The 56621-nt window shown below is 70.8% G+C and carries 55 protein-coding genes and 1 pseudogene (1 of these 56 running past the window's edge); 22 read left to right on the top strand and 34 right to left on the bottom strand.

Annotation, left to right across the window (positions count from 1 at the left end; genetic code table 11):
- A protein-coding gene (locus tag JIG36_RS38280; protein ID WP_203381341.1) for a TRP family putative cation channel crosses the window boundary here: on the top strand, positions 1–128 show its 3' end. The gene continues 604 nt to the left of window position 1, outside the view; 128 of the gene's 732 nt are visible here — the last part of the coding sequence; the start codon falls outside the window, past its left edge; its stop codon occupies positions 126–128.
- Between the two features lie 80 nt (positions 129–208).
- Here JIG36_RS38280 and JIG36_RS38275 read toward each other — a convergent pair whose 3' ends face one another.
- Entirely contained in the window at positions 209–805 is a 597-nt protein-coding gene (locus JIG36_RS38275; RefSeq protein ID WP_203381340.1) for a TetR family transcriptional regulator, read from the bottom strand.
- Positions 806–867: 62 nt separating this feature from the next.
- Between JIG36_RS38275 and JIG36_RS38270 the strand changes: the two genes are divergently transcribed.
- Positions 868–1722: an oxidoreductase gene (locus JIG36_RS38270; RefSeq protein WP_236049065.1), complete on the top strand. Its 855-nt coding sequence runs from the start codon at positions 868–870 to the stop codon at positions 1720–1722.
- Here the strand turns inward: JIG36_RS38270 and JIG36_RS38265 are convergent.
- The 9 genes from JIG36_RS38265 to JIG36_RS38225 all read right to left on the bottom strand — a co-directional run bounded on the left by JIG36_RS38265 (position 1698) and on the right by JIG36_RS38225 (position 11913).
- On the bottom strand, positions 1698–1994 hold the full coding sequence (locus JIG36_RS38265) for a hypothetical protein (protein ID WP_203381338.1): 297 nt from the start codon (positions 1992–1994) through the stop codon (positions 1698–1700). The genes JIG36_RS38270 and JIG36_RS38265 overlap by 25 nt on opposite strands.
- Positions 1991–3223: an inorganic phosphate transporter gene (locus tag JIG36_RS38260; RefSeq protein WP_203381337.1), complete on the bottom strand. Its 1233-nt coding sequence runs from the start codon at positions 3221–3223 to the stop codon at positions 1991–1993. The genes JIG36_RS38265 and JIG36_RS38260 overlap by 4 nt, the downstream gene beginning before the upstream one ends.
- A gap of 178 nt (positions 3224–3401) precedes the next feature.
- Positions 3402–3719: a DUF3349 domain-containing protein gene (locus tag JIG36_RS38255; RefSeq protein WP_203381336.1), complete on the bottom strand. Its 318-nt coding sequence runs from the start codon at positions 3717–3719 to the stop codon at positions 3402–3404.
- Between the two features lie 10 nt (positions 3720–3729).
- Complete coding sequence (locus JIG36_RS38250; RefSeq protein ID WP_203381335.1) at positions 3730–4041, bottom strand: hypothetical protein; 312 nt, start codon at positions 4039–4041, stop codon at positions 3730–3732.
- A 13-nt stretch (positions 4042–4054) separates the two neighbouring features.
- A complete protein-coding gene (locus JIG36_RS38245; protein WP_203381334.1) occupies positions 4055–5275 on the bottom strand; it encodes an inorganic phosphate transporter in 1221 nt (406 codons plus the stop codon).
- Positions 5276–5395: 120 nt separating this feature from the next.
- Positions 5396–7474 (bottom strand): PQQ-dependent sugar dehydrogenase, encoded by a 2079-nt coding sequence (locus JIG36_RS38240; RefSeq protein ID WP_203381333.1) that lies wholly within the window; start codon positions 7472–7474, stop codon positions 5396–5398.
- Complete coding sequence (locus tag JIG36_RS38235) at positions 7474–8382, bottom strand: sugar phosphate isomerase/epimerase family protein (RefSeq protein WP_203381332.1); 909 nt, start codon at positions 8380–8382, stop codon at positions 7474–7476. The genes JIG36_RS38240 and JIG36_RS38235 overlap by 1 nt, the downstream gene beginning before the upstream one ends.
- A 349-nt stretch (positions 8383–8731) precedes the next feature.
- Complete coding sequence (locus JIG36_RS38230; RefSeq protein ID WP_203381461.1) at positions 8732–10036, bottom strand: aspartate aminotransferase family protein; 1305 nt, start codon at positions 10034–10036, stop codon at positions 8732–8734.
- A gap of 482 nt (positions 10037–10518) precedes the next feature.
- Positions 10519–11913: an aminotransferase class I/II-fold pyridoxal phosphate-dependent enzyme gene (locus tag JIG36_RS38225; RefSeq protein WP_236049063.1), complete on the bottom strand. Its 1395-nt coding sequence runs from the start codon at positions 11911–11913 to the stop codon at positions 10519–10521.
- 158 nt (positions 11914–12071) lie between these two features.
- On the opposite strand from JIG36_RS38225, the gene JIG36_RS38220 reads away from it, so the two are divergent.
- The 7 genes from JIG36_RS38220 to JIG36_RS38190 are packed head-to-tail and all read left to right on the top strand — an operon-like array spanning position 12072 to position 18884.
- Entirely contained in the window at positions 12072–12911 is an 840-nt protein-coding gene (locus JIG36_RS38220) for a nitrilase-related carbon-nitrogen hydrolase (protein WP_203381331.1), read from the top strand.
- Positions 12908–14311 (top strand): dihydropyrimidinase, encoded by a 1404-nt coding sequence (gene hydA / locus JIG36_RS38215; RefSeq protein WP_203381330.1) that lies wholly within the window; start codon positions 12908–12910, stop codon positions 14309–14311. The genes JIG36_RS38220 and hydA overlap by 4 nt, the downstream gene beginning before the upstream one ends.
- 11 nt (positions 14312–14322) lie before the next feature.
- The gene (locus JIG36_RS38210; RefSeq protein WP_203381329.1) at positions 14323–15318 is read left to right on the top strand and encodes a TIGR03842 family LLM class F420-dependent oxidoreductase; all 996 of its coding nucleotides are present in this window, start codon (positions 14323–14325) and stop codon (positions 15316–15318) included.
- Complete coding sequence (locus JIG36_RS38205; RefSeq protein ID WP_307873075.1) at positions 15315–16154, top strand: ABC transporter permease; 840 nt, start codon at positions 15315–15317, stop codon at positions 16152–16154. The genes JIG36_RS38210 and JIG36_RS38205 overlap by 4 nt, the downstream gene beginning before the upstream one ends.
- Entirely contained in the window at positions 16151–16930 is a 780-nt protein-coding gene (locus JIG36_RS38200) for an ABC transporter ATP-binding protein (protein WP_203381328.1), read from the top strand. Before JIG36_RS38205 ends, JIG36_RS38200 begins: the two co-directional genes overlap by 4 nt.
- The gene (locus tag JIG36_RS38195) at positions 16927–17691 is read left to right on the top strand and encodes an ABC transporter permease (RefSeq protein WP_236049062.1); all 765 of its coding nucleotides are present in this window, start codon (positions 16927–16929) and stop codon (positions 17689–17691) included. The genes JIG36_RS38200 and JIG36_RS38195 overlap by 4 nt, the downstream gene beginning before the upstream one ends.
- A gap of 50 nt (positions 17692–17741) precedes the next feature.
- Positions 17742–18884, top strand: coding sequence for an ABC transporter substrate-binding protein (locus JIG36_RS38190; RefSeq protein WP_203381327.1), 1143 nt, complete (start codon positions 17742–17744; stop codon positions 18882–18884).
- Positions 18885–18912: 28 nt separating this feature from the next.
- Here the strand turns inward: JIG36_RS38190 and JIG36_RS38185 are convergent, their stop codons facing one another.
- The 4 genes from JIG36_RS38185 to JIG36_RS38170 are packed head-to-tail and all read right to left on the bottom strand — an operon-like array spanning position 18913 to position 23376.
- Positions 18913–19701, bottom strand: a complete 789-nt coding sequence (locus JIG36_RS38185; RefSeq protein WP_203381326.1) for a hypothetical protein — start codon at positions 19699–19701, stop codon at positions 18913–18915.
- Entirely contained in the window at positions 19698–20561 is an 864-nt protein-coding gene (locus JIG36_RS38180) for an SCO6745 family protein (RefSeq protein ID WP_203381325.1), read from the bottom strand. Before JIG36_RS38180 ends, JIG36_RS38185 begins: the two co-directional genes overlap by 4 nt.
- Positions 20562–20574: 13 nt before the next feature.
- Positions 20575–21075, bottom strand: a complete 501-nt coding sequence (locus JIG36_RS38175) for a hypothetical protein (protein ID WP_203381324.1) — start codon at positions 21073–21075, stop codon at positions 20575–20577.
- A gap of 9 nt (positions 21076–21084) precedes the next feature.
- Complete coding sequence (locus tag JIG36_RS38170; protein ID WP_307873074.1) at positions 21085–23376, bottom strand: putative bifunctional diguanylate cyclase/phosphodiesterase; 2292 nt, start codon at positions 23374–23376, stop codon at positions 21085–21087.
- On the opposite strand from JIG36_RS38170, the gene JIG36_RS38165 reads away from it, so the two are divergent.
- Entirely contained in the window at positions 23369–23860 is a 492-nt protein-coding gene (locus tag JIG36_RS38165) for an Hpt domain-containing protein (RefSeq protein WP_236049061.1), read from the top strand. The two genes, JIG36_RS38170 and JIG36_RS38165, sit on opposite strands and share 8 nt — an antisense overlap.
- Here the strand turns inward: JIG36_RS38165 and JIG36_RS38160 are convergent.
- From JIG36_RS38160 to JIG36_RS38145, 4 genes are all read right to left on the bottom strand, one after another.
- Positions 23857–25020 carry a response regulator gene (locus JIG36_RS38160; RefSeq protein WP_236049060.1) on the bottom strand — a complete coding sequence of 388 codons (1164 nt, stop codon included), beginning with the start codon at positions 25018–25020 and terminating at the stop codon, positions 23857–23859. The genes JIG36_RS38165 and JIG36_RS38160 overlap by 4 nt on opposite strands.
- Before the next feature lie 66 nt (positions 25021–25086).
- Positions 25087–27096 (bottom strand): sensor histidine kinase, encoded by a 2010-nt coding sequence (locus JIG36_RS38155; RefSeq protein WP_203381321.1) that lies wholly within the window; start codon positions 27094–27096, stop codon positions 25087–25089.
- A 214-nt stretch (positions 27097–27310) separates the two neighbouring features.
- Positions 27311–27733, bottom strand: coding sequence for a response regulator (locus tag JIG36_RS38150; protein ID WP_203381320.1), 423 nt, complete (start codon positions 27731–27733; stop codon positions 27311–27313).
- Positions 27734–27806: 73 nt separating this feature from the next.
- Positions 27807–28622: an SAM-dependent methyltransferase gene (locus JIG36_RS38145; RefSeq protein ID WP_203381319.1), complete on the bottom strand. Its 816-nt coding sequence runs from the start codon at positions 28620–28622 to the stop codon at positions 27807–27809.
- A 60-nt stretch (positions 28623–28682) separates the two neighbouring features.
- On the opposite strand from JIG36_RS38145, the gene JIG36_RS38140 reads away from it, so the two are divergent.
- Positions 28683–30611 (top strand): hybrid sensor histidine kinase/response regulator, encoded by a 1929-nt coding sequence (locus JIG36_RS38140; protein WP_307873073.1) that lies wholly within the window; start codon positions 28683–28685, stop codon positions 30609–30611.
- A gap of 57 nt (positions 30612–30668) precedes the next feature.
- Here the strand turns inward: JIG36_RS38140 and JIG36_RS38135 are convergent, their stop codons facing one another.
- A complete protein-coding gene (locus tag JIG36_RS38135; RefSeq protein ID WP_203381318.1) occupies positions 30669–31964 on the bottom strand; it encodes an ATP-binding protein in 1296 nt (431 codons plus the stop codon).
- Between the two features lie 63 nt (positions 31965–32027).
- Positions 32028–32846: a hypothetical protein gene (locus JIG36_RS38130; RefSeq protein ID WP_236049059.1), complete on the bottom strand. Its 819-nt coding sequence runs from the start codon at positions 32844–32846 to the stop codon at positions 32028–32030.
- Between the two features lie 150 nt (positions 32847–32996).
- On the opposite strand from JIG36_RS38130, the gene JIG36_RS38125 reads away from it, so the two are divergent.
- Positions 32997–34493: a PP2C family protein-serine/threonine phosphatase gene (locus JIG36_RS38125; RefSeq protein WP_203381317.1), complete on the top strand. Its 1497-nt coding sequence runs from the start codon at positions 32997–32999 to the stop codon at positions 34491–34493.
- Positions 34494–34499: 6 nt separating this feature from the next.
- On the opposite strand, the gene JIG36_RS38120 is transcribed toward JIG36_RS38125, so the two are convergent.
- Positions 34500–34886 (bottom strand): ATP-binding protein, encoded by a 387-nt coding sequence (locus tag JIG36_RS38120; protein WP_203381316.1) that lies wholly within the window; start codon positions 34884–34886, stop codon positions 34500–34502.
- Entirely contained in the window at positions 34883–35230 is a 348-nt protein-coding gene (locus JIG36_RS38115) for an STAS domain-containing protein (protein ID WP_203381315.1), read from the bottom strand. The genes JIG36_RS38120 and JIG36_RS38115 overlap by 4 nt, the downstream gene beginning before the upstream one ends.
- Positions 35231–35432: 202 nt before the next feature.
- Between JIG36_RS38115 and JIG36_RS38110 the strand changes: the two genes are divergently transcribed.
- Both JIG36_RS38110 and JIG36_RS38105 read left to right on the top strand, forming a co-directional pair.
- Entirely contained in the window at positions 35433–36122 is a 690-nt protein-coding gene (locus JIG36_RS38110) for a laminin G domain-containing protein (RefSeq protein WP_236049058.1), read from the top strand.
- Between the two features lie 52 nt (positions 36123–36174).
- Positions 36175–37656, top strand: a complete 1482-nt coding sequence (locus JIG36_RS38105) for a serine/threonine-protein kinase (protein WP_203381313.1) — start codon at positions 36175–36177, stop codon at positions 37654–37656.
- Between the two features lie 176 nt (positions 37657–37832).
- On the opposite strand, the gene JIG36_RS38100 is transcribed toward JIG36_RS38105, so the two are convergent.
- Complete coding sequence (locus JIG36_RS38100; protein WP_203381312.1) at positions 37833–38843, bottom strand: LacI family DNA-binding transcriptional regulator; 1011 nt, start codon at positions 38841–38843, stop codon at positions 37833–37835.
- A gap of 328 nt (positions 38844–39171) precedes the next feature.
- Between JIG36_RS38100 and JIG36_RS38095 the strand changes: the two genes are divergently transcribed.
- The gene (locus JIG36_RS38095; RefSeq protein ID WP_203381311.1) at positions 39172–39942 is read left to right on the top strand and encodes an FHA domain-containing protein; all 771 of its coding nucleotides are present in this window, start codon (positions 39172–39174) and stop codon (positions 39940–39942) included.
- A 9-nt stretch (positions 39943–39951) separates the two neighbouring features.
- Positions 39952–40206, top strand: a complete 255-nt coding sequence (locus JIG36_RS38090; RefSeq protein WP_203381310.1) for a hypothetical protein — start codon at positions 39952–39954, stop codon at positions 40204–40206.
- Here the strand turns inward: JIG36_RS38090 and JIG36_RS38085 are convergent.
- From JIG36_RS38085 to JIG36_RS38070, 4 genes are all read right to left on the bottom strand, one after another.
- Entirely contained in the window at positions 40203–41417 is a 1215-nt protein-coding gene (locus JIG36_RS38085; RefSeq protein ID WP_203381309.1) for an MFS transporter, read from the bottom strand. The two genes, JIG36_RS38090 and JIG36_RS38085, sit on opposite strands and share 4 nt — an antisense overlap.
- On the bottom strand, positions 41414–41878 hold the full coding sequence (locus tag JIG36_RS38080) for a MarR family transcriptional regulator (protein ID WP_307873072.1): 465 nt from the start codon (positions 41876–41878) through the stop codon (positions 41414–41416). Before JIG36_RS38080 ends, JIG36_RS38085 begins: the two co-directional genes overlap by 4 nt.
- Positions 41879–41897: 19 nt before the next feature.
- Entirely contained in the window at positions 41898–43112 is a 1215-nt protein-coding gene (locus tag JIG36_RS38075; protein ID WP_203381308.1) for a GAF domain-containing sensor histidine kinase, read from the bottom strand.
- 101 nt (positions 43113–43213) lie between these two features.
- Entirely contained in the window at positions 43214–43684 is a 471-nt protein-coding gene (locus tag JIG36_RS38070) for an Lrp/AsnC family transcriptional regulator (RefSeq protein WP_203381307.1), read from the bottom strand.
- A gap of 120 nt (positions 43685–43804) precedes the next feature.
- On the opposite strand from JIG36_RS38070, the gene ald reads away from it, so the two are divergent.
- A complete protein-coding gene (gene ald, locus JIG36_RS38065; protein WP_203381306.1) occupies positions 43805–44920 on the top strand; it encodes an alanine dehydrogenase in 1116 nt (371 codons plus the stop codon).
- A gap of 54 nt (positions 44921–44974) precedes the next feature.
- Here the strand turns inward: ald and JIG36_RS38060 are convergent, their stop codons facing one another.
- Entirely contained in the window at positions 44975–46030 is a 1056-nt protein-coding gene (locus tag JIG36_RS38060) for an aldo/keto reductase (RefSeq protein WP_236049057.1), read from the bottom strand.
- Positions 46031–46271: 241 nt separating this feature from the next.
- Between JIG36_RS38060 and JIG36_RS38055 the strand changes: the two genes are divergently transcribed.
- From JIG36_RS38055 to JIG36_RS52705, 4 genes are all read left to right on the top strand, one after another.
- Entirely contained in the window at positions 46272–46643 is a 372-nt protein-coding gene (locus JIG36_RS38055; protein ID WP_203381305.1) for a hypothetical protein, read from the top strand.
- 74 nt (positions 46644–46717) lie between these two features.
- On the top strand, positions 46718–47488 hold the full coding sequence (locus JIG36_RS38050; RefSeq protein WP_236049056.1) for a DUF6082 family protein: 771 nt from the start codon (positions 46718–46720) through the stop codon (positions 47486–47488).
- Positions 47466–48509: a hypothetical protein gene (locus JIG36_RS52710; RefSeq protein WP_307873071.1), complete on the top strand. Its 1044-nt coding sequence runs from the start codon at positions 47466–47468 to the stop codon at positions 48507–48509. The genes JIG36_RS38050 and JIG36_RS52710 overlap by 23 nt, the downstream gene beginning before the upstream one ends.
- Entirely contained in the window at positions 48466–49545 is a 1080-nt protein-coding gene (locus tag JIG36_RS52705; RefSeq protein ID WP_307873070.1) for a glycoside hydrolase family 15 protein, read from the top strand. Before JIG36_RS52710 ends, JIG36_RS52705 begins: the two co-directional genes overlap by 44 nt.
- Positions 49546–49643: 98 nt before the next feature.
- On the opposite strand, the gene JIG36_RS38040 is transcribed toward JIG36_RS52705, so the two are convergent.
- From JIG36_RS38040 to JIG36_RS38025, 4 genes are all read right to left on the bottom strand, one after another.
- Complete coding sequence (locus JIG36_RS38040) at positions 49644–50228, bottom strand: hypothetical protein (protein WP_203381303.1); 585 nt, start codon at positions 50226–50228, stop codon at positions 49644–49646.
- A gap of 27 nt (positions 50229–50255) precedes the next feature.
- Positions 50256–50660, bottom strand: a complete 405-nt coding sequence (locus JIG36_RS38035) for an SRPBCC family protein (RefSeq protein ID WP_203381302.1) — start codon at positions 50658–50660, stop codon at positions 50256–50258.
- Between the two features lie 18 nt (positions 50661–50678).
- Complete coding sequence (locus JIG36_RS38030; protein ID WP_203381301.1) at positions 50679–50861, bottom strand: hypothetical protein; 183 nt, start codon at positions 50859–50861, stop codon at positions 50679–50681.
- Positions 50862–51223: 362 nt separating this feature from the next.
- Positions 51224–52567: a ferredoxin reductase family protein gene (locus JIG36_RS38025; protein WP_203381300.1), complete on the bottom strand. Its 1344-nt coding sequence runs from the start codon at positions 52565–52567 to the stop codon at positions 51224–51226.
- Between the two features lie 1640 nt (positions 52568–54207).
- On the opposite strand from JIG36_RS38025, the gene JIG36_RS52700 reads away from it, so the two are divergent.
- Complete coding sequence (locus tag JIG36_RS52700; protein ID WP_307873069.1) at positions 54208–55380, top strand: D-alanyl-D-alanine carboxypeptidase family protein; 1173 nt, start codon at positions 54208–54210, stop codon at positions 55378–55380.
- 61 nt (positions 55381–55441) lie between these two features.
- On the opposite strand, the gene JIG36_RS38015 is transcribed toward JIG36_RS52700, so the two are convergent.
- On the bottom strand, positions 55442–56281 hold the full coding sequence (locus tag JIG36_RS38015; RefSeq protein WP_236049053.1) for an SCO6745 family protein: 840 nt from the start codon (positions 56279–56281) through the stop codon (positions 55442–55444).
- 194 nt (positions 56282–56475) lie between these two features.
- A pseudogene (locus JIG36_RS38010) lies at positions 56476–56621 on the bottom strand (IS30 family transposase); the annotation flags it as partial.

Below are 56621 nucleotides of genomic sequence, written 5' to 3'. Positions count from 1 at the left end.
CGGCCGGGTGCCGCGACGAACGCCTGGCGTCTCTGGCGGGTCATCCGTTCGTACGCATCGTCGACGTAACCAACCACAGCGAGGTGGCGGCCCGCCTCGTCGAGCTCCTCTCCGCGCCCCCGGCCTAGCGCACAGCCCGCCGCGGGCCCCCGGAAGGTCCGGCCTCATCGAACAAGACCGGGGGCAGCGCCGGCCATCGGCCCGACGCTCACGCGGGCGGTCGCAACGCGGGTTCCAGCACGGCGAACGCCCGGTCGGTCAGCTCCTGCGGGTCGGCCGATCCGTTGCTGGCCGCCCACCGTTCCAGGGCCGCGTCGAACGCGGTCAGCGCCATCCGGACGGCCATCTCGGGGAACATGTCGTCGCCGTCGACGCCCAGCCGGGCGGCCAGAACCGCGGTCAGTTCGGCCTGCGCACCCGCCTGAAGCTCCAGGAAGCGGGCGTGCAGGCTCGGCGTGCCCAGGATCAGCCGTACCACCGCAAGCATTTTGACCGGATCGTGGTGACCCGCGCAGAAGTCGATCGCCATGCCGACCGCCTGCCGCAACGCCACCGCCGGGGGCTCGGCCGCCGGACGCGCGGCCAGCACGGTCCGCACCTGCTCACCGACGTCGGCCAGCAGCTGGATGACCACGTCCTCCTTCGAGGCGTAGTACCGGTGGAACGTGCGCCGCGACATGCCGGCCGCGGCCGCGATCTCGTCGACCGTGGTGACGTCGTAGCCCTTCGCCGCCAGCAACTGCAGGGCGATCTCGCGCAGTTCCTCGCCCACGAGTTGCCGCTTGCGCTCGGCCAGGGAAACCATGACAGCGATGCTACGCCATGGCATGGTTGACACACTGTGTCAGTGGAGGCACGATGAGCCGTATGACACCCGTCTACGTCGTCACCGGCGCCAACAGCGGACTGGGATTCGCCACGACCCGAGCGCTCACCGACCGTGGCGCTCACGTGATCATGGCCGTACGGGACGAGAAGAACGGCCGTGCGGCGCAAGCCCGCCTGACCGCGGGCAGCAGCGAGGTGCGGGTGGTCGACCTGGCCGACCTGGACTCGGTGCGCACGTTCGCGGCCGGCATCGAACGGGCCGACGTGCTGATCAACAACGCCGGGGTGATGGGCCTGCCCCACACGCTGAGCGCCCAGGGCTACGAGCTGCAGTTCGCGGTCAACCACCTGGCGCACTTCGCGCTGACCGGCCTGCTGCTCGACCGCCTCACCGACCGGGTGGTGACGGTCAGCTCCACGCTGCACAAACAGGGCCGCCTGAACTTCGACGACCTGAACGCCACGCGCGGCTACCAGCCCGGCCCCGCCTACAACCAGTCGAAGCTGGCCAACGCGGTCTTCGGCCTGGAGCTGCAGCGCCGCCTGACCGCTGCCGGTTCACCGGTGCGGAGCGTGCTGGCCCACCCCGGCTACGCGGCGACCAGCCTGCAGGGCAAGGCACGCCCCGGCCTCTACCGCCTGGCGCTGCTGCTGGGCAACCGCCTGATCGCCGCTTCAGCCGCCGACGGCGCCCGCCCGACCGTGTTCGCAGCGACCGACCCCGGCGTGGCCGGCGGCCAGTTCATCGGCCCCGGCGGCCCGGGTGAGATGCGCGGCGCCCCGCGCGTGGTCAAGCCCGCCCCGAGCGCCACCGACCCACAGACCGCGCAGCGCCTGTGGTCGGCGTCGGAGGAGATGACCGGGGTCAGTTACTTGTCGACGATCGTCGGGTAGAGGTGGTCGAAACTGATCGTCTTTCCGAAACCGCTCGCCACGATGAACGTGATGCCCAGCAACACGCCGAGAACGACCACCGCGAACAGCCCGTAGGCCAGCACTTTGCCGGCCGGGCGGGGCGGTGCGGCCGGCACCTCGGCGTCACCGCCCGCACCCCAGGCCAGCGCTCGGATGCCCAGCGCGAACAGTGCCGGCAGCCCGGCCCCGAGGATCAGACCGGCGGCCAGGACCTTCCAGGCGCCTTCGAGGGCGAATCCGACGTTGCTCACAAGGCACTCCCGGCAGAAACAGGCTCGACCGGGGCGGCCGCATCCGGAGCCCGGTCCCACTCATCGTTGACGTTGGTGTGGTCGACCGGGGTGAAGCGGGACCGCACCCACATGCCCGCCGCCGCGACCAGCAGCAGCACGAAGATGACGACCGCGCCGGCCACGCCGCCGATGAAGTCGCCCAGGTAGAACATCAGCGCGCCCACCACGGCCGCCGCGGGCAGGGTGATCAGCCAGGCCGCGACCATGCGACCGGCCACCCGCCAGCGCACCTGGGCGCCGGGCTTGCCGACGCCCGAGCCGAGGATCGAGCCGGTCGCCACGTGCGTCGTCGACAGCGCGAACCCGAGGTGACTGGACGCCAGGATGACCGCCGCGGACGAGGACTCGGCCGCCATTCCCTGCGGCGGCGAGATCTCGACCAGACCCTTTCCCAGCGTACGGATGATCCGCCAGCCCCCGAGGTAGGTGCCGAGCGCGATCGCGATCGCACAGGCCGCCTTCACCCAGAACGGGATGCTGCCGGTGTCCGTCCAGTCGCCGGCCGCGATCAGCGCGAGCGTGATGACGCCCATCGTCTTCTGCGCGTCGTTGGTGCCGTGGGCCAGCGAGACCAGCGAGGCGCTGCCGATCTGGCCCCACCGGAACCCGTTCTCGGTGAACCGCTGGGCCACCCCGACGGTGATCTTGTAGATGATCCAGGTGCCGACCGCGGCCACCACACCGGCGATCACGGGCGAGATCAGCGCGGGCAGGATCACCTTGCCCACGACCCCGTCGAGCTTGGTGCCGTTGCCGTTCCAGTTGACCCCGGCCCAGCCGAGACCGGCGATGGTCGCGCCGACCAGACCGCCGAACAGCGCGTGGGACGAGCTCGAGGGCAGGCCCAGCAGCCACGTGAACAGGTTCCAGACGATGCCGCCGATCAGGCCGGCCAGCACGATCAGCAGCAGGGCCGTGCCACCGTCGGCGAGCAGCGACGCCTTGGGGGTGCCGTCGGGGTTCTGGATGCGCACGACCGCGTTGCTGACGGTCAGCGCGACCTCGACCGACAGGAAGGCGCCGATCAGGTTGAGGATGCCGGAGAGGGCAACGGCCGTTTTGGGCCGGAGGGCGCGGGTGGCGATGGAGGTGGCCATCGCGTTCGCCGTGTCGTGGAACCCGTTGGTGAAGTCGAAGCCGAGGGCCGTGACCACCACCAAGGCCAGGATCACCGATGTTTCTGTCACACCGTCAGGGTCGCTGCCGAAAGATCAGATCAGAAGAGTTCAACTCCTGTGAATTTGATATTTCGCGGTCGTTACCTCGCCGCTCACGAACCGTTTACCGGATGTTCATCTTGCATGAGCGATGCGCCAGGGTCCGGAGACCCCGGCGCAACCCCGAGTGCGAAACCTCACCGAAATATCACTCGATCGGCGGATCCGCCAGAGGCCAGCCACCGGCCGCCAGGTGGGCCGAGACCCGCGCGACGTCGGCGGGCGTGGCGGTCTGCAGCATCGAATCACTGATCATCGCCTCGATGTCGTCCCCGGTGATCGGGTCGTCGCTGGTCAGCGACTGCTCGGCCAGGTCAGCGGCGATCTTGCGGATCTCGTCCTCGGTCAGCTTGCGGCGCAGCAGGCCGAGCAGGGCCACGTAGTCCTGGCGAGGCACGCCGCCGGGGTAGCCGGCGCGCAACCAGTCGACGGCCCGGACCAGGAAGTTGGAGCGGTTGTCGGTCACGGCCGGTCCCCTACTTGTCGACGATCGTCGGGAAAATGTGCTCGAAGCTGAGCGCCTTGCCGAAGCCGCTCGCCACGATGAACGTGATGCCGAGCAGAACACCGAGCACGACAACCGCGAAGAGTATCCAGCCGACCACGTTACCGATAGGCCGCGGCCGTGGACCGGTGACTCCCGTCTCATGCACCTCGGCGTCGCCGCCCGCACCCCAGGCCAGCGAGCGGATGCCGAGCGCGAACAGTGCGGGCAGGCCGGCCCCGAGGATGAGGCTGGCGGCCAGAACCTTCCAGGCGCCTTCGAGGGCGAATCCCAGGTTGTGCATGTCAGCAGTCCTCTCAGCTCGCCGTGCCGGCGGGCACGCGCGGCGAAGGCTGCTCGTCCCACTCGTCGTTGACGTTGTTGTGGTCGACCGGCGTCTTGCGGGAGTGCCAGTACATGTATCCGGCCGCCGCGAGCAGCAGCACGAAGACGACGACCGCGCCGGCGAGGCCACCGCCCAGCAGGTTGCCGATGTACCACATGATCGCGCCGACGACCGCGGCCGACGGGAGCGTGATCAGCCAGGCCGCGACCATGCGACCGGCCACCCGCCAGCGCACCTGGGCGCCGGGCTTGCCCACGCCCGAGCCGAGGATCGAGCCGGTCGCCACATGCGTGGTCGACAGCGCGAACCCGAGATGACTCGACGCCAGGATGACCGCGGCCGAGGCGGACTCGGCGGCCATGCCCTGCGGGGGTGCGATCTCGACCAGACCCTTTCCCAGCGTACGGATGATCCTCCAGCCCCCCAGGTAGGTGCCGAGCGCGATCGCCAGGGCGCAGGCCGCCTTCACCCAGAACGGAATGTTCTTGGTGTCGGTCCAGTCGCCGGTCGCGATGAGGGCCAGGGTGATGACGCCCATCGTCTTCTGCGCGTCGTTGGTGCCGTGGGCCAGCGAGACCAGCGAGGCGCTGCCGATCTGGCCCCACCGGAACCCGTTGTCGGTGAAGCGCTGCGCCACCCCGATCGTCACCTTGTAGATGACCCAGGTGCCGACCGCGGCCACCACACCGGCGATCACCGGGGACATCAGCGCGGGCAGGATCACCTTGCCGATCACACCGTCGAGCTTGGAGCCGTCGCCGTTCCAGTTGACCCCGGCCCAGCCCAGGCCCGCGATGGTGGCGCCGATGAGCCCGCCGAACAGCGCGTGCGACGAGCTCGAGGGCAGGCCGAGCAGCCAGGTCAGCAGGTTCCAGACGATGCCGCCGACCAGACCGGCCAGCACGATCAGGAGTAATGCCGTGCCACCGTCGGACGTCAGGCTGTCCTTGGGTGTGCCGTCCGAGTTCTGGATGCGGACGACCGCATTGCTGACGGTCAGGGCGACCTCGACGGAGAGGAACGCGCCGATCAGGTTGAGGATGCCGGAGAGGGCAACGGCCACCTTCGGCCGCAGTGCTCCCGTGGCGATGGACGTGGCCATCGCGTTCGCCGTGTCGTGGAACCCGTTGGTGAAGTCGAAGCCGAGGGCCGTGACCACCACCAGGGCCAGAATGACCGTTGTCTCTGTCACCCCGTCAGCGTCACTCCGGTAACGCCGAGCTGAAAGAAAGCTGAGACGAACGGCAGTCAAACTTTGCGCATTGAGAAGGCCGGGCCCCGTGGACCCGGCCTTCCCTCATTCGAGCGAGCGTCAGTTCGACGGCTGGAGAACCACCGTGTCGCGGCCCGTCTGCGGCGGGACGCCAGTGTCCGTGTAGGACGCGACGAACACACCGGTCAGGTTGCCGGCCCCGGCGTGTCCGGGGTCGAGGAACGTGACGATCGAGCCGGTGCAGCCAGTCGCCGTGCTGAGCGGGTGACCGTGCTGGTCGTGCCCGAGGATGTAGGTCACGGTGACCCGCGAGCAGTCGACCGGCGCGTCGTCGACGACGTTCACCTGGAAGTTCACCGTGTCACCGAAGGCGAACGGCTGCCCCTCGGTGGGGGTGGTGAACGTGACGACCGGAGCCGCCGTGCCGACCGGCAGGATCACCTCGGCCGAGGCCGACCGGCCGGTGCTGTCGGTGACCTTCAGCGTCGGGCGGTAGTCGGCGTTCTCGGTGAACGTGAAGGTCGGGTTCGGATCGGTCGAGTCGACCTTGTTGTCGTTGTCGAGGTACCAGGCGTACTTCAGCGCGTCGCCGTCCGGGTCGGTGGTGCCGGCGCTGGAGAACTGGACGGTCAGCGGAGCCTGGCCCGACGTCGGGGTGGCCGACACCTTCGGGATCGGGGTCCGGTTGCCGCGTACGAAGTCGAAGCGGGCCAGCTGGGCGTCCGGGTTCTCGTTGAAGTAGCCGTCGCCGTACTCGAGGACGTAGAGCGCGCCGTCGGGGCCGAACTCCAGATCCATCGGGTTGTCGAAGACCAGGTCCGGCAGCACCGACTCGATCTTCGTCACCTGGTTGCGGCGGTCGAGCGTGAAGGCCTTGACGTAGTCGCGGGTCCACTCGGCGAACAGCGGCTTGCCGTCGAACGCCTGGGGCCACTTGACCTGCGAGCGCGAGCGCTTGTCGTACTCGTAGGCCGGCCCGCCCATCGGACCGATGCCGCCCGTGCCCAGCTCGGGGAACTGCGCGCTGGCGCCGTACCCGTAGATGACCTCGGGCTTCTCGACCGGCGGCAGGTTCTTCAGGCCGGTGTTGTTGGGCGACTCGTTGACCGGCTTGGCGCAGTTGAACGGCGCGCCGCTGGTGCCGGTGGCGAAGTCGTAGTCCACGTACGGCTGATCGGGCGCCACACAGTACGGCCAGCCGTAGTTCGCGGGCTTGTCGATCGCGACCCAGCGACCCTGACCGGCCGGGCCGCGCGCCGGGTTGGCGGTCTGCGCATCGGGCGAGTAGTCGCCGACGTAGACCACGTCCGTACGCGGGTCGATGGTGAACCGGAACGGGTTGCGCAGGCCCATGGCATAGATCTCGGGCCGGGTCTTGGGTGTGCCCGGCTTGAAGAGGTTGCCCTTGGGGATCGAGTACTTGCCGCTGCTGCTCACCTTGATGCGCAGGACCTTGCCGCGCAGGTCGTTGGTGTTGCCCGCGGTGCGCTGGGCGTCGAAGACCGGGTTGCGGTTCGCGCGCTCGTCGATCGGGGCGTAGCCGTCGGAGAAGAACGGGTTGCTGTCGTCACCGGTCGACAGGTAGAGGTTGCCCTTGCTGTCGAAGTCGATCTTGCCGCCGACGTGGCAGCACTGCCCGCGGTCGGTGTTGACCTGCATGATCTTCTGCTCGGTGTTCAGCTTCAGGGTGCTGCCCTGAAGCTTGTAGCGCGACAGCTGCATGTGTCCCTTGAACCGCGCGAAGTCGGCCGCGGTGCCCTCGGCCGGCGCGTCACCTTCGTTGACCTGCGGGGTGTTCGGGTCGTCGGCGGGCGTGTCCAGGGGCGGCGAATAGTAGACGTAGACCCACTTGTTGTGCTCGAAGTCGGGGTCGATCGCGATGCCCTGCACACCCTCCTCGTCGTGCAGGTAGACCGGGATGGTCGCGGCCAGAACGTTGCGGCCGGTGGCCGGCTCGTGGATGCGGACCTCGCCCCCGCGCGCCGTGTGCAGCACCCGCTTGTCGGGCAGCACGGCGATGGCGATCGGCTCGCCCGGGAAGTCGTTGAGGGTGACCTTCTGGAAGTCGGAGGACGGCGGCAGCGGCTGGGCGGGGGACCCTCCCCCGGCCACGGCCACGGACGGGGTGACGAGCAGAGCCGCACCCGCGACGCTCAGGGTTGCCAGACGGCGCAGCATCAGAATCGGAGCCCCTCCAGGTAGGTGAAGGCACGCTGCGCGGTGACGAGCGCGTCGGCCGGGGTGCGCGGTGGCGAGCCGGCGTCGTCACGCTCCACGATGTACTCGACCAGGCCGGCCTCGCGGGCGTGCGCGAAGATGCGGCCGAAGTCGATGAGCCCGTCGCCGGCGTCGGCGAAGCTGGCGTTGATGTCGAGATCCTTGACATGCACCTGCTTGATGCGGCCGTTGTTCTCCTCGATCAGGTCGACCGGGTCGTGCGCACCGCGGAAGGCCCAGAAGAGGTCGACCTCGAAGTGCACGTAACGCTCGTCGGTCTCGTTGAACAGGATGTCCATGCCGGTGAGCTTGGTGCCGTTCTGCCGGAAGAACTCGGCGTGGTGGTTGTGGTAGCCGAACGACAGACCGGCCCGCTTGGCCAGCTTGCCGGCCTTGTTGAGGTCGGCCGCGAAGGCGCGGTAGACGGCGGCGTCCCGGATCGGGCCGTTGGCGCCCTGCCCGAAGAACGGGTGGACGATGAACTTGTTGCCCACGACGTTCGCGTCCTGGAGGGCCGCCTCCCAGGCGTTCGCGTCGAACGGCTGCGGGATGCCGACGTGGCCCGAGGTGGCGCGCAGGCCGGCGGCGTCGAGAGCGGCCCGGAACTGGGCCGCCGTGCGGCCGACAAAGCCGGCGTGCTCGACCCGCTTGTAGCCGATCTCGGCGAGCTCCGCGAGGCTCGCCTCCAGGTTGATGCTCAGCTGGTTGCGCAGCGTGTAGAGCTGAACGCTGATCTGGTCACGGGGAACCCGCCGGGACGACGAGTGCGAGCCGCCCGCGGAGGCGGCGCCCGGTACGGCGAGGGTGGCGGCGGCGCCGGCCGCGGCCGCGGCGCCGAGTAGTTGACGACGGTTCAGTGACTGCGGCATTGCGGTCTCCTTCGAACGACATCGTTCGATACATTACGCAGGTGTTTCGTTCGAAGGGAACCTAAGTTTCCTCAGATTGAGCGAAAGTTTTCAACGCAGGGTCAAAACGACTCAGTCACTCTGCGTATCGATCATCGACACTGCTTCGAAGTGTTTCGAGAACTGCAACGCCGGCCCGCCCAGCCGCGTCCTACAGAAAAGCGCGCCGAACTCGAAGAGTCGGCGCGCGGGTCGACCTACCGGTCGATTCCCAGGCTGCGCTGAGATCGATGTAAACGTTCACAGCGGGTGATCGCCGTTGGCCCCTCCCTGCCCCCGGGAAGGGGCCAACGGGTCCCGCATGTCGAGATCAGGCGATGCGCGCCTCGGCGTCCACACGGGAGAGCGCGTCGGTCAAAATCGACAAACCGTCGCGCGCCTCGGCCTCGGTGAGGGTCAGCGGCGGGCCCATCCGGAGCACGTTGCCATAGAGGCCGCCCTTGCCGACCAGAAGTCCGCCGGCCCGGCACTCGTCGAAGACGCGCACCGTCGCCGCCGCGTCGGGCTCGGTGGTGCCCGGCCGCACGATCTCGACCCCGATCATCAGGCCCTTGCCGCGCACCTCGCCCACGATCGGCAGGTCGAGCGCGCGCAGACCGTCGAGCAGGATCGCGCCCGTGCGGGCCGCGTTGCCCTGCAGGTCGCGATCGAGCAGATAGTCCAGCACGGCGGTGCCGGCCGCCATCGACAGGGGATTGCCGCCGAACGTCGAGAAGCTGATCGCCGGCACCGCGTTCATCACGTCGGCCCGCCCGGCCACCCCGCCCAGCGCGAAGCCGTTGCCGATCCCCTTGGCAAAGGTGATCAGGTCGGGCGTGACGCCATGCGCCTGATAACCCCAGAAGTGCTCCCCCGTACGCCCCCAGCCCGTCTGCACCTCGTCCGCGATCAGCAGGATGCCCGTCTCGCCCAGCACCTTCTGATAGGCCCCGAGCAGCCCGTCGGGCCCGGCCACGAACCCGCCGACACCCTGGATGGGCTCGGCGATCATCGCCGCGACGTCTCCGGCGGTGACCGTGGCCAGCACCTCGCGCAGGTCGTCGACCGCCGCGTCGAGGATGTCACCGGCGGCCAGGCCGGCCATCCGCCCGCGCAGCCGGTCGCCCGAGGCCAGCCACGAGACGTTGAGCGGGCTGAGCGAGCTCGACGACCAGCTGCGGTGCCCGGTGACGGCCATGGTCGCGAACGTGCGTCCGTGGTAACTGTTCTTGATCGCCAGGATCTGGTTGGAGCGGCGCACGTTCGCGGCCATCAGGAGCGCGGTCTCGTTGGCCTCGCTGCCCGAGTTGGTGAAGAACACGCGCGCGTCCGGGATGCCGGAGACCCGGGCCACCCGCTCGGCCAGCTCGACCTGCTGCCGGATGAGATAGAGCGTCGACGTATGGACCACGCCGGTGGCCAGCTGGCGCCGCACGGCCTCGTTGATCTCCGGAATGTCGTAGCCGATCATGTTGGTCAGCACGCCACCGAAGAAGTCCAGGTAGGTGCGCCCGTCGGCACCGACGACGTGACGCCCCGACCCGGAGACGATCTCGAGGGCATCATCGCCGTAGTAGACCGGCATCCAGGTCGGCATCACCGCGCGGTGCCGTGCCAACAGGTCATCACTCATGATCGGCTCCTTCGCAGTAGTCAAGAATCACGTTCAAACTCAGAAAGCGGATGTCCCAGCGGGATGGTGCGTGGCCGTCGCTCCAGAGCATTCACATTCAGAAGCAGATGTCCCAGCGGGGTGGTGCGTGGCCGTCACTCCTGCGCAATCAAATTCAGAAACGGATGTCCGAGCGGGGTGGTGCGTACGGACCGTCGCTCCCGCGGGGGCCCGGGCGGTTTTCGCTGGCCGCTGGCGCGTCCAAGGCGCGAAAGCCACCCGGGCGACGTGAGTGAGTGGTTGCGCCCAACCCCGCGCACCACCGTCGCCCGACCCAGCCAACCCAGCCCGCACGCGGCTTTTGTCGGATACGCCGGTTATTTGTCGACACGCCACAGACAGCGCGCCACAGACCGCCCCCACCCCTGCTCTTGGGAGGGGACGAGTAGAGCAGCCGGGTGTGACAGTTTTGCAGGGCTGTCCACAGGAGTCAGGGGGGCGGAGGTTCATCGCCAGCCTCGCGGGTGCGGGCGGGATCGAGAGCCACTTCCCCGGCTGTCCAGCAGGGCGGCGCCGGCCAGCACGTCGGCCAGCTCGTCGAAACCGGACGCGACCAGGCCTGCCGTGACCCGCACGTGGTCACCGTCGAGCGGGGTGACGCAGAAGGGGGTGCCGGGCGAGACGGCAATGCCGTGGGCGGCCAGCGACACCATGGCGATCTGCTGGTCGTCGACGGCCATCCACAAGTTGATGCCGTCGGCGGCGGTGGCGGCCACGCCGCGGGCGCGCAACTCTGTCAGCAGAGTCGCGCGCCTGGTGGCGTACGTGGAGCGGGCCTTTGACACTTGCGCGATGGCGACGGGATCCGTCAGCAGATCGAGCAGCACGCCCTGCAGCAGGCGGCTGGACCAGCCGGGGCCGAGCAGCCGACGATCCGCCACCGGGGCGATCACGCGGGCCGGGCCACCGACCGCCGCGAGCCGCAGGTCGGGGCCGTGGCTCTTGGAGAAGCTGGCCACGTGCACCGTCCGGGCCGGCAAGAAGGAACCCAGGCTGACCGGCGCGGCCGTGGCGATATCGCCGACGTGATCGTCCTCCACCACCAGTACGTCGGGGAAGCCGCCGAGCACGGTGGCCAGCTCGGACGCGCGTGTGGAAGGCATGCTGACGCCGGTCGGGTTGTGCGCGCGGGGTTGCAGGAACACGGCCACGGCCGGGTAGGACGCCAGCACGTCGTGCAGCAGGTCGGGTCGCATCCCGTACGCGTCCATCGGCACCCCGACCACCGTCGCGCCGACCGTCTGCAGCAGGTCGAGCAGGGGCGGGAAGGCCGGGTTCTCCACCACCACGTGGTCGCCGAAGCGCACCACCTCACCGATCACGCGGTCGAGCGCGTCCAGGGCGCCGTCCACAACGGTCAGTCGCTCGGGCGGGAACGGCCACCGCGTGCGCAGCTCGGTCTCGAGCGCGGGCAGCACCGGCTCGTCGAGATAGCTCGTGGTCAGCCGCCCGTCCCCGATGCGCTTGAGCGCGTCGGTCAGGTCGGGCAGCAGGTCATGGTCGGGTACGCCGGTGGACAGGTCGCGTGACGCCTCGACGGCGCGGCCGCCCAGTTGCGAGTAACGCCACCGCTGGCGGGGCAGCACCGGCGCCGCCACGAAGGTGCCCGACCGCCCCCGGGTCTGGATCGCCCCGGCCCGGGTCAGGCTGCGCCAGGCCTCGCTGACCGTCGTCGGGCTGACCCCGAGCTCGCGCGCGACGTCGCGGACCGTGGGCAGCCGGGTGCCGGCCGACAGCTGCCCGGCGGTGACCAGACGGCTCACGGCCGCGGCTATCCCCCGGGCGCTGCGGTCGTCGACCGCTCCCGTGATCAGCGCGAGCAAATTACCTCTCCGAAACATTTGGTTACGTTCAGGCAATTGTCCGCCTGAATGTGTGTCGTTAGTGTCCTACGGCATCTGAGACCTACAAGCAAGGCCTAGCGCAGCGCCTATGACGGGGAGTAGACACACGATCACGGGCGCTTCCACCGCGCCGCAGCATCAAGAAAGGGGCAGTCATGAGCGACATCGTTCGCGCCGCCCTCGTCCAGACAACGTGGACGGGCGATAAAGAATCGATGATCAAGGCGCACGAGGACTACGCCCGCGACGCCGCCGCCCAAGGGGCGAAGGTGATCTGCTTCCAGGAGCTCTTCTACGGCCCGTATTTCTGCCAGGTGCAGGACGCGGCCTACTACGAGTACGCCGAGTCGATCCCGGGCCCGACCACCGAACGCTTCCAGGTCCTGGCCGCCGAGCTGGGCATGGTCATGGTGCTGCCGATGTATGAGAAGGAGCAGGAGGGCGTCCTCTACAACACCGCGGCCGTGGTCGACGCCGACGGCTCCTACCTCGGCAAATATCGCAAGCACCACATCCCGCAGGTGAAGGGCTTCTGGGAGAAGTTCTACTTCCGCCCCGGCAACCTCGGCTACCCGGTCTTCGACACCGCGGTCGGCAAGGTCGCCGTCTACATCTGCTACGACCGGCACTTCCCCGAGGGCTGGCGTGAGCTGGGCCTGGGCGGCGCGCAGATCGTCTTCAACCCGTCGGCCACCAGCCGCGGCCTGTCGAGCTATCTGTGGCAGCTCGAACAGCCGGCCAGCGCGGTCGCCAACGAATACTTCATCGGCGCCATCAACCGGGTCGGCATCGAGGAGCTGGGCGACGACGACTTCTACGGTCAGAGCTACTTCGTCGATCCCGAGGGCAAGTTCGTCGGCGAGGTCGGTGACACCCACAACCCCGAATTGATCGTACGGGACCTCGACCTCGGCCTGATCAAGACCGTACGGGAGCGTTGGCAGTTCTATCGCGACCGTCGCCCGGAGAGCTACACCCGGACGGTGGAACTGTGACGATCCTGATCAAGGGCGGCACCGTCATCGGTCCGACCGGCCCGTACGCGGCCGACGTGCTCGTCGACGGCGAGACCATCGCGGCGATCTTCGCGCCCGGCCTGGGCCCGGCCGAGGGTCCCGAGGTCATCGACGCGACCGGCAAATACGTGATCCCGGGCGCGGTCGACGCCCACACCCACATGGAGCTGCCCTTCGGCGGCACCGCGGCCAGCGACACCTTCGACACCGGCACCCGGGCGGCGGCGATCGGCGGCACCACCACGATCATCGACTTCGCGGTGCAGCGCTACGGCGAGGTCGTCCAGGACGGGCTGGCCGCCTGGCACGCCAAGGCCGGCGGCAACTGCCACATCGACTACGGCTTCCACATGATCCTGGGCGGCGTGGACGACGATGCCCTCAAGGCCATGGACCAGCTCGTCACGGGCGAGGGCATCACCAGCTTCAAGCTGTTCATGGCGTACCCGGGCGTCTTCTACTCCGACGACGGGCAGATCCTGCGCGCGATGCAGAAGGCCCGCGACAACGGCGCCATGATCATGATGCACGCGGAGAACGGGCCGGCCATCGACGTGCTGGTCAAGCAGGCCCTGGAACGCGGCGAGACCGACCCGATCCACCACGGCCTGACCCGGCCCCAGGAGCTCGAGGCCGAGGCCACGAGCCGGGCCATCTGGCTGGCCAGTGTGGCCGCCGACTGCCCGCTCTACATCGTGCACCTCAGCGCCTCGAAGGCCCTGGAGCAGGTGAAGGCGGCCCGCGACCTGGGTCGCAACGTGTTCGCCGAGACCTGCCCGCAATACCTCTATCTGACGCTGGAGGACCAGCTCGGCGCGCCCGGCTTCGAGGGCGCCAAGTGGGTCTGCTCGACGCCGCTGCGCAGCAAGCACGAGAGTCACCGGGCCGACCTGTGGCAGGGCCTGCGCACCAACGACCTCTCGGTGGTGTCGACCGACCACTGCCCGTTCTGCATGAAGGACCAGAAGGAGCTCGGCCGGGGCGACTTCTCGAAGATCCCGAACGGCATCGGCAGCGTCGAGCACCGCGTCGACCTGCTCTACCAGGGTGTGGTCGACGGCAAGCTGTCGCTGGCGCGCTGGGTCGAGACGATCGCGACCACCCCGGCCCGCATGTTCGGCATGTATCCGAAGAAGGGCATCATCGCGCCCGGCTCGGACGCCGACATCGTGCTCTACGACCCGGCCGGGCGCACCCGGATCAGCGTCGAGACCCACCACATGAACATGGACCACTCGGCCTGGGAGGGCTGGGAGATCGACGGCAAGGTCGACACGGTCCTGTCCCGTGGCGAGGTCATCGCGTCGGGCGGCGAATACACCGGGCGGGCCGGCCGGGGCAGATATGTCCCCCGCGGTCTCTCGGACTACCTGGTCTGAGGGGGCGGCGCATGGATATCGGTGTGGTGCTGCAGAACAATCCGCCCGCGCGAGCGGTGGTCGAGATGGCCAAGCAGGCCGAGGCAGCGGGTTTCAGCCACGTCTGGACCTTCGACTCGCACGTGCTCTGGCAGGAGCCGTTCGTCATCTACTCGAAGATCCTCGACGAGACCGAACGCGTGATCGTCGGGCCCATGGTGACCAACCCCGGCACCCGCGACTGGACCGTGCTGGCCTCGATGTTCGCGACGCTGAACGAGATGTACGGCAACCGGACCATCTGCGGCATCGGCCGGGGCGACTCGGCGTTGCGCGTGCTCGGCGCGCCGCCGCAGAGCCTGGCCCAGCTGCGCGAGTCGATCGGCGTGATCCGCGGGCTGGCCAACGGTGAGAAGGTCGGGCTGCGGGGCACCGAACAGCAGTTCGCGTGGGCGCCCGACAGCCGGCTCGAGGTGTGGGTGGCCGCGTACGGGCCGAAGGCTCTGGCCCTGACCGGCGAGGTCGGCGACGGGTACATCCTGCAGCTGGCCGACCCCGACATCGCCGCCTGGATGATCGCGGCCGTGCGCAAGGCGGCCGAGCAGGCGGGCCGGGATCCGATGGCCATCAAGTTCTGTGTGGCCGCTCCCGCGTACGTGGGAAATGATCTTGACCATCAGCGGGAGCAGACGCGCTGGTTCGGCGGCATGGTCGGCAACCACGTGGCCGACATCGTCGCGCGGTACGGCAGCGACGGCACGGTCCCGCAGGTGCTGACCGACTACATCAAGGGCCGGCAGGGATACGACTACGCCGAGCACGGGCGCGCGGGCAACACGCACACGACGTTCGTGCCGGACGAGGTGGTCGACCGGTTCTGCATCCTCGGGCCGGTCGAGAACCACCTCAAGCGGCTGGAGGAGCTCAGGGCCCTGGGTGTCGACCAGTTCGCGGTCTATCTGCAGCACGACGCGAAGGAAGAAACCCTGAAGGCGTACGGCGACCACATCATCCCGGCGATCTCGTGAAGAAGCTTCTGTACGTCCTCCTCGGGCTCGCGGTCGTCGCGGCGCTCTGGGAGGGCTACAAACTCGTCGGCAACCCGGAGGGCACGGTGCTCTTCGGGGTGCGGGTCCTGCCGCGCGCCGACGATCTCTCGATGCCGCACCTGTGGACGGTGGTGGAACGGCTGGGCCGTCCGGAGCTCACGGGCGGCCGGCCGGTCTGGATCGTGGTGGTGCAGGCGTGCCTGTTCACGCTCGGCATCACGGCCGCCGGGTTCGTCATCGGGGCGTTCGTCGGGCTGCTGCTGGCGGTCGCGATGCAGCGCTTCCGCATCGTCGAGCGCGGGCTTCTCCCGTACGTGATCCTGTCCCAGACTGTGCCCCTGGTCGCGCTGGCGCCGCTGGTGGCCGGGTGGAACGTGCTGTGGCCGGACTGGATGACGGTGTCGCTGATCGCCGCCTACCTGGCCTTCTTCCCGGTCGCGGTGGGCATGCTGCGGGGTCTGCAGTCACCCGCCTCGGCCGGGGTCGAGCTGATGCGCAGCTACGCCGCCGGCTGGTGGCGCACGCTGGTCAAACTGCGCTTCCCGGCCTCCCTGCCCTATCTCTTCCCGGCGCTGCGCCTGGCCGGGGCGGCGGCAGTGGTCGGCGCGGTGGTCGGCGAGATCTCCACCGGCACCCGCGGCGGCATCGGCCGTCTCATCATCGAGTACTCCCGCGAGGCCACCTCGGACCCCGCGAAGGTCTACACCGCGATGCTCGGCGCCGCCCTGCTCGGCCTGGTCGTCGCCGGTCTTGTCAGCCTGCTGGAATTTCCGCTCATGCGGCACCGGAGGCACGTGGAGGTGGTCACGCTATGAGCGCCGTCGAGGTCTCGGGTGTCACGAAGGTCTTCAACCAGGGCCGTACGGACGAGGTCGTCGCCCTGTCCGATGTCGACCTCTCCGTCGGCCAAGGCGAGTTCGTGTCCCTGATCGGCCCGTCCGGGTGCGGCAAGAGCACGCTGCTGCGGCTGATCGCCGATCTGATCGCGCCCAGCACCGGCACGGTCACGGTCGCGGGCAAGACGGCCGGCGCGGCGCGCAAGGAACAGGCGTACGGCATCGCCTTCCAGCAGGCCGGCCTGTTCGAGTGGCGGACCGTGCTCAAGAACGTCGAGCTGCCCCTCGAACTGCGCGGGATGTCGCGGGCCGAGCGCAAGGACAAGGCGTCCGAGATGCTGGCGCTGGTCGGCTTGGAGGAGTTTGCCGGGCACTACCCGGCCCAGCTCTCCGGCGGCATGCAGCAGCGGGTGGCGATCGCCCGGGCCCTGGCCGTGCAGCCGCCGCTGCTGCTGATGGACGAGCCGTTCGGCGCGCTCGACGAGATGACCCGCGAACGACTGCAGTCCGAGCTGCTGGCGATCTGCGCCACGACCGGCACCAGTACGGTCTTCGTCACGCACTCGATCTCGGAGGCGGTGTTCCTTTCGAACCGGGTCGTGGTGATGTCGGCGCGGCCGGGCCGGATCACGGCGTCCATCCCGATCTCTCTGGAGAGCCGCGACGAGGCGGCCCGCCAGTCCCCGGCCTACTTCGAAAGCGTCACGTCGGTGCGGCAGGCGCTCCGCGGCGCCCCTTTGAAGAGCGCGTCATGAAGTGGATGAAGGCGGTCCTGCCGCCCGTGGTCTTCGGCGTCGTGGCGATCGCGCTCTGGGAACTGATCGTCACGGCGGGCCGGATCGCGCCGTTCATCCTGCCGGCGCCCTCGGCGATCTGGGAGCAGTTCCTCGAGCAGCGGCAGAACATCTGGGAGGCCGCCCTGGCCAGCGGCGCCAACGCGCTGATCGGTCTGGTCGGCGGCACCGTCGTCGGCGTGCTGGCGGCCATGGTGTCGAGCCGCTTCCGGCCGCTGGCCGACGTGTCGATCCCGTTCGCGGCCGTGCTCAACGCGCTGCCGATCATCGCGCTGGCCCCGATCCTCAACAACATGTTCGAGTCGACCAGCAGCATCCCGCGGCGGCTGGTGGCCGGGATCATCGTGTTCTTCCCGGTCTTCATCAACACCCTGCGCGGCCTGCGTGAGGTCGACCCCATCCATCAGGAACTCATGCACACGTACGCGGCCAGTGGCTGGACCTTCGCGGTGAAGGTGCGCCTGCCCGGCTCCCTCCCCCATGTCTTCACCGGCCTGCGGCAGGCGTCGTCGCTGGCCGTGATCGCCGCGGTCGTCGCCGAGTATTTCGGTGGCCTGCAGAACGGGCTCGGCTCGCGGATCACCTCCGCCGCCGCGTTCACCGCCTATCCCCGTGCCTGGGCCTTCGTGGTCGGCGCCTGCCTGCTCGGACTCGTCTTCTACCTCACCACGCTTCTGCTGGAACGGCTCGCCATGCCCTGGCGTACCCGTCTGATCGCCTGACCCCCTGTTTCGCCTGACCCTTTTTACGCCAGATCACCTGGAGGGCCTTAATGCGTCGAATCCGGATATTTAGCGCTATCGCCGCCGCAACTCTCGTCCTGACCGGCTGCGGCACGGCCGACCAGGACTCCGCCACCCCTGCCCCCGGCGGCAGCGGCGGCGCCCTGACCCCGGTCAAGCTCCAGCTCCAGTGGTTCTTCCAGGCCCAGTTCGCCGGCTACATCGCGGCCGTCGACCAGGGCTTCTACAAGGACCAGGGTCTCGACGTGCAGCTGCTCGAGGGCGGCGTCGACATCGTCCCGCAGACCGTCCTCGCGCAGGGCAAGGCCGACTACGCGGTGGCCTGGGTGCCCAAGGCCCTGGCGTCCCGCGAGCAGGGCGCCGGCATCACCGACGTCGGCCAGATCTTCGGCCGCTCCGGCACCTACCAGGTGGCCTGGAAGGACAGCGGCATCACCAAGGCGGCCGACCTCAAGGGCAAGAAGGTCGGCAACTGGGGCTTCGGCAACGAGTTCGAACTGTTCGCCGGCATGACCAAGGCCGGGCTCGACCCGGGCAAGGACGTCACGCTGGTGCAGCAGCAGTTCGACATGCAGGCGCTGCTCAAGAAGGAGATCGACGCCGCCCAGGCGATGAGCTACAACGAGTACGCCCAGCTGCTCGAGGCCAAGAACCCGGCCACCGGCAAGCTCTACACGGCCGACGACTTCTCGATCATCGACTGGAAGACCGAGGGCTCCTCGATGCTCCAGGACGCGGTCTGGGCCAACACCGAGAAGCTCAGCGACCCGGCCTATCAGCAGCAGACCGTCAAGTTCCTCACGGCCACGATCCAGGGCTGGGCGTTCTGCCGCGACAACGCCGAGAAATGCCGCGACCTGGTGGTGGCCAAGGGATCCAAGCTCGGCAAGAGCCACCAGCTGTGGCAGATGAACGAGACCAGCAAGCTGATCTGGCCGGCCCCGGCCGGGATCGGCGTGGTCGACGAGGCGGCCTGGAAGCAGACCGTGGACATCTCGATGACCACCAAGAACCAGACCGGCGACTCGGTGCTCACGAAGGCGCCCGAGGGCATGGCCTACACCAACGACTACATCAACCAGGCGATCACCGCGGCCAAGGCGGCCGGGGTGGACGTCAACGGCACGTCGTTCGCACCGACCGAGGTCACCCTGACCGAGGGCGGGGCCTGATCTCCCGGTCGCCCGGGTGGTTCCCTTCTCAGAGAGGAACCATCCGGGCGGCCAGCGCGACCGCCATCAGGTCGCCGCCGCGCAGCTTGCCCGCCGCCCCGAACGCACCGAGGCTCTCCAGCCGCTGGGCGGTGGCCTCGATCAGCTGCTCGTCGCCGCTGAGCAGCCGACGGGCGACGCGGGCCTGGGTGGGGGTGAGCTCGGCGTAGGCGCACTGGTCGAGCGCGGTGATCGTCGCCGCGTCCAGCGTGCCGGCCAGGGCCCGCTCCGAGACGATCGTGATCAGCCAGTCCGGCCACCACGCGTACTTGCCGACGATCAGGCCGGCCTGGACCGCGACCTCGGGACTCTGCCCGGCCCGCATCAGGCGGGTGGCCAGCGTCATGTCGAAACGCTCCAGCCGCAACGCGGTCACGAACGCCTGCAGGATCGGCGCCGTGCCGATGAACTGCTCGGCCTCGGCCGCGCCCTCGGCGAAACGGCCCCGCAGCACATGACAGAGCGCGTACGTCTCGGCGATGCCGGAATCGTCGGCGGCGCGCTGGTCGAGCCGCTCCACGGTCGCCTCGAGCCGGTCGACCGCGCGGCCGGCCCGTTCCGAGAGCTCGCCGCTGGCCGGCTTGTTGAGGTGCCGCACCACCACATCGGCAGCCAGCTCGGCCTCACGCCGCAGCAGCCGGGACGAGATCTTCGGAATGATCGCGTCGCTCAGGTTCTCGGCGACCGAGGCGGCGTCGAACCGGTCGGAGACGTCGAGGAACTTCTCCCACCACGCCGCCGCGTGCCCCGGCCGCACATTGATCACATCGGCACTCATGACTTTTCTCCTCCCGTCAGCGAGTTCGGGTTCAGCATTCCGGCCTTGACCAGGGCCCGGCTCAACGGCCGGGTCAGCTCGGCCAGCCGCACGCAGGCGTCTTCCCCGATGGCGTCGTAGGCCGGCTCGGCCAGCCGGTCGGTGGTCGCCTCGAGCCCGGCCCGCAGCGCCCGGCCGGCGTCGGTGAGCGCGCCCTCGGCGTCGAGCAGACCGCGCTCGCGCAGACCCTCGGCCGCGGCCGCCCACGCGTCCCGCCGCCAGCCGCGGCTGACCCGCAGGAACCTCTCGTCGGCCTCGCCCGAGGCGACGTGCAGCACCAGCGCCTCGATCCCGCCGACGCCCGCGGCCAGCAGCGCGGCCACATGCCCGTCGCCGCGGAACTCGCGCAGCAGCGTCTGGGCGTGCCAGAGCACCAGGTGCGGCGCCTCGGGCCAGGGCAGTTCGGCGTGCGCGGCGAACAGCGGGCGGCCCTGCGGCCAGGCTGTCGCCGCCTCGGCCGCGCGCCGGGCCAGTGCGGCCGCCTCGGCCACCTCGGGTGAGGCGAGCACGTCGGCGCCGAGCCCGCGGACCAGGGCGGCGTCCACGGCGGACAGCCGGGCCTCGGTCATCGCGGCCGGCGACGTGCTGTCCCAGACCGACGGCAGCGCGCGGGCGACCACGTCGGGGTTGAAGTTGTAGAAGGTGGCGGCCACGACACCGGGACCGCACTCGCCGAACGCCGCACCCCGGGACGCGAAGTAGCCGTCCATCGGGCCGACACCGAGCTCGGCGTAGCGGGCCGGGGCCTCCGGCGCGAAATAGATCATGGCGTGGATCGGCTCGGTCACGCGCCAGGCCCGCCGTTGCGGGGACTCGCTCACAGTGAACCTCTCCTCAGTTCCATGGCAGTTCCTCCGGCTCGGCCGCCTCGATCGGCGCTTCCGAATGCCGGGGTGGCGGACGGTCGGCGACGGTGTGCCACGTGCCGGCCTTGCGGGCCGCCGCGCGGGTGACCATGTGTACGGGCAGCGGAGGCGGGGTGAACGGGCCGGCGCCCCACCGCACCCAGATCGCTATCCGGCCGGCCGCCGCCTCGGCGAGCAGCTTGTCGACCGTGCGCGGCCGGTCGAGCCGGTCGATCTCGATCGCGATCGGCTGGGCGTCCGGACGGGCGCAGGCGATGTCCAGCACCGAGTGACCGCGCAACGGCGGCGGCAGCGGGAAGACGCTCGGCGCCCGCCGATAGACCCGCCAGCCCTGCTTCTCGCCCCACTCGGCGATCGCGTCGAGGATCCTGGTGGTCGCCTGGTCGTTGCTCAACTCGGCGAAATGCACCGCCTCCAGCCAGTCCGCCAGGGACTGCGCCGTCCGGGTGCCGTCGTCCGCTGTCTCCATCGCCAAACCCTAAGCCCACGCCGGGTCACCCCCGACCTTGACGGGTTCGAGGCGGCCGGCGAACAGCTCGGTCATCTGCACCGCGGGCATCGGGCGGGCCAGGTGGTAGCCCTGGCCCAGCGTGTAGCCGAGGCGGAGCAGCCGGTCGGCCTGTTCCTGGCTCTCGATGCCCTCGGCCACGGTGTCCAGGCCGAGCGCGCCGGCCAGCTGGACGACCGCGTGCGCCACGGCCTGCCGGGCGTCGGCGGCCGGGGTGCCCGGCTCGTCGAGCTCGATGCCGTCCACGAACGACTTGTCCAGCTTGATGATCGAGGCCGGGAACGAGCGCAGCAGGCTCAGCGACGACTCGCCGGTGCCGAAGTCGTCGAGCGCCAGCCGGACGCCCATCTCGTGCAGCTCGTGCAGGGTGCGCGAGACCTGCTTGCCGCGCAGCACGGCCGACTCGGTCAGCTCGAGGACCAGGCGGTCGGCGGGCAGGCCGGTCTCGGCCAGAGCCGCCCGCACGTCGCTGACGAAGTCGGGGTCGTGCAGCTGACGCACCGACACGTTGGGCGCGATCTTCTGCATCGCGTCCGGGCCGAACGCGGCCAGCCACGCCGCCGCCTGCCGGCACGCCTCGCGCAGCACGAACCGGCCCAGCGGCACGATCAGGCCGGTCGCCTCGGCGGCCGGGATGAACTCGCTCGGCGGGACCAGGCCACGGGTCGGGTGCTGCCAGCGCACCAGGGCCTCGACACCGATCACGCGGCCCTCGTCGAGCGCGATGATCGGCTGGTAGTGCACCCGGAACTCGCCGGCGTCGAGGGCCCGGCGCAGCTCGCCACCGATCCGGGCGTGCGCGAGCACGGGCTGCTCCATGCCCTCGTGGTAACGCACCCGGTTGCCCTTGCCGCGCTGCTTGGCGGCGTACATGGCGATGTCGGCGTGCCGCATCAGCTGGTCCAGGGCGATGCCGGGCGTCGCGGCGGCGATGCCGACACTGCAGTGGGTGAGCAGCTGGTGGCTGCCGATCGGCTGGGCCAGGGCGGCCAGCACCCGGTCGGCCACGGTCTCGCCGTCGGCCCCGCCGCCGGTCAGCAGCACGGCGAACTCGTCGCCGCCGAGGCGGGCGGTGAGCCCGTCCGGGGCGGACGCGACGCGCAGCGCCTCGGCCACGGCGACCAGCAGTTCGTCGCCGACGTCGTGACCGAGCGAGTCGTTCACGGTCTTGAAGTCGTCGAGGTCGACCAGCAGCACGGTCGCGTCGCCGGCGTCGACCGCGTCGGCCAGCCGCTCGCGGAACAGGCTGCGGTTGGCCAGGCCGGTCAGGGCGTCGTGGGTGACCTCGTGACGCAGGCGGTCCTCGGTGAGCCGCTTCTCGTTCATCAGCCGGCGGTTGTCGCGCATGGCGATGAGCTGCCGCAGCGCGATGAGCGCGGTGAGCGCCACGACAGCGACGATGACCACCCGGTCGGGCCAGGACATGGTGCCGTCGAGCAAACCGATCATGGCCAGGTCGATGGCGATCACCGACAGGTAGGGCAGCCACACGTTGGCCCGGCGCGCCGAGCCGCCGTCCGAACTCCACTGCCGGTGCACGGCGATGATGCAGAGGACGAAGGCGGCCGGCATGACGACGGACTGGGCCAGCAGCGCGCCCTCGTCGCCGTAGAAGGCCAGCAGGGACACCCCGGCGGCGACGATGGCGGCCCCGGCGATGAGCCGCAGCGCCACCCGGTCGACCGGGCCGCCACGGATGTAGGAGACCTTGACGACCGCGCCCAGCCCGAGCAGGAAGGTCAGGCCGATCAGGACGACCGACTGGACCGTCCAGCCGTGCTGGTCGGTGATCAGGGGCGCGAGGCCGAAGCCCCACATCAGGGCGCCGCCGCCGACGAAGGCGATCGCGCGGTCCACGAGCTGCTTGCGACGGGCATCCGGGCTGGTGACACCGAGCGGCACGCGTCCCACCGCCCACATCGCGACGACCAGTCCGATACCGGCGGGCACGGCGGTGCCCAGTGACATGGTGGGCAGCTGCGGGGAACTGATGAAAGCCTGCACCGCCAGCCACAGGTAGCCCGAGGTGAAGATGGCGATCGCGACCAGCAGCAGCCGCCAGAAGCGGCGGGCGTCACCTTCGAGCCGGCCGTGGCGCAGCAGCGCGACGACCGAGGAGACGGCGGCCGCCCCGCCGACGGGCATGAACAGGTAGGCGACAGCGTCCGGACCCGGGCGGGTCAGGAACCACAGCGCACCGGTCACGGTGAGGGCAAGGGCAGCCAGGACGAACCTCAGAGGTACGTTCCGCGAGTTGGCCACCCCGGAAGAATCGGCAGCGCCGGGCGGCGGCGTAGGACTATTCACCGACTCTCCGTTCGGGTGTTCGGGTGTTCGGGCCCCGGCCGGGGACACGGCGACGCAGGATATGCGCATGGAACGCACCCGCGAGGACGAGGTTCGTGATCGTATGGCCGATATCGCCGGCGACGATCCGGGACCGGCCGAGCGGGCGCTGATCGGCCGGTTGATCCGTTCGTTCCTGGACAAGACACCACGCGGCGTCGACCAGCTCGCCGTGCTGTTGCGCGGCGGCGACCCGGACATGCTGCGCGAACACGCGCACGCGATGAAGGGTTCGGCGTCGAACATCGGCGCCGCGAGTCTGGCCCGGGTGTTCGCCGAGATCGAGCAGTCCGCCCGCGAGGGGGTCGTGCCCGATCCCGACGTGATGCTCGGCCGCGTCGCCTGCGAGCAGGCGCTGGTCCACCCCGTCCTGGAAAAGATCGCGGCCGAGAACGCCTAGAACCGGCGTGCTCCGGGCACGGCCAGCACGGGCTCGATGATCTCGATCATCCGGGCGAAGTTGGTCAGCCGGTCGAGCAGCAGGTCGGTGACGACCATGCCCCGGCCGATCAGCACCAGGCCGTTGGCGGCCACGATGTCCTCGGCGACGCGCATGCCCACCTCGAGGTCGACCACGCGCAGCCCGCGGACCTTCTCCTTGACCTGCACGCAGCCCTTGACCTGGCGCAGCGCCGCCAGCACGAGCAGGGCGCTGTGGTCACGGCACTCGAGCACGGTGATCGCGCTCTCCACCTCGAGGCCGCGGCTCTCCAGCGTCTCGAAGTCGATGGCCGTGCGGACCACCGCGATCGCGGCCTCGACCAGCGGGCTCGGGTGCGGCGGCGGGTTCAGGCTGAGCCCGCGGACGATCTCGATCACGTCCTCGAGCATCGGGATGGTCTTGAGCAGCTGCACGGCGACGCCCGGCATGGCGTCGACCATCGCCTGCTCCTCGTCGGTGCAGGGCAGGCCCTTGTCGAGTTTGACCAGCACGCTCGGCGGCAGGGTGACCGCGCCGAGCTGGGACGCCATCGCGGCGACCTCGATCTCCCAGAGCGAGTCGAGCTGCATCTCGTGGCAGAGCTCGGAGACGAGCGTACGGATGCGGCCGGCCCGGGCGAAGGCGAGCGGGCTGGCCAGCTCGAGACAGCCGAACAGGGCGTGGAGGCTGGCCTTGAGGGTCTTGTCGAGCAGCTGCCGGTCGGCGGTCGAACGGCCGTGCATCTCGACCGCGCTCTGCACGGTGGTGCGCAGCTCGTCGGTGGTGACCGGCTTGGACAGGTAGCGGTAGACACCACCGTCGTTGATGGCCGCGATGGCCGCGCTCAGATCGCTCTGCGCGGTGTGCAGCACCCGGGTGGTGTCCGGGTATTCGAGCTGCACCCGGCGCAGCAGCTCGACGCCGTCCATCTCGGGCATGCGCAGGTCGCTGATGACGGCCGCCACCGGCCCGGACGAGGCGAGCAGGCGCAGCGCCTCGGCCCCGCTCCCGGCCACGAGCACCTTGTGGTCGCGCCGGAGCTGCAACGACAGCGTCTCGAGGATCGCGGACTCGTCGTCCACGAGCAGCACGGTCGGCCGAGTGGCCGCACCCGGCGCCGGCGCCAGCACGTTCGTCATTTGTCCCCCGCAGAACCGTGATCGGTCGTCCCTGTACCCGGTTAATCGGACGATTGACGAAGACGGCTAAGCGTTTTGGCCGCCGGACGCGATCGGCAACCGGATGAGTACCGTCGTGCCGTGCGGCGGGTGGCCGCTGAGGCGGATGGTGCCGCCGTGCAGGTTGACGATGGTGCGGGCCAGGCTCAGACCCAGCCCCTTGCCGGCGATGCCCTGGTGACGCACGTTGCTGGCGCGGTAGAAGCGGTCGAAGACCCGGTCGCGCTCCTCGGCCGGCGTGCCGATGCCGTCGTCGGCCACGGTCAGCTCGGCCATGCCGGCCCGCTCGGTCAGCACGACCTCGACGTCGCCACCGCGGGGGCTGTATTTGATCGCGTTGGCCAGCAGGTCGTCGACGACCTGACGCAGCCGCCGCGCGTCGCCGTGCAGCGGCAGCGGCTCGTCCCGCTGGTGCCGGAGGCGCACGCCGTTGGTCACGGCGTGCGGGGCGGCGGCGGCCAGCGCGGCCGCGACGATCTCGGCCAGGTCGACCGGCTCGGGCCGCAGAGCGACGTGGCCGGAGTCGAGGCCGGCCAGGTCGAGCAGGGTGTCGACCACGGCCCGCAAGCTGGTGGCGTTGCGGTGCACGGCGTCCACCATCGCCCGGCTCTCCTCGTCGAGCCCGGACTTCTCGTCGCCGAGCATCGACGCGCTGGCCACGATCGAGGTGAGCGGCGTCCGCATCTCGTGGCTGACCAGCGCGATGAAGTCGTCCTTGGCGCGGGACAGCTGCCGGGCCAGCGCCTCGGCCCGCCGCAGCGCGACGTAGACGCCGATCCGGGCCGCCACCCCGTCGAGCAGCAGCGCGAGCAGGTCCTCGTGCGGTTCGGGGGCGTCGCCGTAACAGGTGAGCACGCCGAGCACGGTGTCGGCGTCGCGCACCGGCACGGCCAGGACCGTCCGCAGACCGGCGCGCAGGCACGCGGCGGCGCGCTGCCGCTCCAGCGGGGTGCGCAGGCTGGACGAGTCGGCGATGTCGGGCACCCAGAGCGCCTTGCCGCTGGCCCAGACCCGGCCGGTGATGCCGGCCCCCTTGATCGGCGCGAACGTCAACACCTCTTCCAGGCCCCGGTCGGGCGCGCACCAGCGGCCGCCGACGGTCAGCTCGCCGGTGTCCTCGTCGGCCAGCCACAGCTCGGCCGCGGGCCAGCCGAGGGTGGTGCCGAGCGCGGCCAGCACCCCCGGGGCGGCCGCCTGGGCCGATTCGGCGTGGCGCAGCGCCTCCTCGACGGCCCGGTGGCAGTCCCGGAATCGCTCGGCCCGGCGCAGCGCGGTGATGTCACGGGCGACCGCCACCGCGCCCAGGTGCCGGCCGTCGTCGTCCAGGATCGGTTGCGCGGTCGCCGCGATGATCCGTTCCCGGCGTCCGGCCACCCGCACCACCAGGTCGGTGTCGACCCGTTCGCCCCGCAGGGCCCGCTGGATCGGCGACTCCCGCCACGGCACGACCCGGCCCTGGGCGTCGAAGAGGGCGCCGGTCGCCCGGGTGGGATAGAGCCTGGGGGCGGCGTCGGCGGGCAGGCCGATCATTTCGCGGACGGGCCGGTTGACCACGGCGATGTCACCGTCGGCGTCGCTGGCGAGCACCCCGACCGGCATGTTGTCGATCAGGGCGGCCAGGAACGAGGTGCTCGCGCCGGGCCGGGCCAGGGCGGTCAGTTCGGTCAGGATGCGGGCGTTCTCGCCGCTCCACCGGCGGGCGGCGGAGTCGAGCACGGCCAGCGCGCCGACCGGCAGCCCGGCGCCGTCGAGCACCGGCACGGCGAGGAACGAGGGCGGCGCCTCCCGCTGCACGGCCTGACCGGCCGAGACGGCCCACCGGGCGATGTCGGCGTCGGGCGGGCCCTGGCCGCCGGCGAGCAGGACGCCCTCGCGGTCGACCAGGGTGAGCTGGGCCTCGGGCGTCTCGAGCAGGCGGGCGGCCAGACGGGCGAGGTCGTCCGGGGCGAGCGGGAGGGCGGGGAGGGCGTGTTTCGCGGTGCGGACCGCGCCGAGGCGGTCCGGGTCGGCCAGGACAGCCTCATCGACGACGACCATGGGTAGCCCGATCCCCCGCGCGGCCCGCCCGCGGTTGCGGGCTTGCGCTATTTATACCCTAGGTCCGCTTTTATATGCCTGATGACAACTTTCTTCGGACCGAGTCGGGCCGGCAGGGTGGGACAGGGCAGGACAGGCACTCTGATCAGGGCCGGACAGGCGCCCCGGCCAGGGCCGGACAGGCGCTCTGGTCAGAGCAGGACGGGCGCTCTGGTCAGGCCGAGACGGGCCAGCGGGCCGGGCAGGCGCTGTCCGCGCCCTGGTGCCCGTGCGGTCCCAGCTCGGCCAGTTCGTTGACGACCTCGCGGAGCTTGTCGTTCGGGCACGGCTTGAGCAGCACGACACAGACGCCGGCGGTGACCGGCTCGCCGTCGCCGGGGTGCAGGTGGCCGCTGAGCATGATGATCGGGGTGTCCCGCAGATCGGCGTGCTCGCGGATCGCCCGGGTCAGCTCGAGGCCGTCCATCCGGGGCATCCCGAGGTCGGTCAGCAGCACATCGGGCCGGTTGGCCACCGCCAGCTCGAACGCCCGCTCGCCGTCCGGCGCGTGCATCACCGTGTAACCGGCGCGCTTGAGCAGCCGGGTCAGGATCAGGGCGATGTCTTCGTCGTCCTCGGCGATGAGTACTACCGGCATCTTCGCTCCGCAGTTTCGGGGGCATGTACCCCCAGCATGCGCGCACAAAGTCCGGGATGTGCAGATTTCAGGGTTATGGCTTGCGAGCCACCCCGACGAGGAAAGCCGCCTCGGCGATATCGCTCTCGCACTGCCGCCCGGGCGCCGAGCACCATTCGCCGAAGGTCATCAGCCCCGGTTCGAGCAGCGGCCAGTCGCCGAAGAGCTCCAAGGTCTCGGCCGCGTCCCGAGCCGCCATGGGTGCGGTGGTGTTGTTGTAGATCCGCCGCACCTGCTCGACCCGCGGCGAGGCGCCCTTGCGGCAGGCGTGGGTCAGCACCAGCAGGCTGCCCCGGGGCAGAGCGTCGCGATAGACGGCCAGGGCCTCGTGGAGCCGCCCGGTGTCGGGGATGAAGTGCGCGACGGCGACCAGCATCAGGCACACCGGGCGGCCGAGGTCGATCATTTCCCGTACGGGCGGCGAACCGAGCACCTCGTACGCGTCCAGCAGGTCGCCGTAGAGCACGTCGGCCGCCGGATCGTGGGCCAGTTGGAGCCGCCCGTGCACGAACGCGACGGGCTCGATGTCGACGCCGATCACCCGGGCGGCCGGGCGCAACCGCCGTACGACGTCATAGGTGTTGCCCGCGGACGGGATGCCGCAGCCCAGGTCGAGATACTGGTCGATGCCGGCCGCGTCGGCCAGCCGCACCGCCTCGCGCAGGAACTGCCGGTTGAGCCGCAGGATGGCGGGCAGCTCGGGCATCACGGCCTGGGCGGCGGCCGCGGCCTGCCGGTCGGCGGCGAAGTTGTGCCGGCCGCCGAGCAGGAAGTTGTAGATGCGGGCAACGCTGGGACGCTGCGGGTCCACCTCGGGCAGAACCGCCGCCTGCTCCCCCAGCACGCTCACGGGGTCAGCCTAGGCAAAGTGGTACGACCAACCCGCGTAAATCGTTAACGTGGTCCGCATATGGGCGGAACGTACGGATCGACTCGGCAGGCCGGACCGGCGCAGATGATCGACGCGGCGGTGCGATCGGCGCATGACGCGATCTGGACGGTCGGCGCCGACTTCACCGTCAGCTCGTGGAACCCGGCGGCCGAGGCGTTGCTCGGCTGGCCGGCCGCCGAGATCATCGGACGCAGCGCCGACCTGATCGTCCCGCCCGACCGTCGCGGCGACCAGCGCGAGATGCTGACCCTGCTCGCCGCGGGCGCCCGGCTGGAACGCTTCCGCACCCAGCGCCGCCACCGCGACGGCCGCTGGATCCTGGTCACGCTGGCGATGTCGCCGCTGCGCGAGGACGGCCAGTTGCTCGGCTTCACCGTGATCGCCCGCGCCGTCGGGCCCCGCGAACGCCTCGAGTCGAGCCTGCAGGCCCTGCTCGAGGCCGCACCCGACGCGTTCATCGGGGTCGGCGACGACGGCCGGATCGTGCTGTCCAACACCCAGGCCGAGCAGCTGTTCGGGCAGACCCGCTCCGGTCTGATCGGCCGCGCGATCGGCGACCTGCTCTCCCCGCCGCTGCCCGAGTCACCGCCGCCCGGGCCCGATCCCGAGGCGGAGCCGACGCTCGCGCACCGGATGGACGGCACCACGGTTCCGGTCGAGGTGTCGATGAGCCTGCTGCCCACCGACGAGGGCCGGCTGCGCTGCGCGGTGATCAGGGACATCACCGAACGCGTACGGGCCCAGGACCGCCTGCGCCAGCTGCAGGCCGAGGCCGAGCGGGCCCGGATGGAGGCCCAGCTGCAGCGCACCCAGCGGCTGGAGGGCCTGGGGCAGCTGGCCGGCGGGGTGGCCCACGACTTCAACAACCTGATCGCGGTGATCGCCAACTACGCGACCTTCATCGAGGAGTCGGCCACCGAGTCGGGGCTGACCGAGATCGCCGGCGACGCGGGCCAGATCACCCGGGCCGCCCAGCGCGGCGCCGACCTCACCCACCAGCTGCTCGCGTTCGCCCGGCGTGAAGTGGTGCGTCCACGGCCGCTGGACATCAACGACGTGGTCACCGACATCGAGGAGATGCTGCGCCGCTCGATCGGCGAGCACATCGCTCTGTCCGTACGGGTGTCGCCGGATCTGCCCGCCGTGACCGCCGACCCCGGTCAGCTCGACCAGGTGCTGGTCAACCTGGCGGTCAACGCCCGGGACGCGATGCCGCGCGGCGGCGAACTGACCATCGAGACCGAGGCGATCGAGGTCGACCTCGACTATGCGGCCGGGCGGCCGAACCTGCGCACCGGCCGCTACGTGCGGCTGCGGGTCAGCGACACCGGCACCGGGATGCCGCCCGAGGTGATCGAGCGGGCGTTCGAGCCGTTCTACACGACCAAACCGGCCGGGGAGGGCACCGGGCTCGGCCTGGCCACGGTGTACGGGATCGTGACCGCGGCCGGCGGTGACCTGAACATCTATTCCGAGCAGGGCATGGGCACGACGTTCACGATCCTGCTGCCCACCACCGACGCCGCCCCGGCCGCCGTGGCCGACGAGCAGTCCGAGGCCGCGCCCGGCCACGCCCGCCGCGCCACGGTCCTGGCCGTGGAGGACGAGGAGGCGCTGCGCGGCGTGCTGCACCGCATTCTGCTCGGCGCCGGTCACGAGGTGCTGATCGCCGCCGACGGCCCGTCCGCGCTGGCCCTGGCCGAGGCGCACGAGGGCGCGATCGACCTGCTGCTGACCGACGTGGTCATGCCCCAGATGCTGGGCCGCGACCTGGCCGGCCACTTCGCGGCGCTGCGCCCGGGCGCGAAGGTGCTGTTCATGTCCGGCTACGCCCGTCCGGTGCTGGCCTCGCAGGGCACGCTGGCGCCCGGGGTCACCCTGGTCGAGAAGCCGTTCAGCAAGAACCAGCTGCTCACCGCCATCCAGAAGGTGCTGGACGAGGGTTAGCGCCCGTATCGCAGCCGAGGCGGGACCGCGGCCAGGCTCTGGTCGCGCCCGGTGGGGTCAGTTGCAGCGGTGCTCGCCCGCGGTCAGGAACGCGTCGAGCATCCGGGTCAGGCCGTTCATCGACTGCTCGGGCAGCACCTCGGCCGCGGCCCGCCGGAACTCGTCGTCGCCGAGGGCGGCCCGCAGCCGGCTGAGCTCGGCCAGTTCGAGCGGCGACCCGGGTGAGCCGAGCGCCAGCTCGGTGGCCAGGGCCCGGCAGTGCAGCGCGACCGCCGCCGGCAACCGCCCGGTGAGCGTGCAGACCAGGCCCAGCCGGTGCAGGCCGGAGGCCATGGCGGCCCGGTTGCCGCGCTCGGCGTCGGCCGCCAGGGACTGTCGCAACTCCCGCTCGAGCTCGGCCGGGTCGTCGCCGTCGCCCTCGCCGGCCAGCAGGCCGAGCCGGTCCCAGCCGGCCGGACCGGCCCGCCGGCCCAGTCGTTCGTCGATGGCCAGGGCCCGGCGCTGATGGCCGGAGGCCTCGTCGGGGTCGCCCAGCCGATGTGCCGTCTCGCCCGCCCGGCGCGCGTCGTAGCGCAGCTCCAGCAGGTCACGCATCAGCACGTCGTCGACGGTGGCGGTGATCGCCTCGGCCAGCGGGCCGCCGCGGTGGATCCACTCGGCCGGCTCCCGGATCCCGTTCTCGGCCAGCACGCCTTCCAGTCGCTCGGCGACCTCGGCGAAACCGGTGGCGCCGTGGCACAGCAGCGTGTCGAGGTATTCCAGTGCCCGCGGGTGGCCGGCGCAGCAGGCCCAGGCCCGGGTCTGCTGCTCGGCCGGGAGCCGGGCCAGGCCGGGCAGGGCGGCCATGAGCCGGCGGGCGTCGGCCGGGAGCAGTGGGCCCAGGCGCAGCTCGGCCAGGCGCCGGTGGGCCCGGCCGGGCAGGGCGAACGGGTAGCGGCTAGTGATCACCAGTCGGCGCGGGCCCGGCTCGCGGATCCAGGCGGCCAGGAATCCGGCCAGCCCGGCGTCGACCGGCTCGCCCCGGCCGCCCCCGCCGGGGATCGGCACCGTGGCGAGGTCGTCGACGACCAGGGTGATCGTTTCGGTGACGGCCTGCGGATCACCGAGAGCGATCATCAGGTCGTCCGCGGTGGCCGTGCCCGGCAGCCGCACAGTGCGGCCGCCGAGCTGATCGGCGGCCAGGCGGCGCAGCAGCTCGGCGACCAGGCGGGTCTTGCCGATGCCCTCGACGCCGTGGATGACGAACCCGGCGCGGCAGGCGGCGCCGAGCAGCTCCCGCAGCTCGGCGCGGCGTCCCACGAACTCGGCCATGCGACGGCTCCCGTCGGGCGCGGCCCCGGGCGAGCCACGCACCTACCGACGGTAAGACCCCGATGCACGTGAGTCCATAACCCAGCGTGCCCTGTTCGCGCGGAATCAGCGCTCGGCGCGCTCTTCCTCCTCGGATTCCACGGCGTCCTCTTCGCTGTGCCGCTGCGCGGGAACCGCGTCCTCGGCGTCGGCGCCGTGCCGGCCGCCGGTCTCGGGCTTGCCGGCGTCGGGGTCGACCTCGCCCTGGACCTGCGGCTGGTCGACCCAGAGGGCGCGCAGCTGGCCCTGCATGAAGGTGGTCAGGCGGGAGCGGTATTCCCGGTCGAACTGCTCGAGCGCCTCGATCTGCTGCTGGAGGGCCTCACGCTTGGCGCCGAGGCTGCCCACGACGTCGTCGTAGCGCTGGCGGGCCTGCAGGTTGAGGTGGTCGGCGTTGGCCTGGGCGTCCTCGCCCACGGTCTCGGCCTGCGTGCGGGCGTCGTTGACGATCTTCTCGGCGGTGCGGCGGGCCTCTTCGGTGCGCGCGTGCGAGTCGCGGGCGATCTGCTCGGCGGCGGCCCGCGCGTCGGTCAGGATCTTCTCGGCCTCGCGGCGGACGTTGTGGGCGTGCACCTGGGCGTCGCGGGCGACCTGCTCGGCGGCGGCCAGAGCGTCCGTACGGATCTTGTCGGCCTGGTGGTGGGCCCGGGCCACGTGCTCCTCGGCCGTACGCTGTGCGAGCGTCAGCACCTGCAGGGCCTGGTTGCCGGGCTGAGCGCCCCCGGGGGCGGCGGAGACGGGCTGGGCCGCCTGCTGCTGAGCGGCCTGCTGCTGGGGCTGCTGACCCTGCGGCGGCGCGACGAGGGCATGCTCCGAGGTCTGGCTGTCCGCTGATGTCCCATTGAGCAGCACTTTGACACGATCCTTCATGCGGTTGTCGGACATGGATAGACCTCCGTTTTTGCGAGCCCGGGGATACGCCCACTCGCACGGGGCTGGCGTGATCCGCGGGATGCTACCAAGCTCAACAGGGGATTAGCGAGGGGCTGCGGTGCGTCACCGCGACGCCGTTCCCGGCCCCACTACGCTGAGCGCATGGCCGACGCTGACGTCGCCCGCGTCGTACGGGAAATGTTGTCCGTCATTCCGGCGGGCTGCTCGTGGCTGCTGCCCGTGACCAGCGAAGACGGCACGGTGACGGACTTCCTTGTGGCGGCGGCGGGCGGAACGGCCGACGACATCTACCACCGTGGCGCCCGCCGGATCGACGAGCTTCTCAGCGAGCTCTACCCGAGCATCGTCGGCGGTGAGCTCTGGCAGATCTACCTCGAGGTCCTGCGCACCGGCGAGCCGGGGAAGATCGCCGATTTCCGGTACGACGAGAAGAAGTCCGGCGTCGTCGCACATTCACTCTTCGACGTGACCGTCCACCGGGTGCTCGGCGGCCTGCTGGTCTGGTGGCAGCGGCTCGACGAGGACCGCCGGCGCGCCCACAACACCGAACTGCTGGGCAGCCTCGGATGGTCGGAGTACGACCTGACCACGGGCGCCACCGAGTGGTCACCCGGCATGTACCGGATCTTCGAGCGCGACCCCGCGCTGGGTCCGCTGTCGCGCACCGAGCAGGCGACGGCGATGCTCAGCGAGGACCGTGGCCTGAGCGAGACGGCCTGGCAGACGCTGGACAGCGGCGCCGCGTCCGACGTGACCGTCCGCTTCCGGGTCGGCTCGGCCGTGAAGCATCTGCGCGTTCTCTCCGACCTGGTCAGCGACGCCACCGGCCAGCCCCTGAAGATCAACGCGGTGGTGCAGGACGTGACGGCCCGGGAAGATTCCCGTACGGCCATCGACCGTCTCCGTGACCAGCTGCGCAGCCGTGAGATGACCGCGCTGGCCGAGCACCGCCTGGCCGCCCAGCTCCAGCACATGATCCAGCCGGTGCCGCGCGAGCCGCTGCCGCTGCCCGGGCTGAGCGTGCTGGTCAACTATCTACCGGCCGAGAACACGATCCAGGTCGGCGGCGACTGGTACCACGCCGAGGAGCTGGCCGACGGCCGGGTGATGCTGGCGGTGGGCGACGTGGCCGGGCACGGTCTGGGCGCGGCGAACGGGATGGCGCACCTGAGGTTCGCGCTCATCGCGTGGCTGTCGATCGGCGTGCACGACCCCGCGGTGCTGCTCGGCCATCTCAACCGCCTGTGCGGCAAGCTGCGCCTGACCGGCACGGCCGTGCTGGGCGTCTTCGACCCGGTGTCGCGCTCGCTGGTGTGGGGCCGGGCCGGTCACGCGGCGCCGCTGCTGGCCCGCGACGGCCGGGCCGAGCCACTGCCCCTGACCGAGGGCATGCTGCTGGGCGCCGACGAGCGGGCCACCTATTCGACCCTGAGCCCGCAGCTGGCCCGGGGTGACCTGCTGCTGCTCTACACCGACGGCCTGGTCGAGCGGCGCAGCGGGCCACCGCTGCTGCCCGAGGTGCTCGACCGGCTGGCGTCGGCCTCGCACGACCCGGCCGAGATGGCGGCGCTGGTCGTCCGCCTGACCCGGCCGAGCCCCGGCGACGACACGTGCACACTGCTGGTGGCCGTCGACTGACGGGGTTCAGCTCGCTTTGAGGTTGAGCTCGAGGCGGACGCGGGTGCCGTCTCCGGCCGTCTCGACGCCCACCTCGTCGCAGATGCTCTCGACGATCGCCAGGCCGCGCCCGCGCAGCGCGTCGGCGGCCGGCATCGTCCGGCCCAGCGTGCGGATCGGCCCGCCGTCGATCACGTCGCAGATCACGCGGCCGTCCGAGGCCCACAGACGCACGACGCCGCCGCCCGCGGTGTGCTGCAGCGTGTTCGTGGCCAGCTCGCTGACGGCCAGGGTGAGCAGTTCGGCGCGTTCCTCGGGCAGGCCCAGGCCGGTCGAACGGTCCCGGACGAACGCACGCACCTTGGCCAGGTCGCCCGGTTCCGCGTACGAGGTCTCGAAGCTCCGGGCGTTCATCCGTCGGCTCGTGCCTGCTCCGGCGGCGCCGGGACGTCTTGGGGGCCCAGCAGTTCGGCCACGCCGGTGATGTCGAGGACGGAGGCGACGGCGCCGGTCGCGTTGACCACGGTGACCCGGCCGCCCCGGGCCCGGGCCGCGTGGTGGGCGACGATCAGCGCGTGGACGCCGCTCGAGTCGAGGAACTCGACGGCCCCGAGGTCGACCACGACCACCGGGGACGACCCGAGCGCGTCGGCCAGGACGGTGTGCAGCTGGTCGCGGACCGCGAGGTCGCAGTCGCCGGCCAGGGTCACGCGCACGTGACCGGCATGCTCGTCCGTTTTCGCCTCGAAGCGCCCCACCGCTGCCTCGACTCCTCCCCTGCGCGACCGGTCACATCATGACATCCGCATACGCGGTTCCCAACGATGTCCGGCGACCGAGCGAATCCGCACCACGCCTGTACAGGCACGATCCGGCCTGCGTAGGATCAAAACGTCATATCTGGAAATAAAACGCTATTGGGGATGAGCCATGAAGAAGCGACGTTTTTGGGTTGTCTCCATGGCCACCTTGGGCCTGCTGGCCACCAGCGGGGGCGCGGCCACCGCCTCACCGGACTACGAGCTGGCCTACTGGACCATGAACGAGCCGCCCGGCTCCCGCACCATGCGCGACGTCACCGGGCACGGCTTCGACGGCCGCATCGGGCGTGACGTCGCGGTCGGCCTCCGGTCCGGCGACCGCATCGCGTACGGCTTCGAACGGCTGGAGCCGGACACCCCGCCCACCAGGCCCGGCCACGTGGTGATCGTCCCCGACGACGACCGGCTCGACCCCGGCGACCGCGACTACGCCATCGGCATGCGGCTGCGCACCCGCGACCACTTCGGCAACATCGTCCAGAAGGGACAGGCCACCGTCCCGGGCGGCAGCTTCAAACTCCAGATCCCCAACGGACGGGTGCAGTGCTGGTTCCGCGGCTCCCGCACGTCGCTGCTCGTGACCGCCCCCAAGCCGATCAACGACGGGCAGTGGCACACCGTCCGCTGTGAGCGCACCCGCGACGGCGTGACCCTGATCGTCGACCAGCGCGTGGTCGCTTCCCGCGCCGGCTGGACCGGAACGATCGCGAACTCGTGGCCCATCTCGATCGGCGGCAAGACGAACTGCGACCAGGTCGATGTGGGCTGCGACTACTTCGCCGGAGACATCGACTACATCGCCGTGGACGTAGACGACCCCGGCTGGTAACACCAGGTAACAGGTGTTGACACCCGTCACGATCCGGGCGAATGTTCTGCGGGTGAGCGAAGAGTGGCCGAATGCGGGAACCCTGCTGGCGGCGCGTTACCGCCTGGTCACGCTCCTCGAAACCGGTGGCATGTCGACGATCTGGCGCGCCGACGACGAACTCCTGGCCCGGCCGGTGGCGGTCAAGCTGCCCCTGGGCGCCCAGGTCGTCTGGCGCGAGGCCCGCATGGCGGCCAAGCTCTCCCACCCCAACATCGCGGCCGTCCACGACTACCGTGAGGCGGTCCGTCCGGACGGGACGGTCGCGCCCTTCGTGGTGATGGAGTTGCTGGCCGGCGAGAGTGTGGCGGCCCGGCTCGAACGCGAGGCGATCGAACTGCCCGAAGCCGCCCGCATCGGGGCCGCGGTGGCCGACGCGCTGGCCGCGGCCCACGCCAACGGCGTCGTACACCGAGACATCAAGCCCGGCAACGTCATGCTCACCCCCAACGGCATCAAGATCCTCGACTTCGGCATCAGCGCGACCGCCGGCGAGCCGGACGACGACGACACCGGCTCGACGTTCGGCACCCCCGCCTACGTCGCCCCGGAACGCCTCGACGGCATGCCGGCCGAACCCGCGACCGACGTGTACGGGCTGGGTGTGCTGCTGTTCGAGATGGTGACGGGCGACCCGCCCTACCCGGTGGACACGTGGGAGGAACTGGCCGCGGCCCGGGCCACCGGCCCCCGCGAGCTGCCCGCCCAGCTGCCGCCCCGGTTCCGCGACATCGTCGGGCGCTGCCTGGCCGAACTGCCCGAGGAACGCCCCGGCGCCGACGAGATCCGCTTCGACCTGACCGCACTGTGGCTCAAGGACGACTCCACGGCTCCCGCCCCCGCCAACCGCCCGAGCGGCGCCCACCCGATGAACGGCACGGGCGCCCACCAGGGAACCGCACCGCTCCGCCCGACGGGCGCCCGTTCCACTACTCCCGACCTCCCGTCCCGCGCGGGCGGACGCGCCTACACCCCCGGCCGGGCGGCGGCCGCGACGGTCGCGCTGACTCCCTCGCCGACCCGGCGCTGGGTGCTCGGCGCCGCGGTGGTGGCCCTGATCGCCGCGGCCGGTGGCGCACTGGTCGCCATCAACTGGCCCCGCGAGGGCGACGAGACCGCCGCCCCCGAGCCCCCGCCGCCCGCGGTCATAGTCTCGCCGTCGGCCGCGCCCCTGCGCACTCCCGTCAGCCCCCGGACAACCACGCCGTCGTCGTTCTCCCCCACCCCGAAGCCGGCCCCCACGCTCGACTTCGACGACGCGGTGAGCCGCTTCCGCAGCGCGGTCGAGGGCGCCGACATCCGCTCCGACGTGCAGACCGACCTGCTCAACCTGCTGCAGCCCCTGAACAACCCGGACGCCGACAACATCGACAGCCGGATCGACGCCCTGCGCCGCAAAGTCAACGACCGCGCCGGTGAGGGCAGCCTGTCGTCGTCCCAGGCATCCCAGCTGCGCTCCCGCTTGGCCGACTTGGACCGAGCCGCCGGCATGTGACCCGGCCCGCCACAACCCACCGCCGAGCCGCCACGCCAAGACACGCCCAACACGCCCAACACAGGGGCCCGCCCTCCACCGGGGGTCCCCCGCCACCAGCAATTATCCCAGGATCGGCCGATCTAGGGAGCCCCACCATGGCCGTGCTGTGGACAGTCCAGAATTGTGGATAACTCTCAGGCCGAACCGCGGATCACCAGGCTTGTCGGGAGCACGATCTCGCTGTCGCCGATCTCGTCGCCGTCGATCTTGGCGAGCAGCAGGCGCACCATCTCGCGGCCCATCTCGGCGATGGGCTGGTCGACGCTGGTCAGCGGCGGATCGGTGTGCCGGGCGATCACCGAGTCGTCGAAGCCGATCACGGCGACGTCGTCGGGGACGCGGCGCCCGTGCTGGCGCAGCACCTGCAGCGCACCCGCGGCCATCATGTCGGAGGCGGCGAAGACGGCGTCGAGGTCGGGGTACTGCTCGATCAGCCGCCACATGGCCGCCGCGCCCGACTCCTCGCTGAAGTCGCCGAACGCGACCGGACCGTCGCCGACCACGTCGCGGTAGCCCTCGAGGCGGGCGATGCCGGCCGCCATGTCGAGCGGCCCGGTGATCGCGGCGATGCGGCGGCGCCCCTGCGACCACAGGTAGGAGACGGCCTCGCGCGCGCCGGCCCGGTTGTCCGCGTCGACGTAGGTGCCCCTTTCCGCGTACGTGGGACGCCCGGCCCGGACGGTGGCGACTCCCCGCTCCTCGAGCACCGCCGGCAGCGGGTCGTCCCCGTGCAGCGAGAGCAGGAGCGCGCCGTCGACGTGCTGACGGGTCAGGTAGCCCTCCAACCGGCGGCGCTCCTCCGGCGCCTGCGCGATCATGAGGACCATCTGGAGGTTGCGGGCCACGAGCACCGAGGAGATCGACTGCACGATGCGCCCGAAGAACGGCTCGGCGAAGAACCGCTCGCCCGACTCGAAGATCACCAGGGCGATCGAGTCGGTCCGCTGGGTGACCAGGGTGCGGGCGGCCCGGTTGGGCACGTAGCCGAGCTCCTGGATGGCGTCTTCGACGGCCTGCCGCGCCCGCGGGCTGACCTGGGCCGAGCCGTTCACCACCCGGGACACGGTGCCCCGACCGACGCCGGCACGCACGGCGACCTCTTCGAGGGTCGGTCGCCCGCTGGCCCGATTCCGCTCCGTAGTCATCCCATGCCACCTCCCCAGCGCGATCGGAGGACGCGCCCGACACAAGGTACCTGCCCGGCGCTCCTCAGAACATGATCAGGTGGACTGCGGGCGCGGGCCGCCGCCGGCTCCGGCACCACCGGGGGTCACGGAGAGCGTCCGGCCACGCTCCGGGTCGCGTCACTTCTCTGAGTCGAGTTGGCGACAGAATCGTCACTCTCGATCTTCCTGGCGGGCATTTTCCCAGCTCAGCCCCTTACACACGGTGACGAAGATCGAATTGACCGGTATGCGTGAGCCCGGTCTACGCTGCGCCTCGGCTTGGCGGTCGTCGAGGAGGACACGGGCCATGAGTGGTATCACCGGTGGGGTCCTGGTGAGCTACGGCGGGCAGCGCTGGGCGCTGCGGCCGGGCGATTCCCTGACGATCGGCCGCGGCCAGGACTGCGACCTGCGGCTCGCGCCCGACGAGATCTCGCGGCACGCGTGCCTGCTGCGCGTCGGGTCCGACATGGTGGTCGTCCTCAACCAGTCGGAGCAGAAGCCGCTGGCGATCCGGCCCCCGGCCGGCGAGGACGAGCGCGTCGCCCCGGGCAAGGCCGGCACCTCGGTGGGCCGTCCCGTCTTCGACGTGGTGTTCGCCGGGCGCGACGACGAGCCGGTGAGCGTCCGGGTCGACGCCGGTGGCCTGCTCCACCCGGCGCCGGTGGTCCCCGACCCGCGCGAGCCACCGACCCGTGGCGCCGAGGACCGCGACCTGGTCGGCCATCGCGCGCTGAGCCTCGGCGGGCGCCGGGCCGGACGGGACAAGGCAGCATTGCTCACCCCGTCCCAGCGGCGGGCGCTGATCGCCCTCTGCGAGCCGCTGCTGACGCGCAACGGCGACGACGCCCGGCCGCGGACCACCGGCGAGATCGCGGCCCGGCTCGGGCTCACCCACGACTACGCCCGCAACGTCGTCAAGGAGGTCCGGGAACGGTTGTCGGCGGCCGGAGTGCCGGGGCTGCTGTCACCGGACGTACGGGTCGATCTGCGGCTCGCGCTCGCCCGATGGGCCGTGGAGTACGGCGCGGTCACCCGGGCCGATCTCGGCGATCTGCCGCCACGGAGGCTGGGATGACCGAGCCGGATGGTCCACGACTGGGACGAGCCGGCCGGCCTCAGCTCGTGGGAGGGTGCCCAGTATTTCGGCCAGGGCAACGAGTCGTCCGGGCAGCGCTACGAGGTCCGGCTGAGCGTGGTTCCGATGAGCGCGGCCACAGACTTCCACGAGGGGCGCAGCGACCAGTACGGCGTGGAGCCGGCCGAACTGGGAGCGGTCCTCGACACCGTGCTGGTCGACCGCGTGGACGGCGAGGCCCCGACCACCTGCACCGGCCGCTAGCGACTCTTGAAAGCGCGGAGCTGCGGTGTGGACAGTGCGATCAGGCCGGTCGCCAGCAGAGCGGTGACGCCGCCCAGGGTCAGGGCCGCGCCGCCCGAGGTGGCCGCCGCGACCAGTCCCGAGCGCAGGATGCCGATCTGGGGGCCCGCCACGCCCACGATGTGTTCCAGGGAGGAGATACGGCCGCGGTAGCCGGGCGGGGTCACGGTCTGGATCACCGTGCCCCGCGACACCACGGCCCAGGTGTCGGCCCCACCGGCCAGGGCCAGCAACGCCAGGACCAGCAGCAGGCTGCCCGTCACCCCGGCCAGGCCCAGGGCGACGGCCCAGATCGCGCCACAGATCAGCAGCAGGCGGCCGGGACGGGTCTGCCGGGTGGCGAAGCCGGAGAGGATCGAGGCGGCGACACCGCCGACCGCGACCGCGGTGGTGAACAGGCCCACGATCTCGGCCCGGCCGCCGAACCTCTCGGTGTTGAGCACCAGGAACAGGCCCACCGGCATTGCGAGCACGGTGGCGGCCAGGTCGGCCAGCAGCGCGCCGCGCACGGTGGGGGTCCGCACCGCGTACGAGAGACCGGCCGCGACCGCCCGCCAGCCGGGCGCGCCGGAGTCGGCCGGCCCGCCGGAGGGCAGCCCGGCCAGCCCGGCCAGCGCCGCCACGAAGGTGAGGGTGTCGAACGCGAGGCACCAGCCGACCCCGGCGACGGCGGTGAGCCCGCCCGCGAGGGCCGGGCCGAGCAGCATCGCGACCTGGAACGAGAGCCCGTTGAGGGCCAGCCCCGCGGCCAGGCGGTCCCCGGTCAGAAGGGCGGGCACGAAGGTCTGGCGGGCCGGGCCGACCAGGGCCGACAGCGATGACTGAACGGCGACCAGCAGGAGCATGGCCGGCACGCCCCCGGCATCGGTGAAGGCGACGACCGTCATGGCGGCGGTCACCACGATCTCGGCCGCGGTGCAGTTCAGGGCGAGGCGGCGCCGGTCGACGTGGTCGGTGAACCCGCTGCCGGCCAGGGCCAGCACGATCAGCGGCACCGCGGTGACCAGCCCCACGAGGCCGAGGGCGGCGGCGCTGTGCGTGCGGTCGTAGATGTAGAAGGTGACGGCGAAGGCCCCGAACTGTCCGCCGAGCCCGGAGGCGGTCGTCCCCAGCCAGAGACGGCGAAACGTGCGGTTCTCGCGCAACGGCCGCAGGTCGGTCAGGACCCTCACGGCAGCTGGGAACGCAGGCGCTCGGCGAAGGGACGGGCCTCCAGCAGCGCGCGGAGGTCGGCGGTGACCTGGCTGAGGGCGTACGGGAGCTCGGAATCCAACTGCCGCACGGTGGCCTCGGTCGCCCTCCACTCGTCGACGAGGAACGGCATGATCTCGCGGGCGCGGGCCGACAGAGCGATTTCCCGCGTACGGGCGTCAGCTCCGACGGCGCTCTCGGCGAACCCGGCTCTGATCATGGCGGCGGCGGTCTGGCTCATGGCCGAGTGCGACACGCCGCGGCGCTGGGCGAGCTGCCGGATGGTCATCGGCCCGAACCGGTGCAGGGCGATGAGCGGCCCGACGAACCGGGTGCGCATGCCCTCGATGCCGGCGTCGGTGTAGAGCGCCGCGATGTCCTGGTCGAGCTCGGCCAGCAGCGCGTGCAGGTCGCTCCAGTGGTTGCTGTCGAGAAGGTCCACCGGAAAAATGTAACAGCGCTTATAGAATTTCGGTGACCCGAGGCAGCTCGACCACGACGGTGACGCCCCGGCCCGGCTCGCTCTCGATGCGGATCGATCCGCCGTGGCTGTCGACGATCGCCTTGACGATGCTCAGCCCCAGGCCGGCGCCCTGCACCTCGCGGCGTTCGGCGTCGGCCGAGCGGCGGAAGGGCGCGAGCACCCGCTGCTGGTCCTCCGCGCTCATCCCGATCCCGGTGTCCCGCACGACCAGCCGCGCCATGTCACCCGAGGCCGTCGCGCCCACGGTGATGCCGCCACTGGTGGTGAACTTGACCGCGTTGAGCACGAGGCGTTCGAGCACCTGGATGAGCCGGGCCTCGTCCGCCTCGACCAGCACGGGCTCGGGCGCCTCGGCGGTGATCTCGAGGCCCCGGGAGTGGGCCAGTGTGCTGTTGCGGACGACCGCGGCCCGGGAGAGCTCCGCGATGTCCATCACCCGCTTCGAGAGGCGGAGCTCGGCCTGCGCGGCCAGCAGCATGTCGTCGACCAGCGCCATCAGCCGGTCGGAGTTGCGCCGGATGCGGGTCAGGAACTCCTCGCCCGTGCCCGGCTCGAGGCCGTCCTCGGCCAGCATCTCCAGATAACCGTTGATCGAGGTCAGGGGCGTACGGAGCTCGTGGGTGACCCGCGAGATGAACTCGTCCTTGATCCGGTCGGCGTCACGCAGCCGCTCGTTGGCCGCGTCCAGCCCGCGGGCGTACTGGCGCAGTTCGAGCTGGGCCATGACGTGCCGGGCCAGCGTCCGCAGCCCCTGGCTCTCGGCCGGGGTGAGCAGGCGCGGCTCGTGGTCGATGACGCACAGGCTGCCCAGCGGCTCGCCGGTCGAGCTGATCAGCGGGGCGCCGGCGTAGAAGACGATGTTGGCGTCGCCGGTGACCAGCGGGTTGTCGCGGAAACGGGGGTCGAGGCGGGCGTCCGGCACCTGCATGACCTCGTCGGAATACATGGCGTGAGTGCAGAACGAGTGCTCGCGCGAGACCTCGCAGACCTCGATGCCGACCTGCGCCTTGTGCCACTGGCGGTCGGCGTCGATCAGCGAGACCGCGGCGATCGGGGTGCGGCAGAGCTGGGCGGCGAGCACGGCGATGTCGTCGAAGTCGCTCTCGGGCGCCGTGTCGAGCACGCGGTAGTTGCGCAGGGCGGCCAGACGCCGCTCCTCGGCGGCGCGCTCCGCGACCAGTGTGTCCGACATATCCCGTGTCCTTCACAAGTGAAAGGGCTACATCCCGTCACGGGTGAACGGTCGGCTGACCGGCGCCGGGGCTGAGCAATGGGCCGGGTGCAGGGCGGTGATCAGGAGTTGCCTCGCCGGTGCTCGAAGATCAGGTACGTTTCCGTGCCGGCGATCAGGCGGGTGCCGCTGAGGCGCTCGGTGATCACTTCGCGGAGGTCCTCGACATCGACCGTCGCGACGTGCAGAAGGAAATCGTACGAGCCGGAGACGAAGTACACGTCGCGAACGGCGGGAATGCCGGCCAGCGACTCGGCGAACTTGCCGATCGCGTCGCGCGACTCCGAGCGGATGCGCACCGCGATCATCGCCTGGATGGGACGGCCGATCCAGGCCGGGTCGACGTCGGCGTGGAAACCACGGATCGCGCCGATCTCGCGCAGCCTCCGGATGCGGGTGAGGCAGGTGCTCGGCGCGATGCCGACGCGCTCGGCGAGGGCGTTGTTGGGCATGCGGCCGTCGACCTCGAGCAGCGCCAGCAGCTCACGGTCGGTGTGATCAAGAGCTCGAAGATCCTTCGGTACGTCGGTCAATTCGCCCCCACTGCTGGCATCTTCTTCTGTTCACATCGTCTGCACAGAATCTTATGCGGTCGCATTGCGTTCAAACAGCACATCGTTTCACGCTGATGTCAACGACGAAGGGATGACGTCATGCACATCGGTGTGCCGGCAGAGATCAAGAACCACGAGTACCGGGTCGCGATCACCCCCGCGGGTGTCGCCGAGTTCGTGCGCCGCGGCCACGACGTGCTCATCCAGGCCGGCGCGGGCGTCGGCTCGGCCATCACCGACCAGGACTTCATCGCCGCCGGCGCCGAGATCGTGCAGGACGTCGACACCGTCTGGCGCCGCGCCGACCTGCTGCTCAAGGTCAAGGAGCCGATCGCCGCCGAGTACCACCGGCTGCGCGCGGGCCAGGTGCTGTTCACCTACCTGCACCTCGCGGCCGACGCCGACGGCACCAAGGCCCTGCTCGCCAGCGGCACCACCGCCATCGCGTACGAGACGGTGCAGCTCGCCGACGGGTCGCTGCCCCTGCTGGCCCCGATGAGCGAGGTCGCCGGACGGCTCGCCCCGCAGGTCGGTGCGTACAGCCTCATGCGCAACTCGGGCGGCCGCGGCGTGCTCCCCGGCGGGGTTCCGGGCGTCAGCCCGGCCAAGGTCGTCGTCATCGGCGGCGGCGTCTCCGGCGTCAACGCGGCCACCATCGCGCTCGGCATGGGCGCCGACGTCACCGTCCTCGACCTGAACATCGCGCGGCTGCGCCAGATCGACGCCCAGTTCGGCGGCCGGGTCAAGACGCTGGTCTCGTCCTCGTACGCCATCGAGCAGCAGGTGATCGAGGCCGACATGGTGATCGGCGCGGTGCTCGTGCCCGGCGCCAAGGCCCCCACGCTGGTGTCGAACGAGCTCGTGAAGCGGATGAAGCCGGGCGCGGTGCTCGTCGACATCGCGATCGACCAGGGCGGCTGCTTCGAGGACTCGCGCCCCACCACCCACGAGAACCCGGTCTACAAGGTGCACGAGTCGGTGTTCTACTGCGTGGCCAACATGCCCGGGGCGGTACCCAACACCTCCACGTACGCCCTGACCAACGCCACCCTTCCGTACGCGCTGCGCCTGGCCGACCTGGGCTGGAAGGACGCGCTGCGCGCCGACGCCGCCCTGGCCGCCGGCCTGAGCGTGCACGACGGCCAGCTGACCAACGCGTCGGTCGGCGCCGCGCTGGGCCTCCCTTCGGTCGAGATCGACTCCGTTCTCGCCTGACCCAGCACGGTGGAGGGCCGCCCCGGCGTCGGGGCGGCCCTTTGACGTCTTCTTCTACAGGTGCCGCTGGATCTGCGTCAGGTCCGCAGCACTGAGCCGGTCGGAGCTCGTGTTGCGCTGGTGCCAGAACGGGTAGCGCAGCGGCTCGCCGCTCACGTCGTCGAGCGCCTTGACCTCGTCCGCGGTCAGCTCCAGATCGGCCGCGGCCAGGTTGTCGCGCAGCTGGTCGGGCGTGCGCGCCCCCACGATCAGCGAGGTCACGCCCGGCTTCTGCGCGATGTAGGCGAGCGACACCTGCGCCGCCGACACCCCGTGCGATTCCCCGATCTTCACGGCGACCTCGATGGTGTCGTACAGCTTGTCCTCGTCGGCGATCGGCGGCTCGCTCCACTCGGAGAGGTGCCGGCTGCCTTCCGGGGCGGTCACCCCGCGCCGGTACTTGCCCGAGGTCAGGCCACCCGCGAGCGGGCTCCAGACCAGGATGCCGACCCCTTGGTCGACCGCGGCCGGCACGATCTCGGCCTCAATGTCCCGCGAGACCAGCGAGTAGAACACCTGCGTGCTGGCGAAGCGCTCGATCTGCCGCGCGTCGGAGATGCCGAGCGCCTTGACCATCTGCCAGGCCGCATAGTTGGAGCAGCCGATGTAGCGCACCTTGCCGCTACGAACAAGATCGTCAAGCGCGGTCAGCGTCTCTTCCAGCGGAGTGTGCCCGTCCCACTCGTGCACCTGGAACAGGTCGATGTAGTCGGTGCCGAGCCGCCGCAGGCTGGCCTCCGCGCCCCGGATGATGTGGTGCCGCGACAGACCGGCGTCGTTCTGCCCGTCCCCCATCGGCATCCGCACCTTGGTCGCGATCAGCACGTCGTCGCGCGAGTCACCCAGGGCCTCGCCCAGAATCTCCTCACTGAGCCCCGCCGAGTAGACATCAGCGGTGTCGATGAGGTTGACCCCAGCATCCTTGGCGATCGCGATCTGCTCCCGCGCCCCCGCCACATCGATCTTGCCAACCGGAGAAGCCCACCCGGTGCCGCCGAACCCCATGGTGCCCAGAGTGAACGTAGAGACCCTCAGGCCGGTGCGGCCGAGCTGCCGGTACTGCATCGTCATTCCCTCTTTCTCAACCCATCGGAAGCGCTTCGACCAGCCTTACCCGCCCACTCGCAACTGTCCACCGGAACGGTCCGGGCTCAATGTGATCTTGAACTGGCACCACACGACAAACCTACGAATCTAACTCTCCAAGGGCACATATCACTAAATCTGTCATATATAGGACACTACGGTCACTGTCACGACGCCCGAACGTTGGCCAGACGCCGCCATCAATCCGAACCCATAGGAACCAGCTGTGTCACCGAAGATGCACACCAACGGCGCCCTACCCACCTCGCCGATCGATCGTCGCTTGGACAGGCGGCACGCGGACTGCTCCAACAACATCACCTGCCCCGCGGTCTTCCGGCTGCAGGACGGCAACTTCGCGATCATCGGCACCAACCGCACCGACGAACTCCAAAATCATCTTCCGCCCGGCTCCGGCGTGGCCGACTACGAGCGCATTGTTGTCATCCCCAAGGCAGTCATGCTTGCTGCGGTGAGAACTCTCTTGTGGAGCCTGTTCGCGGCCGCGGTAGCACTATCACTGTTCACGGTACTGCTGTCGCCCATGGCACGGGGAAGCCACATGCCGACGACCCAGTGGCACCACTCACGCCCTTGAACCGGAGCCCTCATCGTCGCCTACCGGGATTCACTCATTGAGGCCGGCTGTGGTGCGCCGGGCAACCATGCTTCATGAGGAGAATTCACCGGACTGGATGGCAGCGTCGGGCTCTCACACTTGTTGCGGCGGCCGGACTCGGCGGCTTCCTTGCATTGATCGTCACGTCGCCCCGACTGCTGGGTTCACTGATCGGCCGGTCTGAGGACTGGCACCAGCTCTCCGAGGTCGGACAGGCATATGGCGGGATCTCCGCCATCCTGTCCGGCCTCGCATTCTGCGGCATCGCCGGTTCTCTGCTGCTGCAGTGGCGCCAGGTACGGCTCACGCAGACGATGGTGTTACGGCAACGCCACTTCGAGCTGTCGATGATCGCGATCGACGACCCCCGCATGGCTGTCCCGCTTCAAGCTGGGAAGCCGGACGTCGAGGCCCGCCGCCTGATGGTCCTCAACCAGTGGGTCGCCTACTGGTCGACGCTGTGGGAGATCGGGAACATCGACCCGCCCACGCTCCGGTCCCTCTTCGACGGTGTCTTCCGGGAGGACCTGGCCATGGACTGGTGGTCGGTCGAGGGTGCGAACTGGTTTGCGAGCCCGCGTCTCACCAAGCGCCAGCAGCACTTCCTCACGATTGCGAGCGAGGCCTACCAAGCAAGGCTGGTGTCGAGGCCGGCGAAAACGACTGCCGTCCCCGCCCCGGCGCGGCAGCCGGTCGACCTGGAGTTTGCGGTGCGGAGCCGGTTCCTGTCGTTCCGGGTCAAGCTCGTGTCGCCGGGACGCTCGGCCCCCGTTCTTCCCGGACGGATGCGATCTAGAAGCCGTGGGAGTAGACCCAGGGGATGACGCCATTGATGCCTGTCGTGCTGGTGGCCGCTATGGGGCTTGCGCCCCTGCCGGGTGGTGGGGTGCGCCGGGAGCTCCTGGGGTTGATCAGCAGTACCTGCCGGCGTCGAAGTCGGGGCTGCTGACGTCTCGTACGGCGGTCAGCAAGGTCTGGGCCACCGTGCAGCGTCAAGGTGGTCTTGGGGAAATCTTCTACCCGACCATCGGCGAGCCCGGCGCGCGAGCCCTGGAGTTCGTGGTGACGGGCCGGGGTGGGGTGGCGGCGGCGCGGAAGGTGAGCACCGAGCGGGTTGACGGGCTGCGGTTCCGGCAGGTCTTCGACGGGGACGGGTGGCGGTTGACGGCCGACTACGTCACCGATCCGGCGCGGTCGACGGTGCTGGTCGACCTGGCGTTCGGTGGGGGTGGTGGGCACGGGCTCTACGCCGTCTATGACCCGGCTCTTGGGAACTCGCGTGGCGGCGATGCGGGGCGCAGCGTCGACGGTGGGCTGGTGGCGTCGGACGGCGGGGTGGCCAGTGCGCTGGTGGGAAACTTCGCGGGCACGTCCAGTGGGTTCGCGGGGGTCAGCGACGGCCGTACGGATCTGCGGGACGGGCGGATGGACTGGCACTACCGGTCGGCGGCGGCCGGGAGTCTGGTGCAGACCGCCGAGCTGCGGACGAAGCACACGACGCTGGCCCTCTCGTTCGGCGGTGGCGAGGCCGAAGCGCTGGCCACGGCACGGGCCTCGTTGCGGGACGGCTTCGGGAAGGTCGCGGGCGATTACACGTACGGATGGAAGGGTTATCTGGCCGGGCTGAGCGAGCCGCCGCATGGGCTGACCGGCGCGCAACGGCGGCTCTGGACCACGTCGGCGCTGGTGCTCGCGGCGGCTGAGGACAAGACACATCCGGGTGCGTACGTGGCGGCGCCGGCCTCGCCGTGGGCATTCGGCACGGATGACCCGTCGGGGCCCTATCACCTGGTGTGGTCGCGTGACCTCTACCAGATCGCGACCGGGGCTGCTGGCCGCCGGTGATCGGGCGGGGGCGGAACGGGCGCTGCAGTTCCTGTTCGAGGTGCAGCAGAAGCCGGACGGCTCGTTCCCGCAGAACTCGCGCGTGGACGGAACGCCCGTCTGGGAGGGTCTGCAGCTGGACGAGGTGGCGTTGCCGATCGTGCTCGCCTATCAGCTCGGCGACGGCGGACATTGGAGCGGTGTCAGGAAAGCGGCGGACTTCCTGGTGGCGTATCCGCAAGCGCCGTTCACGCCGCAGGAACGCTGGGAGAACCAGTCGGGCTACTCCCCCAACACCATCGCCACCGCCGTCGCCGGGCTCGTCTGCGCGGCGGAGCTGGCGGTCAGGAACGGCGACACCGCCTCGGCGCGGCGCTATCTCACGACCGCCGACGCGTGGCGGGCGGCACTGAAGTCGTGGACCGTCACGACCAACGGGCCCTATTCGAGCCGGCCCTACTTCCTGCGGCTGACCAAGGACGGCAAGCCGGACGCGGGCACCACCTACGACATCGGGGACAGCGGGCCGACCGGTGTCGATCAGCGCCGCGTGGTCGATCCGAGCTTCCTCGACCTCGTACGGCTGGGGGTCCTGAAGGCCTCGGACCCGGACGTCGTGAACACGCTGTCGGTCGTGGACGCGCAGCTGGGGGTGCGGACGCCGAACGGGTTCTTCTGGCATCGGGCGTCGTTCGACGGCTTCGGCGAGAAGCTGGACGGCAGCCAGTGGGAGTACAACCTGCCCGGCGGGTCGCTGCTGACCCGCGGCCGGGCGTGGCCGCTGCTGAGTGGGGAGCGCGGCGAGTACGACATCGCGGCCGGAGACTTCGCGGCTGCCCGCCGGAACCTGGCCGCGATGGCTCGGGCCGCCGGGCCCGGGGGCATGCTTCCGGAGCAGGTGTGGGACCGCCAGGGGCCGGGTGCGCCGGGCACGCCGACCTTCTCGGCGACTCCGCTGACGTGGGCCCACGCCCAGTACCTGCGGCTGGCCCGCAACCTGGATGAGCGGCGGATCACCGAGCAGCCGGCGGCGGTCGCGGAGCGCTACCTGGACTGACACGCCCGCCGCGCACGTCGGCTCGGGCGTGTCAGCAGGCGGCGCCGGGCGTGTCAGGAAGCGGCGCCCGGGCGTGTCAGCAAGCGGTGCCGGGCGTGTCAGCAGTCGGCGCCGACTCGTACTTCCGCGCGTTCCTCACGGCCGTGGGCTCGGACGATCAAGTTGACGCACATGGGCTTCGGCACGTGGTAGCCGCCGGGAAAGGCCAGCCAGCCGGCGGCGCTCGGACAGGCCGGGACGGTGATCGTCGTGGCTTCCGGGCCGGGGCTGCCCCAGCCGATCGTCACGTCCTCGGTGGTGGCCGTCAGTTCGACCTCGGTGCCGGCCCGGACGAGCAGGCCGGTCTTGGCGAACAGGCGGCCCGGCTCTCCCGACCCGGCCGTCTGGAGCCGGCCGGTGGGCAGGGCGACCGCGTCGAGGACGAGGCGGTAGCTGTTGTCGGGCGGCCGTCCGCCGATGTCGTGTGCGCAGTCCACGCGGGTGCCCCCTGTCCCGCTTCCGGGCGTGCCGCCTGACCCGCGCCCGGGCGTTGCGCTCGCCCCGCTCCCGGGCGTGTCGGCCGGCGCGCTCGACCCGCTCCCGCGCGTGTCGGCCGACGCGCTCGACCCGTTTCCGGGTGTGTCGTCGGCTCCGGAGCAGCCGGCCAGCAGCAGGGCGCCCACCAGCGCCGCAACCATCCTCATGTTCGGGAAGACACCGCGCCGCTTGATCTAGTTCCCCTTCTCGAGGATGTCCTTGAGGCGGGCCAGGTCGGCCGTCACCGCCCCGGTGTCCCGCGCGAACGCCTCGTCCGACGTGCCCGGCGGGCGGCGCACCGAGAAGACGATCTCAGAGCCTTCCCCGTACGGGACCACGCGCACCGGATTGAGAACCTGCTCCCCGGTCTCCAGCGTCACGACGTGGTCGAGCACCCCGAACCCGTTCTTCGGAGCGAAGTCCACCTTCACGCGGCCCAGGACGTCCGACTGGACATACCAGGAACCGTCGACCTGCTCGACCGAACTGCCCAGCCCGGGCGCCCAGGTCGTCAGGTGGGCGGGGTTCGAGACGTACGCGTAAACGTCGTTGACCGGCCGATCGATGCGCTCGGCCACGTGCGCGGTATCCGTCGTCATGCCCCCGATCATTCCTTCTCAGGAGAAATGCCGCAGCCCGGGCCACATCTGATTCCACGGAGCGGGGAGCTGCCGGCAGACGTACGGGAAAGCCTCGGTCTCCTCGTTGCCGACGCCGGAGTTGTTGGAGAGGCGGCCGCCCCGCTCGCACCCGCCGAAGGTGGCGTCGACCTCACCGCTCGGCGCCTGCGAGACCGCCACGGCGATGGTCCTGTCGTCCGGCGGCGGGCCGAAGTTGGCCAGCTCGTTGTGGCCGCTGTAGACGTCCCGTACGCCGTAGCGGTCGGCGGTGCCATCATTCGGTTGTCCACAGAGGCTTCCGGCGGGGTTCGTGAGGGTCGGATTCGGCGCCTCGGCGGGACACCGAGACAGGCGACAACTCGACTGGCGATGAAGAACAGGGGTCGGGCGGTTGAGCAGGTTCGTGAGGGCACGCTCCTACCGCGATCACGGCTGAGCAGGTCGGCCCGAGCACGGACCGGCCGCCACCGCGACGAAGCGAGACGGTCCGGGCGCGGTCCACCGGTGATCGCGGCTGAGCCTGTCGGCCACGGGGAACGCTGTCAGGCGGCCAGGCGGAACAGCTCGGCGTGACGTTGCCGGGCGGGGACCCGCAAGGTGCGGAGACTGCGCAGCACCTCGTTGGTCATCGGGGCCGGGCCGCATACGTACACGTCGCGCTCGGTTATGTCGGGGACCAAGGCGAGCAGGTTGTCGGGACTGAACGGCTGGTTGCCCTCGGTGGTGCGGCCGGTCAGCAGGTGCAGGCGGGCGTTCCGCAGGCGGGCCAGGTTGCGGAGCTCGCCCAGGAGCACGGCGTCGGCGGGGGTGCGTACGCGATAAAGCACCACGATGTCACCGGCCAGCGTCTCGTCCTCGAAGAGCGCGCGGATCGGAGTGACGCCGATGCCACCGGCGATCAGCAGCGTGTCCTGGCGGGTGCGGGCGGCGGCGGTGAAGGCACCGTACGGGCCCTCGGCGAACACCCGCGTGCCGACCGGGAGCTCGCGCAGGCCCGCGCTCGTACGGCCGATCGCCTTTGCGGTCAGTCGCAGCGAGTGACCGTCGGGGGCGGCCGACAGCGACCACGGGTTGACCTGCCACCAGCGGTTGTGCCCGGGGAACCGCCACAGGAAGAACTGGCCGGCGCGGGCGTGCAGCTTGTGCAGGTTACGGCCGGTGATGTGCACCGAGACCACGTCGTCGGATTCGGCGATCACCGCGGCCACTCGCAGACGGTGGCGCAGGTTTCGCGCGAGCGGCAGGAACAGGCGGCCGGTGAGCAGCGCGCCGATGGCGAAGGTCCACAGGCCCCACCAGTACGCCTGGGTGAAGTTGTTGGTCTTGAAGGCGCTCCCCTCGTAGACCTGATGGATCACGCCGAGCACCACCACGATGTAGACGAGGAGGTGGATCGTGTGCCAGGCCTCGTACGAGAAACGCCGGCGCGCCGCCCGCACCGAAGTCACCGCGATGATCCCGACCAGCACGGCGGCGATCATGCCGAGCAGCACGGGCATCTGCTTGGCCAGGTTGGGGATCTCGCTCAGGAACGGGATCTTGTCGAATTGCGAGTAGCCCAGCATCACGAATGTCGGATGCAGCAGCACCAGCCAGAAGATGGTGAAGCCGGTCCAGCGGTGCCAGGCGGTGAGCCGGTCCATGCCGAGACGGCGGTCCAGGAAGGGCAGCCGGGCGATGAGCAGCAGCTGGAGCGCCATCACGAACGCGAGGTGCAGACCGAGAATCCGGCCGATCGACGTGAGCGTGTTGTGGGCCGGGGTCTTCGGGTTCGCCAGCATCAACTCGACAATCGCGAGGTTGAGCAGCAAAAAGACCCAGAGCAGCCCGTACGCGGTCACGGCCTGACCGGTGCGGCGGACGCGCGGTGGGGTTGCGGTGATCATCCGGCCCTCCCCGAGGTGTGAATCTTCTTTAGCGGGCGACCGGGTGATCGCGCAATCACTCACACGACAGGTGGACCCCCTTGGTTCAGGCCCGCCGTGCCGGAGTGGCGCGCCCCGGCGATACTTGCCCCTGCGCCCGGGCAGCCGGGCTGGAGGGAGCAGTAGTGACGCAGCCGGCCAAGCCGACCGACGAGACCCAGCAAATCCCCGCTCCGGCGACGGACGAGCCCACCGAGGCCATCCCCGCTCCGGCGTCGCCTGCTGCTCCCGCCCCGTCCATAGCGGTACCGGCCGGAAGGCCAGCTCAGAAGCCCTCGTCACCGGCTCCCACCACGAGTTCAGATGCCGGTCCGCGGGCGTCCGATCGTCCGGCTTCCGGGGGTACGGATCCACGCCCCGCCGCGGGTACGGTCGGCTCGCCCGACACGCGCCCCGGACCGGACGGCTCGCCGGGCGTGCGCCCCGCTCCGGGCGGCTCACCGGACACGCGTCCGGGACCGGGCGCAGGTCCCATTTCGGCAACGACTTCGGCGGCCGCCGACGATCCTGACCTCACGGCGCCCATCTCCGTTGTTCCCGGCCCGCCGGCACGAGAGGCGCAGACCGCAGCGCCCCCGAAACCGGCCCGGGCCGCGACGCTCGCTGATACACCCGCTCCACGCCCCCGCACGGCGAGAACGTCGACACCGGCCGAGGCTGACCGCCCGACAACACCCGAGCGAAAGTCGAGCGCTGACGGCCCGAGTTCACGGGATTCCGCGGGACCGAGCTCAGCCCGTACCTCAGACCCGCAGGACCCGGATGCCACCAGGGCCATCACTCTGAATCCGGCGAAGGAGGCGGATCGCACCCCACCGGCGACCGCCGAGGGCAAGCCGAAGGCCGGTGAGCAGGCTTCGGACAAGGCGGGATCAGGTGGGGCGGTCGCGGTTCCCGCTGAGCGACCTCCGGCTGATGGGGCTCCGGGTCGGATGCCCGTTCCGGCGCCCAGGCCGCCGGCCACTCCCACCTCGGAAAGCGCTCAGGCCGAACCTCCTCCGACGACCACGCCACCAGGCCGGGCCACGACTCCCCCGGCCTCCACGTCTGCTGGTGGGTCCAGGAGTGGCGGCCCCTCGGCTCGGTCTGGCACCTACGGGAGTCCGGCCCAGGCCCCCGGAACGTACGGAAGCACCGCACCTGCCCAAGGCCGTACGAGCGAAGCGCCGGCCCCAACCCAGGGGAACACGGCACCCCCGTCGCCTGGCACCTACGGCAGCGCTAAACCGGGGTCGCCCGGCCAGGGCCCGAAGGACGATCCGTCGGCGCGGGCGGGGATCTACGGGAGTGCGGCGCCGCAAGCGCGTGCCGGGGCAACGCCGGCGACCTATGGCTCGAAGGCGCCGCCTACGTCTCCTGGAACCTACGGGACTTATGGGAGTGCGGCGCCGGCACAGAGCCGCGGGAGTGGGCAAGCGGGGGTCTACGGGGGTGCGGCCCCGGCCAAGACGAGCGGCACCTACGGCGGCGCTGCGGCGGGCAGCGTTGTCGCCGGAGGGGGCGCGGCGGGCGGCGGAACCGGTGGTTCGGGCGTACGTGGTGCGGCTGCGGATGGCCGGCCTCGGCGTCGGCGGGGGCGGCTTGTCGGCGTACTCGTGGCCGTGGTTCTGCTTCTGGGGCTTGTGGGCGGCGGAGCCGGGGTTCAGCTCACGCGAGCGCTTCCGGTAGCCACTCTGGCCACCACGGTGGCGGCCAGCATGCGGATTCCGGGGGAAGCTCCGTCGCTGCCGTGGCCGGAACAAGGGTCGGCCGAGCTCATGATCGAAGGGCTGGGACGGCTCGGCGGGTCCGGCCGCGAGGATGCGGCGCCCATCGGGAGCGTCGCGAAGGTCATGACCGCGTACGTCATTCTTCGTGATCACCCGCTCAAGGGCGACGAGGAAGGGCCGAGCCTCACCGTGACCGCGGCCGACGTGGCCGACTACAACTCGCGTATCGCCAGCAACCAGTCGCTCGTGCCCGTACAGGTGGGCGAGAAGCTGACCGAGCGTGACGCCATCGAAGCCCTGATGCTGCCGTCGGCCAACAACATCGCTCACCAGCTGGCCATCTGGGACGCGGGGTCGGAGGCGGCGTTCGTCGACAAGATGAACGCGGCGGCGGACGAGCTGGGCATGACCGACACCAAGTACACCGATCCCAGTGGCTATCTGCCGACCACCATCAGTACGGCCTCCGACCAGGTGAAGCTCGGACGGGCCGCGCTCAAGATGGAGGTGTTCGCCGAGATCGTCGCGCTGCCCGACGCGCGGATCCCGGTCGCCGGGAAGATCCGCAACTACAACGACCTGCTCGGTGTGGAGGGGGTCTTCGGCATCAAGACCGGGTCGACCGACGAGGCCGGCGGCAACCTGTTGTTCTCGGCGTACCTCACGGTCGGCGGCCGCAAGCTCACGATTGTCGGGGCCGTGTTCAACCAGCCCGGCCTGCACACGCCGGAGCAGTTGGCCAACGTCAACCGCGAGGTGAAGGCCCTGCTCAAGGCGGTGCGCCAGACCGTGAAGCAGTACACGCTGCTGCCGGCCGATCCGGTGGGCGAGGTCCGCACGGCCTGGGGCGCGACGAGCACGGTCCGGCCCGTGAAGCCGCTCCAGGTGGTCGGCTGGCCCGGCCTGACGGTGCCGGTGAAGGTCACGACCTCGGCGCCGGGCGCGTCGGTGACCGCGGGGCAGGCGGTCGGTTCGGTGCAGGCTTCCGGCGTACGGGTCGACCTGCGCGCCGACTCCGCGACCGGTGACCCGTCGGTCTGGTGGCGCCTGACCCGAACCCCGTAGGAAGGCGCACCCGCACGGCCGGGTAGGCAGCACCCGCACGGGCTGGGAGCGGCCGCCGCCCTCACTGTGACCCGGCGGCAACCAGGGTCGCGGTGAGGGGCTCGAGTGCGGCGATCAGCTCGTCGAGCTCGCCGGGGGTGAGGGCGTCGTACGGCGGGGTGGCCAGCTCGTCGGTCAGGGCCTCGATGCGCTGCTGGGTCTCGCGGCCGGCGTCGGTGAACCGGCCGTCGGCGTCGATGAGCCCGCGCTCGCGCAGCCCGTCCATGACCGCGGCCAGCCGCTGCTCGGGCAGGTGGTGGATGCGCCCGAACGACTCCGCCGGGTAGATGCCGTGGGCCAGCGCGCTGATCACGTGCGCCTCGGTGCCGCCGATGCCCGCCCCGACCAGCGCGGCCACGTGGCCGTCGCCGCGGTGCTCACGCAGCATGGTCGCCGAGTGCCACAGCCGGGCCACCGGGTCGCTCGGCACGGCCAGGGTGCGCATCCCGGCGTACATGACCCGGCCGTTCGTGGGTGCGCTCGTCGCGGCCTTGGTGACCAGGTCGGCGGCGCGCCCCAGGCCGGCCGAGGTGGCCAGTTCGTCGCCCAGGATCCGGCGCAGCGAGGCGGCACTGCCCCGTTCCCGCGCCGCGACGGACGCCTCGGGCGGGATCTTCTCCCACGCGCTCGGGATGTGCCGGGCGGCCTCACCCTCGGCGAAGCTGTAGAAGGCCGCGTGCACGACCTGAGCCGGCACCCACCCCAGCGGCGCGGCCCGGCTGGCGAAGTAGCCGTCCCAGTAGGTGCGGTGCCCGAGCGCGGCCAGCTCCTCGTTGCACTCGTCAGCGAAGAACGTGACCAGACAGATCGGCTCCAGCAGCTCGAACATGCGGCGGGCCAGGCCTGGGCGGTCGATGAACATCGGGCGCTCCCCTCTCAGCGATCCTGCTTGCACGCCCTTCCAACGAACGGCTCACCCCGATTCCGACACCCGCAGCTCCCCGAAAGTGAATCTTGTCAGCCACCCCGCCGCTGCCTCCCGGATACGGCCCGCCAACAGCACCCTGGATATCTGGGTATACAGTTCCGCCCCCACCTCCCCCACCCTCGGCGGTTTCAGGGGGTCGTTGCAACGCGGTCGGTGTTGAGGAGTTTAGCGAGGCGTTCGGCGGGGGTGTCCCAGTCGAGGGTCATGCGGGGGCGGCTGTTGAGTTCGGCCGCGACCGCGGCTAGATGTTCGGGGTCGTGGGCGGCGAGGTCGG

Source organism: Paractinoplanes ovalisporus, from assembly GCF_016834655.1.
GTDB lineage: Bacteria > Actinomycetota > Actinomycetes > Mycobacteriales > Micromonosporaceae > Actinoplanes > Actinoplanes ovalisporus.
This window is presented reverse-complemented; position numbering and strand designations above follow the sequence as displayed.

Bases quoted from the DNA above. Each gene is read 5' to 3' on its own strand.
- JIG36_RS38275 (WP_203381340.1), bottom strand. From the start codon at position 805: ATGGTTTCCCTGGCCGAGCGCAAGCGGCAACTCGTGGGCGAGGAACTG.
- JIG36_RS38270 (WP_236049065.1), top strand. From the start codon at position 868: ATGACACCCGTCTACGTCGTCACCGGCGCCAACAGCGGACTGGGATTC.
- JIG36_RS38250 (WP_203381335.1), bottom strand. From the start codon at position 4,041: ATGCACAACCTGGGATTCGCCCTCGAAGGCGCCTGGAAGGTTCTGGCC.
- JIG36_RS38240 (WP_203381333.1), bottom strand. From the start codon at position 7,474: ATGCTGCGCCGTCTGGCAACCCTGAGCGTCGCGGGTGCGGCTCTGCTC.
- JIG36_RS38235 (WP_203381332.1), bottom strand. From the start codon at position 8,382: ATGCCGCAGTCACTGAACCGTCGTCAACTACTCGGCGCCGCGGCCGCG.
- JIG36_RS38225 (WP_236049063.1), bottom strand. From the start codon at position 11,913: ATGTTTCGGAGAGGTAATTTGCTCGCGCTGATCACGGGAGCGGTCGAC.
- JIG36_RS38220 (WP_203381331.1), top strand. From the start codon at position 12,072: ATGAGCGACATCGTTCGCGCCGCCCTCGTCCAGACAACGTGGACGGGC.
- JIG36_RS38210 (WP_203381329.1), top strand. From the start codon at position 14,323: ATGGATATCGGTGTGGTGCTGCAGAACAATCCGCCCGCGCGAGCGGTG.
- JIG36_RS38200 (WP_203381328.1), top strand. From the start codon at position 16,151: ATGAGCGCCGTCGAGGTCTCGGGTGTCACGAAGGTCTTCAACCAGGGC.
- JIG36_RS38195 (WP_236049062.1), top strand. From the start codon at position 16,927: ATGAAGTGGATGAAGGCGGTCCTGCCGCCCGTGGTCTTCGGCGTCGTG.
- JIG36_RS38190 (WP_203381327.1), top strand. From the start codon at position 17,742: ATGCGTCGAATCCGGATATTTAGCGCTATCGCCGCCGCAACTCTCGTC.
- JIG36_RS38185 (WP_203381326.1), bottom strand. From the start codon at position 19,701: ATGAGTGCCGATGTGATCAATGTGCGGCCGGGGCACGCGGCGGCGTGG.
- JIG36_RS38175 (WP_203381324.1), bottom strand. From the start codon at position 21,075: ATGGAGACAGCGGACGACGGCACCCGGACGGCGCAGTCCCTGGCGGAC.
- JIG36_RS38160 (WP_236049060.1), bottom strand. From the start codon at position 25,020: ATGACGAACGTGCTGGCGCCGGCGCCGGGTGCGGCCACTCGGCCGACC.
- JIG36_RS38155 (WP_203381321.1), bottom strand. From the start codon at position 27,096: ATGGTCGTCGTCGATGAGGCTGTCCTGGCCGACCCGGACCGCCTCGGC.
- JIG36_RS38150 (WP_203381320.1), bottom strand. From the start codon at position 27,733: ATGCCGGTAGTACTCATCGCCGAGGACGACGAAGACATCGCCCTGATC.
- JIG36_RS38140 (WP_307873073.1), top strand. From the start codon at position 28,683: ATGGGCGGAACGTACGGATCGACTCGGCAGGCCGGACCGGCGCAGATG.
- JIG36_RS38130 (WP_236049059.1), bottom strand. From the start codon at position 32,846: ATGTCCGACAACCGCATGAAGGATCGTGTCAAAGTGCTGCTCAATGGG.
- JIG36_RS38125 (WP_203381317.1), top strand. From the start codon at position 32,997: ATGGCCGACGCTGACGTCGCCCGCGTCGTACGGGAAATGTTGTCCGTC.
- JIG36_RS38120 (WP_203381316.1), bottom strand. From the start codon at position 34,886: ATGAACGCCCGGAGCTTCGAGACCTCGTACGCGGAACCGGGCGACCTG.
- JIG36_RS38110 (WP_236049058.1), top strand. From the start codon at position 35,433: ATGGCCACCTTGGGCCTGCTGGCCACCAGCGGGGGCGCGGCCACCGCC.
- JIG36_RS38100 (WP_203381312.1), bottom strand. From the start codon at position 38,843: ATGACTACGGAGCGGAATCGGGCCAGCGGGCGACCGACCCTCGAAGAG.
- JIG36_RS38095 (WP_203381311.1), top strand. From the start codon at position 39,172: ATGAGTGGTATCACCGGTGGGGTCCTGGTGAGCTACGGCGGGCAGCGC.
- JIG36_RS38090 (WP_203381310.1), top strand. From the start codon at position 39,952: ATGGTCCACGACTGGGACGAGCCGGCCGGCCTCAGCTCGTGGGAGGGT.
- JIG36_RS38075 (WP_203381308.1), bottom strand. From the start codon at position 43,112: ATGTCGGACACACTGGTCGCGGAGCGCGCCGCCGAGGAGCGGCGTCTG.
- ald (WP_203381306.1), top strand. From the start codon at position 43,805: ATGCACATCGGTGTGCCGGCAGAGATCAAGAACCACGAGTACCGGGTC.
- JIG36_RS38060 (WP_236049057.1), bottom strand. From the start codon at position 46,030: ATGACGATGCAGTACCGGCAGCTCGGCCGCACCGGCCTGAGGGTCTCT.
- JIG36_RS38050 (WP_236049056.1), top strand. From the start codon at position 46,718: ATGAGGAGAATTCACCGGACTGGATGGCAGCGTCGGGCTCTCACACTT.
- JIG36_RS38040 (WP_203381303.1), bottom strand. From the start codon at position 50,228: ATGAGGATGGTTGCGGCGCTGGTGGGCGCCCTGCTGCTGGCCGGCTGC.
- JIG36_RS38035 (WP_203381302.1), bottom strand. From the start codon at position 50,660: ATGACGACGGATACCGCGCACGTGGCCGAGCGCATCGATCGGCCGGTC.
- JIG36_RS38025 (WP_203381300.1), bottom strand. From the start codon at position 52,567: ATGATCACCGCAACCCCACCGCGCGTCCGCCGCACCGGTCAGGCCGTG.
- JIG36_RS38015 (WP_236049053.1), bottom strand. From the start codon at position 56,281: ATGTTCATCGACCGCCCAGGCCTGGCCCGCCGCATGTTCGAGCTGCTG.